The 44,677-nt window shown below is 58.2% G+C and carries 37 protein-coding genes, 3 tRNA genes and 3 pseudogenes; 33 read left to right on the forward strand and 10 right to left on the reverse strand.

Annotated features, from left to right (window positions below; genetic code table 11):
* Positions 1 to 234: 234 nt before the first annotated feature.
* The 6 genes from CKW15_RS09920 to CKW15_RS09945 form a co-directional block, all read right to left on the reverse strand.
* The gene (locus CKW15_RS09920) at positions 235 to 507 is read right to left on the reverse strand and encodes a hypothetical protein (RefSeq protein ID WP_095058353.1); all 273 of its coding nucleotides are present in this window, start codon (positions 505 to 507) and stop codon (positions 235 to 237) included.
* A 201-nt stretch (positions 508 to 708) separates the two neighbouring features.
* The gene (locus CKW15_RS09925; protein ID WP_095058354.1) at positions 709 to 3,519 is read right to left on the reverse strand and encodes an FAD-binding and (Fe-S)-binding domain-containing protein; all 2,811 of its coding nucleotides are present in this window, start codon (positions 3,517 to 3,519) and stop codon (positions 709 to 711) included.
* Positions 3,516 to 4,187, reverse strand: coding sequence for a lactate utilization protein C (locus tag CKW15_RS09930; RefSeq protein WP_095058355.1), 672 nt, complete (start codon positions 4,185 to 4,187; stop codon positions 3,516 to 3,518). Before CKW15_RS09930 ends, CKW15_RS09925 begins: the two co-directional genes overlap by 4 nt.
* Positions 4,187 to 5,641 (reverse strand): LutB/LldF family L-lactate oxidation iron-sulfur protein, encoded by a 1,455-nt coding sequence (locus CKW15_RS09935; RefSeq protein ID WP_095152080.1) that lies wholly within the window; start codon positions 5,639 to 5,641, stop codon positions 4,187 to 4,189. Before CKW15_RS09935 ends, CKW15_RS09930 begins: the two co-directional genes overlap by 1 nt.
* Positions 5,638 to 6,462 carry a (Fe-S)-binding protein gene (locus tag CKW15_RS09940; RefSeq protein ID WP_095058357.1) on the reverse strand — a complete coding sequence of 275 codons (825 nt, stop codon included), beginning with the start codon at positions 6,460 to 6,462 and terminating at the stop codon, positions 5,638 to 5,640. Before CKW15_RS09940 ends, CKW15_RS09935 begins: the two co-directional genes overlap by 4 nt.
* A 150-nt stretch (positions 6,463 to 6,612) precedes the next feature.
* The gene (locus tag CKW15_RS09945; RefSeq protein ID WP_095058358.1) at positions 6,613 to 8,307 is read right to left on the reverse strand and encodes a lactate permease LctP family transporter; all 1,695 of its coding nucleotides are present in this window, start codon (positions 8,305 to 8,307) and stop codon (positions 6,613 to 6,615) included.
* 263 nt (positions 8,308 to 8,570) lie between these two features.
* Here CKW15_RS09945 and CKW15_RS09950 point away from each other — a divergent pair, with 263 nt between their 5' ends.
* The gene (locus tag CKW15_RS09950) at positions 8,571 to 9,338 is read left to right on the forward strand and encodes an FCD domain-containing protein (RefSeq protein ID WP_095058359.1); all 768 of its coding nucleotides are present in this window, start codon (positions 8,571 to 8,573) and stop codon (positions 9,336 to 9,338) included.
* Between the two features lie 118 nt (positions 9,339 to 9,456).
* Here the strand turns inward: CKW15_RS09950 and smpB are convergent, their stop codons facing one another.
* The gene (gene smpB, locus CKW15_RS09955) at positions 9,457 to 9,939 is read right to left on the reverse strand and encodes an SsrA-binding protein SmpB (RefSeq protein WP_095058360.1); all 483 of its coding nucleotides are present in this window, start codon (positions 9,937 to 9,939) and stop codon (positions 9,457 to 9,459) included.
* A 118-nt stretch (positions 9,940 to 10,057) separates the two neighbouring features.
* Between smpB and CKW15_RS09960 the strand changes: the two genes are divergently transcribed.
* From CKW15_RS09960 to CKW15_RS09970, 3 genes are read left to right on the forward strand one after another with little or no spacing between them, the layout of a single operon-like run.
* Positions 10,058 to 11,461: a sodium-dependent transporter gene (locus CKW15_RS09960; protein ID WP_095058361.1), complete on the forward strand. Its 1,404-nt coding sequence runs from the start codon at positions 10,058 to 10,060 to the stop codon at positions 11,459 to 11,461.
* A gap of 7 nt (positions 11,462 to 11,468) precedes the next feature.
* Positions 11,469 to 11,903, forward strand: coding sequence for a type II toxin-antitoxin system RatA family toxin (locus tag CKW15_RS09965; protein ID WP_095058362.1), 435 nt, complete (start codon positions 11,469 to 11,471; stop codon positions 11,901 to 11,903).
* On the forward strand, positions 11,896 to 12,210 hold the full coding sequence (locus CKW15_RS09970; protein ID WP_095058363.1) for an RnfH family protein: 315 nt from the start codon (positions 11,896 to 11,898) through the stop codon (positions 12,208 to 12,210). Before CKW15_RS09965 ends, CKW15_RS09970 begins: the two co-directional genes overlap by 8 nt.
* A 61-nt stretch (positions 12,211 to 12,271) precedes the next feature.
* On the opposite strand, the gene CKW15_RS09975 is transcribed toward CKW15_RS09970, so the two are convergent.
* Positions 12,272 to 12,799, reverse strand: coding sequence for an outer membrane protein assembly factor BamE (locus CKW15_RS09975; RefSeq protein WP_095058364.1), 528 nt, complete (start codon positions 12,797 to 12,799; stop codon positions 12,272 to 12,274).
* A 97-nt stretch (positions 12,800 to 12,896) separates the two neighbouring features.
* On the opposite strand from CKW15_RS09975, the gene fur reads away from it, so the two are divergent.
* Positions 12,897 to 13,301, forward strand: coding sequence for a ferric iron uptake transcriptional regulator (fur, locus tag CKW15_RS09980; RefSeq protein ID WP_003197684.1), 405 nt, complete (start codon positions 12,897 to 12,899; stop codon positions 13,299 to 13,301).
* A 100-nt stretch (positions 13,302 to 13,401) separates the two neighbouring features.
* Here fur and recN read toward each other — a convergent pair whose 3' ends face one another.
* Positions 13,402 to 15,075 (reverse strand): DNA repair protein RecN, encoded by a 1,674-nt coding sequence (gene recN, locus CKW15_RS09985; protein WP_095058365.1) that lies wholly within the window; start codon positions 15,073 to 15,075, stop codon positions 13,402 to 13,404.
* 240 nt (positions 15,076 to 15,315) lie between these two features.
* Between recN and grpE the strand changes: the two genes are divergently transcribed.
* The 8 genes and pseudogenes from grpE to CKW15_RS10025 all read left to right on the forward strand — a co-directional run.
* The gene (gene grpE, locus CKW15_RS09990) at positions 15,316 to 15,882 is read left to right on the forward strand and encodes a nucleotide exchange factor GrpE (protein ID WP_056728221.1); all 567 of its coding nucleotides are present in this window, start codon (positions 15,316 to 15,318) and stop codon (positions 15,880 to 15,882) included.
* A gap of 102 nt (positions 15,883 to 15,984) precedes the next feature.
* Positions 15,985 to 17,901: a molecular chaperone DnaK gene (gene dnaK / locus CKW15_RS09995; protein WP_095058366.1), complete on the forward strand. Its 1,917-nt coding sequence runs from the start codon at positions 15,985 to 15,987 to the stop codon at positions 17,899 to 17,901.
* Between the two features lie 297 nt (positions 17,902 to 18,198).
* Complete coding sequence (dnaJ, locus tag CKW15_RS10000; protein WP_095058367.1) at positions 18,199 to 19,323, forward strand: molecular chaperone DnaJ; 1,125 nt, start codon at positions 18,199 to 18,201, stop codon at positions 19,321 to 19,323.
* Between the two features lie 10 nt (positions 19,324 to 19,333).
* On the forward strand, positions 19,334 to 20,137 hold the full coding sequence (gene dapB, locus CKW15_RS10005; protein ID WP_095058368.1) for a 4-hydroxy-tetrahydrodipicolinate reductase: 804 nt from the start codon (positions 19,334 to 19,336) through the stop codon (positions 20,135 to 20,137).
* A gap of 258 nt (positions 20,138 to 20,395) precedes the next feature.
* Entirely contained in the window at positions 20,396 to 21,532 is a 1,137-nt protein-coding gene (carA, locus tag CKW15_RS10010; RefSeq protein WP_095058369.1) for a glutamine-hydrolyzing carbamoyl-phosphate synthase small subunit, read from the forward strand.
* Between the two features lie 118 nt (positions 21,533 to 21,650).
* On the forward strand, positions 21,651 to 24,872 hold the full coding sequence (gene carB / locus CKW15_RS10015; RefSeq protein ID WP_095058370.1) for a carbamoyl-phosphate synthase large subunit: 3,222 nt from the start codon (positions 21,651 to 21,653) through the stop codon (positions 24,870 to 24,872).
* A 2-nt stretch (positions 24,873 to 24,874) separates the two neighbouring features.
* Positions 24,875 to 25,351, forward strand: coding sequence for a transcription elongation factor GreA (greA, locus tag CKW15_RS10020; RefSeq protein WP_053154907.1), 477 nt, complete (start codon positions 24,875 to 24,877; stop codon positions 25,349 to 25,351).
* 28 nt (positions 25,352 to 25,379) lie between these two features.
* Positions 25,380 to 25,606, forward strand: a pseudogene (locus CKW15_RS10025) (MFS transporter); the annotation flags it as partial.
* Between the two features lie 42 nt (positions 25,607 to 25,648).
* Here the strand turns inward: CKW15_RS10025 and CKW15_RS10030 are convergent.
* Positions 25,649 to 25,957, reverse strand: coding sequence for a YhbY family RNA-binding protein (locus CKW15_RS10030; RefSeq protein WP_007942889.1), 309 nt, complete (start codon positions 25,955 to 25,957; stop codon positions 25,649 to 25,651).
* A gap of 101 nt (positions 25,958 to 26,058) precedes the next feature.
* On the opposite strand from CKW15_RS10030, the gene rlmE reads away from it, so the two are divergent.
* The 20 genes and pseudogenes from rlmE to CKW15_RS28470 all read left to right on the forward strand — a co-directional run.
* Entirely contained in the window at positions 26,059 to 26,688 is a 630-nt protein-coding gene (rlmE, locus tag CKW15_RS10035) for a 23S rRNA (uridine(2552)-2'-O)-methyltransferase RlmE (RefSeq protein WP_095058371.1), read from the forward strand.
* A 202-nt stretch (positions 26,689 to 26,890) separates the two neighbouring features.
* Positions 26,891 to 28,801: an ATP-dependent zinc metalloprotease FtsH gene (gene ftsH / locus CKW15_RS10040; protein WP_095058372.1), complete on the forward strand. Its 1,911-nt coding sequence runs from the start codon at positions 26,891 to 26,893 to the stop codon at positions 28,799 to 28,801.
* Between the two features lie 8 nt (positions 28,802 to 28,809).
* Positions 28,810 to 29,661, forward strand: a complete 852-nt coding sequence (gene folP, locus CKW15_RS10045) for a dihydropteroate synthase (protein ID WP_095058373.1) — start codon at positions 28,810 to 28,812, stop codon at positions 29,659 to 29,661.
* A 16-nt stretch (positions 29,662 to 29,677) separates the two neighbouring features.
* Entirely contained in the window at positions 29,678 to 31,015 is a 1,338-nt protein-coding gene (gene glmM, locus CKW15_RS10050) for a phosphoglucosamine mutase (protein ID WP_095058374.1), read from the forward strand.
* Positions 31,016 to 31,081: 66 nt separating this feature from the next.
* Positions 31,082 to 31,837, forward strand: coding sequence for a triose-phosphate isomerase (gene tpiA / locus CKW15_RS10055; protein ID WP_095058375.1), 756 nt, complete (start codon positions 31,082 to 31,084; stop codon positions 31,835 to 31,837).
* Positions 31,838 to 31,841: 4 nt separating this feature from the next.
* A complete protein-coding gene (gene secG / locus CKW15_RS10060; RefSeq protein ID WP_017336473.1) occupies positions 31,842 to 32,225 on the forward strand; it encodes a preprotein translocase subunit SecG in 384 nt (127 codons plus the stop codon).
* A 22-nt stretch (positions 32,226 to 32,247) separates the two neighbouring features.
* Positions 32,248 to 32,333: transfer RNA gene (locus CKW15_RS10065), tRNA-Leu, on the forward strand.
* Positions 32,334 to 32,430: 97 nt separating this feature from the next.
* Positions 32,431 to 32,507: transfer RNA gene (locus tag CKW15_RS10070), tRNA-Met, on the forward strand.
* A gap of 138 nt (positions 32,508 to 32,645) precedes the next feature.
* Positions 32,646 to 33,104: a ribosome maturation factor RimP gene (rimP, locus tag CKW15_RS10075; RefSeq protein WP_038843818.1), complete on the forward strand. Its 459-nt coding sequence runs from the start codon at positions 32,646 to 32,648 to the stop codon at positions 33,102 to 33,104.
* Positions 33,105 to 33,163: 59 nt separating this feature from the next.
* On the forward strand, positions 33,164 to 34,645 hold the full coding sequence (gene nusA, locus CKW15_RS10080) for a transcription termination factor NusA (RefSeq protein WP_093226792.1): 1,482 nt from the start codon (positions 33,164 to 33,166) through the stop codon (positions 34,643 to 34,645).
* 27 nt (positions 34,646 to 34,672) lie between these two features.
* Entirely contained in the window at positions 34,673 to 37,198 is a 2,526-nt protein-coding gene (gene infB, locus CKW15_RS10085; RefSeq protein WP_095152081.1) for a translation initiation factor IF-2, read from the forward strand.
* A gap of 159 nt (positions 37,199 to 37,357) precedes the next feature.
* Positions 37,358 to 37,759 carry a 30S ribosome-binding factor RbfA gene (rbfA, locus tag CKW15_RS10090; RefSeq protein ID WP_053154395.1) on the forward strand — a complete coding sequence of 134 codons (402 nt, stop codon included), beginning with the start codon at positions 37,358 to 37,360 and terminating at the stop codon, positions 37,757 to 37,759.
* 3 nt (positions 37,760 to 37,762) lie between these two features.
* Positions 37,763 to 38,680, forward strand: coding sequence for a tRNA pseudouridine(55) synthase TruB (gene truB / locus CKW15_RS10095; protein WP_095058377.1), 918 nt, complete (start codon positions 37,763 to 37,765; stop codon positions 38,678 to 38,680).
* A 142-nt stretch (positions 38,681 to 38,822) separates the two neighbouring features.
* Positions 38,823 to 39,092 (forward strand): 30S ribosomal protein S15, encoded by a 270-nt coding sequence (gene rpsO / locus CKW15_RS10100; protein ID WP_003177875.1) that lies wholly within the window; start codon positions 38,823 to 38,825, stop codon positions 39,090 to 39,092.
* Between the two features lie 205 nt (positions 39,093 to 39,297).
* Positions 39,298 to 41,403: a polyribonucleotide nucleotidyltransferase gene (pnp, locus tag CKW15_RS10105; RefSeq protein WP_008088348.1), complete on the forward strand. Its 2,106-nt coding sequence runs from the start codon at positions 39,298 to 39,300 to the stop codon at positions 41,401 to 41,403.
* A gap of 215 nt (positions 41,404 to 41,618) precedes the next feature.
* Positions 41,619 to 41,694, forward strand: a tRNA-Thr gene (locus tag CKW15_RS10110).
* Between the two features lie 168 nt (positions 41,695 to 41,862).
* On the forward strand, positions 41,863 to 43,077 hold the full coding sequence (locus CKW15_RS10115; protein WP_095058453.1) for a tyrosine-type recombinase/integrase: 1,215 nt from the start codon (positions 41,863 to 41,865) through the stop codon (positions 43,075 to 43,077).
* Between the two features lie 75 nt (positions 43,078 to 43,152).
* Positions 43,153 to 43,617, forward strand: a pseudogene (locus tag CKW15_RS10120) (DUF927 domain-containing protein); the annotation flags it as partial.
* Positions 43,610 to 43,969: a hypothetical protein gene (locus CKW15_RS28715; RefSeq protein WP_256580340.1), complete on the forward strand. Its 360-nt coding sequence runs from the start codon at positions 43,610 to 43,612 to the stop codon at positions 43,967 to 43,969. The pseudogene CKW15_RS10120 and the gene CKW15_RS28715, both read left to right, overlap by 8 nt.
* A gap of 240 nt (positions 43,970 to 44,209) precedes the next feature.
* Positions 44,210 to 44,677: pseudogene (locus CKW15_RS28470) on the forward strand (S-type Pyocin); the annotation flags it as partial.

The raw sequence follows: 44,677 nt of genomic DNA on the forward strand, positions 1-44,677 counted from the left end.
AGTTGAAAAGGTCGCCGAGGTCGAGCAGGTCTTGTTGAACAGACATAAAAAATCCGATGCCAGAGGTCTGGCATCGGATTTTCTAGGAAGCCCTGCGCGAGCTCAAATGCTTAAGTGAACAGCATTACGCAACTGGCGGGTTTTGGTTTGCTTCGTAGCGAGCGCAGCCGGGCTTTGAGCTCCCGGCTGCCAATGCTCCGTTGTCGATGTACGCCAACGTGGCCCTAGGCCGAGTTACTTCCCGCCTTTTTTCGAGTCGGAGACGGCCTTGATGATGTCGTTGGTCTCGGCGATGCAATCATCAGTGCCTTCCTTGGTGCCTTTTGCCTGGTCGGCTTTGGCTTGCTCGACGGAGGCTTTTACCTGATCAGCCATTTCTGGAGGAATCTGTGCCTTGCCGTTTTCGATGGTTTTCAGGTTGACCGCGCAAAGGTCTTCTGCGGCGAACGAAGGGGAAGCCATAAGCGAAGCAGTAACGAACAGACCTAATAGAACGGAACGATTCATATATTTCTCCTTGGGCTTAAAGGCCAGGCGTCGCTGGCCGTCAAAACGGGCTGCCGAGTTTTTGATGTCCCACGTTTTGCAGGACTTGATCAGTGGACTGCGGTGGCACGGCAGGGTTCTATTTTTCTGCTGTAGAACTGTTGATTCCGGCAAGAAGTATTAAGGAAGGCGCATTGATGCGCCTGCCATGAGGTCCAGATTTCAGGGCTCCCTAGCCTGGGTAACGCGGTCCACCAGATAAACTAGTCCGTGGTAGTCAATGCCGCCATGTTGCGTCAGACCGATCTCACAGGTGCGGCTGGTGGAGATCCCTTCACTGCATTGTTGTACCGCATCCTTGAGCGTGCGCAACGAGTGGGCGTTCAACTCCGGCGTGGTGAAACCTTTGTCACCGGCGAAGCCGCAGCAGTGAATGCCTTCGGGAATCACCACGTTTTTGCTGCACTTGCGCGCCAGATCGATCAGCGCCTGGCTTTCCCCCAGGTGCTGCGTACTGCACGTTACGTGCACGGCAATCGGTGCGTCCTGTGGCGTGAACGCCAGGCGATCCATCAAGTGAGTGCGGATGAAACGCACCGGGTCGTACAGGTCCAGGCGGGCCTCACCCAGGTCCTGAACCAGGCGCAAGGTGCAGGGGCTGGTGTCGCAATAGATCGGGTCGAGCCCGCCACGGCTGGCGTGGAGCAGGGCACCGATCAATTCCTGTCGTTTGTGCTCGGCTTGTTCGGCATAGCCTTTGGACGCGAAGGGTTGGCCGCAGCAAAGGCTGTCCAGGTTATCCGGGAACACCACTTGGTAACCGGCCTTTTCCAGCAGGCCACGGGTCTTGTCGTGCAGCGACATTTGTTCCGTGTCACCCGCAGCCGGGCCCATGGCGCGGGATACACACGCCGCCAGATAGACCACTCGAGGGCGCGCATCGGTCACCGCTGGACTGAAACGAATGGCTTTTTCCGGTTGCGGCATCGCGTTGGTCCACTGCGGGACCTGTCCTTTGGACAGGCGCGTCAAGGTCGCCGACAACTTCGCCAGTCTTGGTGCGCCCAACAACATTCGCGCACCATTGGCCACGTGCAAGGTGAAACGTGCACTTTGCAGCGCTGTGGCGAAATTGCTTTCAAGCCAGTTGGCGGTTTTCGTATGCGTCGCTTTCCGGCTGCGGAGCTTTTTCACCAGCTCGCCGGTATTGATGCCTACGGGGCAACGTTGTGCGCAGAGGCCGGTCGCGGCACAGGTGTCGATGCCTTGATATTCATAAGCGGCTTCGAGTTCTGACGTGTCGATGCCTGCGCGCTTTTTCGCTTGAATGTCACGCCAGATCACGATGCGCTGGCGCGGGCTCAGGGTCAGTCCTTTCGACGGGCAGACCGGTTCGCAGAAGCCGCACTCGATGCACTTGTCCACAATCTCGTCAGCGGCCGGCAGCGGCTTGAGGTGTTTGAGGTGGATCTGCGGATCGTCACTGAGCACCACGTCCGGATTGAGAATGCCATTGGGGTCGAGCAAGCGCTTGAGCTGCCACATCAACTGGTAGGCATCACTGCCCCATTCCAGCTCGACGAAAGGTGCCATGTTGCGCCCGGTGCCGTGTTCGGCCTTCAGCGAACCGCCGAACTCCACCGCCACCAATTGCGCCACGTCGTCCATGAACGCCTGATAGCGTGCGACTTCTTCCGGGTTATTGAAGCCTTGGGTGAAGACGAAGTGCAGATTACCTTCCAGAGCGTGTCCGAAAAGGATCGCTTCGTCGTAGTGATGTTTGTCGAACAACTCGATCAGACGGTTGACGCCGATAGCCAGTTGTTCGACCGGGAAGGTGACGTCTTCGATGATCACCGTGGTGCCGGTCTTGCGCACCGCGCCGACGGCCGGGAAGGTGTCTTTGCGGATGGCCCAGAGACGGGCGTTTTCCTGCGGGTCTTCGGTGAAGTCGACCTGCTTTTCCACCGGAAACGCCTTCAGCGACGCCATGATTTGCGCAAGTTGTTCGTGCAGCAAGGTGGGCGACGCGGCGCGGGATTCGATCAGCAAGGCGCAGGCATTGTTCGACAGATGCTGTACGAAAGCGGGCATGCCAGGTTTGTCCTGCACTGATCGCAGGCTACGGCGGTCCAGCAGTTCCACGGCCGCCACTGGTTGGCTTTTCAGCACAGTCACAGCGTTGCAACAGGTTTCCACATCCGGGAACACGATCAACGCCGAGGCTTTGTTCGGGTGGTCGATCACGGTGTCGTAGGTCACCGCACTGATGAAGCCGAGCGTGCCCTCGGAGCCGACCAGCAAGTGGCTCAAGATATCCACAGGCTCGTCGAAATCCACCAGGGCATTGAGTGACAGGCCAGTGGTATTTTTCAGACGGTATTTGTGGCGAATTTTTGCAGCCAGTTCGGCGTTTGCGCGGGTCTCGCGACCCAATGTCGCCAGACGTTCCAGCAATGTGGCGTGAGACTGACGAAAGGCTGCAACACTGGCAGCGTCTTCAGTATCGAGACGGCTGCCGTCAGCCAGCACAAGGCGAATCCCGGCCAGGGTGTGATAGGTGTTTTGTGCCGTACCGCAGCACATGCCGCTGGCATTGTTGGCGACGATCCCGCCGATTTTGCAGGCGTTGATCGAAGCCGGGTCCGGGCCGATCTTGCGTCCGAACGGTGCCAGCCACGCGTTGGCCTGGGCGCCGATAACGCCCGGTTGCAATCGAATTTGTGTGCCTTGCCCGCGAATCTCGCGACCGTTCCAGTTATCCCCCAGCACGATCAACACCGAGTCGCTGATGGCCTGGCCGGACAGGCTGGTGCCAGCGGCGCGAAAGGTCACCGGGACCTGATCGCGCTGGGCGAGTTTCAGTAGTGCCACCACTTCATCTTCGGACTCGACGCGTATCACCAGTTTGGGAATCAGCCGGTAGAAACTCGCGTCGGTGCCGAAGGCGAGGGTTGATAACGGGTCGTCGAAACGTCGCACCTGAGGAATCAGTTGTTGCACATCACGCAGGAAAGCGGCCGGTAGACTCATTGGTCCTCCAGAATCAGCACCACCATGTCCTTCGGACCGTGGGCGCCGTACGCCAGTACTTGCTCGATGTCGGCTGTTTTCGACGGGCCGGACACCAGCAACGCGTTGGTCGGCATGCCTTGCGCCCATTCGAATTCCTGCTGCACCTGATAGAAGTTGTCGCGGATTTCACTGGCCTTGAGCAGGGCGAAATGCACGGGTGGCACCAGGCTCATCAAGCGGGGCTCTTCCCGGGTCGGCCAGATAATCAGGCTGCCCGTGGCCGCGATGGCACCGAGGGTGCCGGTCAGGCTCGCCGGGGTGTCGTTGAACAACTCGGCTTTCCATTCTTCAACCGGACGGTCGTAGGTTTTTAGCATTGGCAGGCCGGGATTGTTCGTCCAGTGCTGCGTGATCCGTTGACCGTGGGGCGTTGTCGGTGCGATCAGCAGACTCGGCAACTGGCGGTCCCGCAGCAATTGCGCGAGTAGCGTCGGCCACTCTTCGCCGGACGTCAGATGAATTTCCGTGTGTACCGCTTCCATCAACTTGCGCAACTGCGGGATACGTTGTTCCGGCGTGTAAGTGTAAGGCTGCGTCACCAGATCGACATCGAAGTCGTCAGCCACCGGTGTGGTGCCTGTCAGACTTTTGCGCAGCTTGGCGAGGATATTTTGCTTGGCACTCATCAACGGTCTCCCTGTTTGGCCAAATGTTCACGGGCCATGTCATGCAGCGAGCGGGCAGCGGGTTTCGGTGCGCTGTGGTTTTGCGTCCACGGGCCGACATTGCTCGGCGTGAGGGCGCGCAGGCGCGTGGCAAAGAAACCGAACAGGCGATAGAGCGTCGGCGAGCTGTTGAGCTTGGCCCAGGCATTCCAGATGAACCGCTCTTTGCGCGAGTACTTGCTGCCCTGGCCGCGCATCACTTGATGAGGGCTGTCCGGGGCTTTGACGTTTTCTTCCCGCAGACGCCGCAACAGTGCAGGGATCGGAATTTTCACCGGGCAAACTTCACCGCAGGCACCGCACAGCGACGATGCGCTCGGATGATCCGGCACTTTTGCCAGGCCGACCATGTGCGGGGTGATGATTTTTCCGATAGGCCCAGGGTAAACCTCCCCATAGGCGTGACCGCCGATTCGGGTGTACACCGGGCAATGATTCATACAGGCGCCGCAACGAATGCAGTTCAGGGTCTGGCGCAGTTCGCTGTCGGCAAACGCCTGGCTGCGACCGTTATCCAGCAAGACCAGGTGCACTTCTTGAGGGCCGTCGAGTTCATGCTCTTTGCGCGGGCCAGAGATCATGTTGACGTAGGTAGTGATTGGAATGCCAAGCGCCGAGCGGGTCAGCAATGACAGCAACGGCACCACGTCGCGCAGGTTTTCCACGACTTTCTCAATGCCGGTGACGGCAATGTGCACCGGCGGCACCGTGGTGGTCATGCGGCCGTTGCCTTCGTTTTCCACCAACAGCAGGGTGCCGGTTTCGGCGACGGCGAAGTTGACGCCGGAAACGCCGATGTCCGCTTCAAAGAATTTCTGCCGCAGGACCCTGCGACCGATCTGAATGAGTTGGTCTACGTCCTTGGTGTATTCCACGCCAAGTTTGTCGTGGAACAAGGACGCGACCTGACCGGCGTTCTTGTGGATCGCCGGCATGATTATGTGTGAAGGTTTCTCGTGGTCGAGCTGGACGATGTACTCGCCCATGTCCGATTCCAGGCATTCAATGCCCTGTTCAGCGAGGACATGGTTCATCTCCATCTCTTCGCTGACCATCGATTTACCCTTGATCACTTGCCGCCCCTCGTGAGCGCGGATGATCGAGAGGACGATGCCATTGGCTTCGTCCACCGTTTCCGCCCAGTGCACTGTCACACCGTTGCGGGTCAGGTTCTGTTCCAGTTGTTCGAGCAGCTCGGGCAACTTGGATAACGCACGGGCGCGGACAGCATTGCCCAGCGCGCGCAGGTGTTCTCTTTCGTGGGCATCGCTGAAAGCGGCTGCCCGTTTGGTCATCAGTGAATCCATCGCCTTGCGAAAGTTGCCTCGCAATTGCGCATCACCCAGCGCGTTGTGGGCGCGGGTGCGAAAATCTTCTTCTACGGCGACCGTAGGAATAATCGAGGAAGTGCTCATTGGGCACCCCCGGTTCGCTGCCAGAGGAAACTGGCCAGATGCTGACCGCGCAGCGCTTCTTTCTGTTTTTCCAGCGAGCCGTTGATGTTCATCAGACAGCCGCAATCGGCGCTCAAAATCTTGTGTGCGCCGGATTCCTTCAACGACCGGGTCTTGTCAGCCACCATCGCGCCGGAAATGTCTGGCATACGGACGCTGAAAGTCCCACCGAAGCCACAGCATTCACTTTCGTGACTGTGGTTGACGCGCTCCACGTTGTTCAACTGCGCCAACAACTCACGGCCGTGCAGGTGGGTGTTCATCTCGCGACGTGCCGAGCACGACGTGTGCAGCGCTACTTTTACCGGCTCGCCGCTGTCCTTGAGTTGCACCTTGCAGACGAACAGCAGGAACTCGGCGAGTTCATAGGTCCTGGCCGCCAGGGCCTGAACCTGTTGCAACGTGTCCGGCTCGTCCTTGAACAAGTCGGCATAGTGTTCGCGCAACATGCCGGCACAAGAACCTGACGGCACCACCACCGGATAGTCACCGGCAAACAGCGCCAGTTGTGAGCGCGCCACGGTCCTTGCCTGTTCGGTGTAACCCGAGGTGTAGGCCGGTTGACCGCAGCAGCTTTGCCCTTGCGGGTACTCGACACGAATGCCTTCGCGTTCCAGCAAGTGGATCGCGTCCATCCCGGCTTCCGGGTAGAACAAGTCGACCACGCAAGTCCCGAACAGGTAGACCCGGGCCGGTTTTTCGCTGGGATATTGCCGAGGCTCGGGCAGTGGCGGGGCGACACGGGTCGCATTCGGCACAGCGTTGTAAAAAAGCTCGCTCATCAGGCGGTCTCCGGGTGGTCCCGGTTATTCGTCCGTTGAGGCCGCTGAATATAGAGAGGGAAACTTTCAGCGGCCTTACAGACCGGGGTGTGAATAGCTGACGCCGGGGTCGTGGCCCGGCGTCGGTTTTTTCTGTGTTTCTTGTAGTCCTTAGTGCACCAGCATGCCGGTGAACCAGTAGGCCTGGGCCAGTGTGATCAGGCCGACGATTGTTGCAAAGAATAGGCTGTGCTTGAGGGTGAAGCGGAACAGATCCGATTCTTTGCCCACAAGGCCCGTCGCCGCGCAGGCCACCGCGATCGACTGTGGCGAAATCATCTTGCCGGTCACGCCGCCGCTGGTGTTCGCCGCCACCAGCAAGGTGTCGTTGACGCCGATCTGGTGTGCGGTGGTTGCTTGCAGCGAGCTGAACAACGCGTTGGACGAGGTATCCGAACCGGTCAGGAACACGCCCAGCCAGCCGAGGAATGGCGAGAAGAACGGGAACGCCGCGCCAGTGCCTGCCAATACCAGGGCCATGGTCGAAGACATGCCCGAGTAGTTGGTGACGAAGGCGAAGGCCAGCACCATACCGATGGACAGGATCGGCCAGCGCAGTTCGTAGAAGGTCTCTTTCAAAGTGGTCAGACCAGTTTTGATATTGATCTTCAGCACCAGCATCGAGATCAGTGCAGAGAAGAAAATCGCCGTGCCGGTCGCGGAGATCGGGTCAAGCTTGAACACTGCCGGAAGGGCGGTTGGCGCGGCCACGATCGGTGCGACCTTGATCACCAGTTGATCCAGGTGCGGGATAGCGAAGTTGAATACGAAGCTGTACATCGAGCCGCCGGCGGCGAACATCGCCTTGAACGGCTTCAGGGTCCAGATGGTGACCAGTACGGTCAGGATCAGGAACGGCGACCAGGCCTTGAAAATTTCCCCGAGGCTGTAGGGCGACGCCACGGTGGTGCGCTTCTGGCCAAAACCGCCGACGCTGGCGCTGACCACCGAGGCGGAAACAGCACCGACGATGTGTTGGCCTGCGGCGCGTTTGGGTTGCCAGACCTTCAGGAACAAAGTCAGGGAAATCAGGCTGGCCAGGGCCGAGGTGATGTCCGGCAGTTCAGGGCCGATGAAGTTCGAGGTGAAGTATTGAGTGACGGCAAAACTCAAGCCCGCGACCAGCGCCGCCGGCCAGGTTTCACGCACGCCGCGCAGGCCATCCATCATGAACACCAGCCAGAACGGCACGAACAGCGACAGCAGCGGCAGCTGGCGACCGGTCATGGCGCCGATCTTGAAGGCGTCGATGCCGGTGACTTGCCCGGCAACGATGATCGGAATGCCCAAGGCGCCGAAGGCTACCGGCGCGGTGTTTGCGATCAGGCACAGGCCTGCGGCGTACAGCGGGTTGAACCCCAGGCCTACCAGCAGTGCCGCGGTAATCGCTACCGGTGCGCCGAAACCGGCTGCACCTTCGAGGAAGGCGCCGAAGCAGAAACCAATCAACAGCACTTGCAGGCGCTGATCGTCGGTGATCGACAGCACTGAACTGCGGATGACCTCGAACTGACCGCTCTTGACCGTCAGTTTGTAGAGGAATACCGCTGCAACGATGATCCAGGCAATCGGCCACAAGCCGTAGGCGAAGCCATATCCGGCGGCGGCGAACGCCATGTCGACCGGCATCTGGAAGGCAAAGATCGCCACCAGGATCGACAAGGCCAGCGTGATGCTGCCGGCCACGTGACCTTTCATGCGGAACACCGCCAAAGCCAGGAAGAAAAATACGATGGGGATAACAGCCGCGAGTGCGGACAGGCCGAGGCTGCCGAGCGGGCTATAGAGCTGTTGCCAGGTTTGCATATGGGGTGGCCCCTAATTGTTGTTGGTCAGGCACTGATCAGCGTTCTTGGATAATTGGTAATACCAATTTACAATCGCTGTTCGCTAGGGTAAAAGCCTTGTAGGTGGTGTGTCAATTTGCCGCCCTAAAACTTTTGTCGAATGCGAGTGCCCGCAGGGTTATTCACCGTGTTGGATCAAGTGCTGTCCGGTAGGTGCTGATGCGCTGCCGATAGACCAGAATAGAGCGCCGGCGAGCCGTCGGATCGTGGAGAAATCGAGTTATGGGGTTTGATCAGATTCGTCAGCGCCGTTTGTCTGACGATATTGTCGAGCAGCTTGAGGGCATGATCCTCGAGGGCACGCTGAAGGCGGGTGAGCGTTTGCCGGCCGAACGTGCGCTGGCCGAGCAATTCGGTGTGTCGCGTCCTTCCTTGCGTGAAGCCATTCAAAAGCTGACGGCCAAGGGGCTGCTGATCAGTCGCCAGGGCGGCGGCAATTACGTGGTGGAGTCGTTGGGCACGACCTTCAGCGATCCATTGCTGCACCTACTGGAAAGCAATCCCGAGGCTCAGCGCGACCTGTTGGAGTTTCGCCACACGCTGGAAGCGTCCTGCGCCTATTACGCGGCGCTGCGTGCCACTGATGTCGACCGCGAACGGCTGACTGCCGCTTTCAATGAATTGCAGGACTGTTACACACGCCACGACGAAGTGAGCCGTGCCGAAGAGGGGGCAGCAGATGCGAAATTCCATCTGGCAATCGCCGAGGCCAGTCATAACGCGGTGTTGTTGCACACCATTCGTGGGCTGTTCGACCTGCTCAAGCGCAACGTCGTCACCAACATCGGCGGCATGTACAAGCAGCGCACGGAAACCCGCGACATGCTGATCACACAGCATCGGGAGTTGTACCAGGCGATTATCGAAGGGCGGGCAGAGCAGGCGCGGGAAGTCTCCAGCCGACACATTTTGTATGTGCAGGAAGTGCTGGAAGAAGTGCGTCAGGAAGTGCAACGCATGGCCCGGGCGGAGCGGCGCAAGGGGACTTGATCGTTAAAGCAAAAGATCGCGGCCTGCGGCAGCTCCTACAGGGAAACAAAAACCCTAACGTAGGAGCTGCCGCAGGCTGCGATCTTTTCGATGGCGCCGCGAAACTCAGGCAGAAAAATCAGTCTTCCTTGCCCTTGTTGCGCACCGCACGCTGCAACTCGCGACCGGCATCGCGTTCGCGCTCGGTATCACGCTTGTCGTATTCCTTCTTGCCCTTGCCCAGAGCGATCTCGCACTTGACCATGTGCTTGCTCCAGTACCAGGACAGGCACACGCAGGCGTAACCCTTTTGCTGTACGGCCGTGGCCAGCTTTTCCAGCTCGCGCCGGTTGAGCAGCAATTTTCGGGTGCGGGTCGGATCCGCGATGACGTGGGTGCTGGCGGTCGTCAGGGGCGTGATGTGACTGCCGAGCAGCCAGGCTTCGCCATCCTTGAGCAGCACGTAACTGTCCACCAGCTGCAACTTGCTCGCCCGCAGACTTTTTACTTCCCAGCCGGCCAGGACCAGACCAGCCTCGAACTTATGCTCGATGAAGTAATCGTGTCGCGCCTTTTTGTTTTGCGCGATGGTCCCTGTTGGGTGTTTCTTCTGTTTAGCCATAGGGGCGGCATTATAGGGAGTTGCACGCGAGTCGGCTACGGTATCGCTACGTGCTTGAGCAGGTTGATTGAATCCCGGACAATGCGGCCTCTTTTTTGAACGCTTGGGCGTGATAACGATGTCGACAGACAAGGTTTCTGTCCACGGCAGTTGGGCTAGCCGCTGGGTCTTCATACTCGCCGCGACCGGTTCGGCCGTGGGTCTGGGTAGTATCTGGAAATTCCCCTACATGGTCGGCGTCTATGGCGGTGGTGCTTTTGTGCTGATGTTTCTGGCCTGCATTGCGCTGATCGGTGTGCCAGTCATGTTGGCGGAAACCCTGATCGGCCGGCGTGCGCGGCAGAGCCCGGCCAACGCCTTGAAGATCCTGGCGACCGAGGCAGGGCATTCGGCGAAGTGGTCGTGGGGGGCTTTTGCCGGGATGATCACGGCGTTGCTGATCCTGTCTTTCTATAGTGTGGTCGGCGGCTGGTCGCTGGACTACATCATCGACATGGGGCGTGGCGATTTTCAGGGCGCGACGCCAGATCAGGTGGGGGCTTACTTCGGCAATGTGATCGCCGATCCGTGGCGCCTGACACTTTGGCACACGATTTTCATGCTGTTGTCCGCGGTGGTGATCGCCAAGGGCGTGGTTGCCGGGCTTGAGCGCAGTTTGCGCATCATGATGCCGCTGCTGTTCGTGATGATTCTTGTATTGCTGGGTTACAGCATGACCACCGGGCATTTCATGGAGGGCGTGCATTTCATGTTCGACTTCCACCCGGAAAAGGTCATGGACGGCTTGCTGCCCGCGATGGGGCATGCCTTCTTCTCCCTGAGCGTAGGTGTCGGTTCGATCATGATCTACGGCGCCTACATGCCGAAGAACTCTTCGATTTCCGGGACCGTCGTCGGTGTGGCGCTGCTGGATACATTCGTTTCTCTGGTTGCCGGTCTGGCATTGTTTCCGATTGTGTTCGCTGCGGGCCTGAATCCGAGCGAAGGGCCGGGCCTGATGTTCGTCAGCCTGCCTTTTGCCTTCGGTAACGTCGCGTTCGGACAGTTGATGGGCGTGGTGTTCTTCGTGCTGGTGGCGGTGGCGGCCTGGAGTTCGGCAATTTCCCTGCTCGAACCCATGGTGGCTTACCTGGTTGAGCGCACTAAAGTCAGTCGAGCGTGGGTGACTTTCTGGTTGGCCTTCAGTTGCTGGTTTGTGGGACTGGGCACGGTGTTCTCCTTCAATATCTGGAAGGAAGCCAAGTTCTTCGTGAACGAAGGCGGCATGTTCCACCTCTACCAATGGGGCGCGGCCGGTGGTCTCGACTTCTTCGGTGTGATCGATTTCTTCACCTCGCGACTCATGTTGCCGCTTGGCGGTTTGTGTTTCGTGGTGTTCGCAGGCTGGATCATGGGGCGTGAAGCGGTGCGTGACGAGTTGTCGATTCGCAACCCTGCGCTGTTTGCCCTGTCCTTGTTCTTGATGCGCTATGTGGCGCCCATCGGCATTCTCGTAGTGTTTGCCGCCCAGTTGTGGAAATGACGCTGACATGACGACACATATTTCACGTTCGGCCTTGCTGCCGTATCCGGCGCAAGCGCTGTATGACCTGGTCAACGACGTGGCGCGTTATCCGGAGTTTCTGCCGTGGTGCTCGACGGCAGAAGTTCTGGAAAGCTCTCCTGAACACATGCGCGCCAGTGTAGGCGTGGCGAAGGGCGGTCTTAGCCAGCATTTTGTGACGCGCAATACGCTGGTGCCGGGGCAGTCGATCGAGATGAATCTTGAGGAGGGTCCATTCAACCAGTTACATGGTGTGTGGACGTTCAAGCCTTTGGGTGAAAAGGCCTGCAAGATCAGCCTGGATTTGTCGTTCGACTACGCCGGGCCGCTGGTTCGCGCGACTTTGGGGCCGTTGTTCAATCAGGCGACCAATACCCTGGTGGATGCGTTCTGCCAGCGGGCCAAACAGATCTATGGTTAATGCCATGATCGAGGTCGAAGTGGTGTATGCCGCTGTTGACCGGCAGATTTTGATCACGGTGACGGTGCCCGCCGGGACGACGCTGCGGGCGGCTTTACTCAAGTCCGGGGTAGGTGGCGAGTTTCCGAAATTGGATCTGGCCGATTGTCCCGTGGGGATTTTCGGCAAAGTGATTGCGGACCCTGATAGCCGCATGGTGCAAGCGGGGGATCGCATCGAGATCTATCGACCGTTGTTGGCCGATCCCAAAGAGGTCCGTCGACTGCGTGCCGCCAAGGCTGCCGAGGCCAAATCCCGGAATCAGTGAGCCGCTCAAATCGCAGGCAATAAAAAACCCGGATTAACCGGGTTTTTTATTGCGTCGCAAATTATTGCGGCGTGGTGTCCAGAGGCTCTGGTGTCGGGACCGGAACGGTTTCTACACCGTCGACGTCCTTCTGGATCTGATCCAGCAACGAGCCTGGCTTGACCGGTTTTTCCGGTTTTGGCTTCTCGACGACTTCTGCCGGCGCGCTGACGCTCGTGTCAGCGTCTTTGCCGAGAATGGCTTCGTCGCGGCTCACGCCCGGCATGAAATCGCCAGAGAGGCTGACAAGCTGATCATTTGGGTTGAAGATAACGCTAATGCGTTCCTGTTGGCGTTCACCGCCACCCGGTTGCAGGCTGTACAGATAATCCCAGCGATCGGCATGGAACGTGTCGGTCAGCAGAGGGTTGCCCATGATAAACCGTACTTGCTTACGGGTCATTCCCGGGCGTAACTGGTCTATCATGTCCTGCGTGACGACATTGCCCTGCTGGATGTCGATTTTGTAAACCCCGGGGAATGAACAACCGGCGAGTGCGAGCAGTCCCACAAAGGTGAAACTGGTTAGCAAGAGCTTGGTGTTTTGCATCGGTGGGCGACTTCCACTATCTTGGCTGGGACAACGTAAACGCCGATCATACCCGCATTAAGAGAAGCTGCGAAGCAGCATCGCGAGAAAGCTGACCATGGTTGAAAATAGCGAACTACGCAAAGCCGGCCTCAAAGTGACCCTGCCACGGGTCAAAATTCTGCAAATGCTCGATTCCGCCGAGCAACGCCACATGAGTGCCGAGGATGTCTACAAGGCCCTTATGGAGGCTGGTGAGGACGTCGGTCTGGCCACGGTTTACCGTGTTCTGACCCAGTTCGAGGCAGCTGGCCTTGTGGTGCGACATAACTTCGATGGAGGCCATGCGGTCTTCGAGCTGGACGACGGCAAGCATCACGACCATATGGTCAACGTCGAAACCAGCGAAGTGATCGAATTCTTCGACGAAGAAATCGAGCGGCTTCAGAAAGCAATCGTCGACAAGTATGGCTTCGAGATGGTTGATCACAATCTGGTGCTGTACGTACGCAAGAAAAAGTAAGCATGTCGCGCGAACATTCAGTTCGCGAAACGAACGAAGGCGACCCCAGGGTCGCCTTCGTGCTTTCTGCTGTACGGATTGTACGTGGTCCTTGTCCGCGTTATGCCTTTGCGGTAACGACCATCTTTTTCGCGTGAGCCAGGGATTCCTTGGTGAGGTCGATGCCTCCCAGCATCCGCGCGACTTCTTCGATACGATCGTTCTTGCTCAGCTTCGACACGGCTGTGCGGGTCGCATCCTCGCCGCGAACCTTGTGCACAAACAAATGTTGATGGCCCTGCGCCGCCACTTGCGGCAAGTGGGTCACGGTCAGCACCTGTCCGCGCTCGCCGAGTCGACGCAGTAACTGGCCGACAATTTCCGCCGTCGGGCCGCCGATACCGACGTCCACTTCGTCGAACACCAGGGTCGGTATGCGGGAGGTCTGTGCAGTAATCACCTGAATCGCCAGGCTGATCCGCGACAGCTCGCCTCCGGATGCCACTTTCGCCAGGGCTTTCAGTGGTTGGCCGGGGTTGGCGCTGACCAGTAATTCGACCTGTTCCAGGCCATTCGGCAGCAATTCGGCACTGGTGTTGGGGCGAAGCTCGATGGTGAAGCGTCCGCCTGGCATACCCAGTCTTTGGATTTCCTGCTCCACGGCACTGGCCAGGCTGCTTGAGGCTTGATGGCGCAGATCGCTCAGCTCCCGAGCCTTTTCCTGATAGTGGCGGGCGTAGGACGACAATTCGTCGCTCAATCGCTCGATGGATTCGTCATTGGCATTCAGGGTTTCGATTTCATCCAGCAGCTTCTGCTGCATCTCGGCGAGTTCAGTTGGCTGGATTCGATGCTTGCGGGCCAGGGTGTAGATCGCATCAAGCCGCTCTTCGAGGTATTGAAGTCGCGACGGATCGGCGTCGAAGTTGTCCAGGAAGCGGTTCAGCTCGCCGACCGCTTCTTCGACCTGAATCTGCGCGCTGGTCAGCAAGCTGCTGGCTTCGCCCAGTGCGCCGATGGAGTTGTTCACGCTCGACAGTCGATTGAGGCTGGCAGTAAGGGCGTTCAGCACATTTCCTGAATCACTTTCGCTGCATTGCTCGACAACTTGGCGGCAGATTCCCAGCAGGGTTTCTGCATTGGTCAGGTTCTTGTGTTCCTGTTCCAGGTTCTCCAGCTCATTGTCGCCTAGGCCAAGGTTTTCCAGCTCTTCGAGCTGATAACTCAAGAGTTGATGGCGGGCGCGCTGTTCGTCACCGGAATTGGAGAGACGCTCCAGTTCCTGGCGGGTTTGGCGCCAGCGCTGGGCGGCAAGTTGAACCTGTCGGGCAAGGTCAGTAGCGCCGGCGTACTCGTCGAGCAGGCGACGGTGGGTGTCGGTCTTGAGCAGGGATTGGTGTTCGTGCTGGCTGTGGATGTCGATCAGCAGCTCGCCCAGCGCCTTGAGGTCGCCCAGGGGGCAGGGCGTGCCATTGATGTAGCCGCGAGAGCGCCCTTCGGAGGTGATGACCCGGCGCAGGATGCACGGGCCGTCGTTCTCGAGATCGCGCTCGGCCAGCCAGGCGCTGGCTTCCGGAATGTCGGCCAGATCGAACGTGGCCAGGATGTCGGCCTTGTCGGCGCCGGGGCGCACCACGCCGCTGTCGGCGCGATCACCCAGGGTCAGGCCCAATGCATCGAGCATGATCGACTTGCCCGCACCGGTTTCCCCTGTGATCACGCTCATTCCGCGATCAAGTTCGAGGTCGAGATGTTCAACGATGGCGTAGTTGTGTACGGACAGGTGCACCAGCATGTGGGCCGCTCCCAGGTGTTAGGTCTGGTTATTTATACAGTGTTTTGTTTCTGGCTGACAATGCCCCTCGTTAGCTCGATTTGCTCGATCCGACGAAAGCCCTGGCGCGCAGGGGAATGACAATGCAGTTAATTTTTGTGGGGTTAATGATAGGTACCCCTTGAAGCCCGATTTTGCGGCCCCATATAGCTGGGCAGAAGCGCGAGTTGAGCTCGCGGAAGAAATTGAAAGGAGAAATCTATGGCTGACGAACAGACAGTGGATACGCAAAACCCAGACGCCAACCAGGCGCCCGAGGCTTCGGGTGATGACCTGGCGGCTCGTGTACAAGTGCTCGAAGAGCAACTGGCAGGCGCTCAGGATCAGGCTTTGCGTGTAGCCGCCGATCTGCAGAACGTCCGCCGTCGCGCCGAACAGGATGTGGAAAAGGCTCACAAGTTCGCGCTGGAAAAATTCGCCAGCGACCTGCTGCCGATCGTCGACAGCCTGGAGCGTGGTCTGGAATTGTCCAGCCCGGATGACGAAAGCATCCGTCCGATGCGCGAAGGCATCGAGCTGACCCTGAAAATGTTCCACGACACCCTCAAGCGTTATCAGCTTGAAGCGATCGATCCGCATGGCGAACCGTTCAACGCCGTTCACCATCAGGCGATGGCCATGCAGGAAAGCGCTGATGTCGAGCCGAACAGTGTTTTGAAGGTGTTCCAGAAGGGCTATCAGCTCAATGGTCGCCTGCTGCGCCCGGCGATGGTCGTGGTCAGCAAGGCGCCTGCGCCGGTTTCGCCTTCGATTGATGAGCAGGCTTGAAATCCGCCGCAAGGCCCCCATTTATAAGTCAAGCGTTTAAGTGCTACCGCAGTTAGCCACCACTGCTGCGGCAACCAAATCCAAAGTTTCGGGAGAGTGAACATGGGCAAAATTATCGGTATCGACCTGGGGACTACCAACTCCTGCGTCTCCGTGCTGGAAAACGGCAAGGCAAAAGTTATTGAAAACGCTGAAGGCGCGCGTACCACGCCGTCGATCATCGCTTACGCCAACGATGGCGAAATTCTGGTTGGCCAGTCGGCCAAGCGTCAGGCTGTGACCAATCCGCATAACACCCTGTACGCGGTGAAGCGTCTGATCGGTCGTCGTTTCGACGAAGAAGTCGTACAGAAAGACATCCAGATGGTCCCTTACAAGATCGTCAAGGCTGACAACAGCGACGCCTGGGTTGAAGTGAACGGCCAGAAAATGGCGCCGCCACAAATCTCGGCTGAAATCCTGAAGAAAATGAAGAAGACCGCCGAAGACTACCTCGGCGAGACCGTGACCGAAGCGGTGATCACCGTTCCGGCCTACTTCAACGACAGCCAGCGTCAAGCGACCAAAGACGCCGGCCGCATCGCGGGCCTGGACGTAAAACGTATCATCAACGAACCAACCGCAGCCGCTCTGGCTTACGGTATGGACAAGGCCAAGGGCGATCACACCGTGATCGTTTACGACTTGGGCGGTGGTACTTTCGACGTTTCCGTGATCGAGATCGCTGAAGTCGATGGCGAGCACCAGTTCGAAGTACTGGCCACCAACGGTGACACGTTCCTGGGCGGTGAAGACTTTGACATTCGTCTGATCGACTACCTCGTCGACGAATTCAAGAAAGAAAGCGGCATGAACCTCAAGGGCGACCCGCTGGCCATGCAGCGCCTGAAAGAAGCCGCTGAAAAAGCCAAGATCGAGCTGTCTTCCGCTCAGTCGACCGACGTGAATCTGCCGTACATCACTGCAGACGCCACCGGTCCTAAGCACTTGAACGTGAAAATCTCGCGCGCCAAGCTGGAAGCGCTGGTTGAAGACCTGGTTCAACGCACCATCGAGCCTTGCCGCATCGCTCTGAAAGACTCCGGTATCGACGTTGGCGCTATCAACGACGTGATCCTGGTAGGCGGTCAGACCCGTATGCCACTGGTTCAGAAGCTGGTAACCGAGTTCTTCGGCAAAGAAGCTCGTAAAGACGTTAACCCGGACGAAGCGGTTGCCATGGGTGCTGCTATCCAGGGCGCCGTACTGGCTGGCGACGTGAAAGACGTTCTGCTGCTGGACGTTAGCCCGCTGACCCTGGGTATCGAAACCATGGGTGGCGTGATGACCGCGCTGATCGAGAAAAACACCACGATTCCTACCAAGAAATCGCAAGTGTTCTCGACTGCCGACGACAACCAGGGCGCCGTGACCATTCACGTGCTGCAAGGTGAGCGTAAGCAAGCGGCGCAGAACAAGTCCTTGGGCAAGTTCGACCTGGCCGAGATTCCACCAGCACCACGTGGCGTGCCACAAATCGAAGTGACCTTCGACATCGACGCCAACGGCATTCTGCACGTAGGCGCCAAGGACAAGGCCACCGGCAAGACTCAGTCGATCGTGATCAAGGCCAACTCCGGTCTGTCCGACGAAGAAATCGAGCGCATGGTGCGTGATGCCGAGGCGAACGCCGAGGAAGACCGCAAGTTCGAAGAGCTGGCCGCTGCCCGTAACCAGGGTGATGCACTGGTTCATTCGACGCGCAAAATGGTTGCCGATGCCGGCGATAAAGTGAGCGCTGAAGAGAAGACTGCAATTGAAGCGGCCGTAGTTGCCCTGGAAGCCGCCGTTAAAGGCGACGACAAGGCTGCTATCGACGCCAAGGTTGAAGAGCTGTCGAAAGTCTCCGCTCCAGTGGCGCAGAAGATGTACGCCGAACAGGCTCAGCCTGCTGAAGGCGCTGCACCGCAGGGCGAATCGGCTGAAAAGGCTGACGACGTTGTCGATGCCGAGTTCGAAGAAGTCAAAGACCACAAGTAAGTTGTTGGTCGGCCGGTTGACTGCCTTCAGGCGGTGACTGGTAGGATGTCGCCGCGCGGGAGCTTGCTCCCGCGTTGGCGTATCTGGAATACGCGAATTTTTACAGCATGCGACAAGGTTCGCGCGTTGTTGGCATGGCCGGGAATGCTCCTGCTTTCCGAGCTGAAAGTGCCAAATCGAAACAAAGACCAGGATCGTTGAATTGACGTGAGTTGGGTCCGGGCCTGTATTGGGGCTCAACGAGTTCGGCAAGGCTCAGGAGGGGTTTGTCGGACGTCCTTAAGAGTGCAAAGACTTATGGCAAAGCGTGACTATTACGAAGTATTGGGTGTTGAGCGTGGCTCAAGCGAAGCGGACCTGAAAAAGGCCTACCGTCGCCTGGCGATGAAGCATCACCCGGACCGTAATCCCGATGACAAAGCGTCGGAAGAAATGTTCAAAGAGGCCAATGAGGCCTACGAAGTGCTGTCCGACTCCAGCAAGCGTGCGGCGTACGACCAGTACGGCCATGCCGGTGTCGACCCGAGCATGGGTGGCGGCGGTGCCGGTTTCGGCGGGCAGAATTTCTCTGACATCTTTGGTGATGTTTTCAGTGACTTCTTCGGTGGTGGTCGCGGCGGTTCCCGTGGCGGCGCTCAGCGCGGCAGTGACTTGCGCTACACCCTGGAACTGGACCTTGAAGAAGCGGTACGTGGTACGACCGTGAATATCCGCGTTCCGACGCTGGTCAACTGCAAGCCTTGCGACGGCTCCGGTGCCAAGAAAGGTTCTGCGCCGGTGACCTGCCCGACGTGCGGCGGTATCGGCCAGGTGCGCATGCAGCAGGGCTTCTTCTCGGTGCAGCAGACCTGTCCGCGCTGCCATGGCCAGGGCAAGATCATTTCCGATCCGTGCGACTCCTGTCACGGCGAAGGTCGTGTCGAAGAGTACAAGACCCTGTCGGTGAAAGTGCCGGCCGGTGTCGATACTGGCGACCGCATTCGTCTGTCCGGCGAAGGCGAGGCGGGTGCCCAAGGTGGGCCGACCGGCGACCTGTACGTGGTCATCAATGTGCGCGAGCACTCGATTTTCCAGCGCGATGGCAAGCATCTGTTCTGTGAAGTGCCGATCAGCTTCGTTGATGCGGCGTTGGGTGGCGAGCTGGAGATTCCGACCCTTGATGGTCGGGTCAAGCTGAAGATCCCTGAGGGGACTCAGACCGGCAAGCAGTTCCGAGTTCGCGGCAAGGGTGTTGCGCCCGTGCGTGGCGGCGGTGCCGGTGATCTGATGTGCCGTGTGGCGGTTGAGACGCCGGTCAATCTGGGTCGTCGTCAGCGCGAACTGCTCGAAGAATTCCGCAGTTCCCTGGCTGATGACAACAGCCATTCGCCGAAAACCACTGGTTGGTTCGAAGGCGTGAAGCGCTTCTTCGGCGATTTGTAAGGAGACGGGCATGCGACGTATTGCAGTGATGGGCGCCGCCGGGCGCATGGGTAAAACCCTGATTGAAGCGGTACAGCAAGCACCGGGCGCGGGTCTGACGGCGGCGGTGGATCGCCCTGACAGCACGCTGGTCGGTGCGGATGCCGGCGAGCTGGCGGCTATCGGTCGCATCGGCGTGCCGTTGTCCGGTGATCTGGATCGGGTGGTCGACGAGTTCGACGTGCTGATCGATTTCACGCACCCGACCGTAACCCTGAAGAACCTGGCTTTCTGCCGTAAGTACGGCAAGGCCATGATCATCGGTACCACCGGTTTCAGCGTGGAAGAAAAGCAGTTGCTGGCGGAAGCGGGCAAGGACATTCCGATTGTTTTTGCGGCCAACTTCAGTGTAGGCGTCAACCTGTGTCTGAAGCTGCTCGACACGGCTGCCCGGGTACTGGGTGACGATGTCGATATCGAAATCACCGAGGCTCACCATCGTCACAAGGTCGATGCCCCGTCCGGCACTGCCGTGCGCATGGGCGAGGTGATTGCCGATGCGTTGGGTCGTGATTTGAAGAAAGTGGCCGTCTACGGTCGCGAAGGGCAAACCGGCGCTCGCGAACGCGAGACCATTGGTTTCGCCACCGTGCGCGCAGGTGACATCGTCGGTGATCACACCGTGCTGTTCGCCGCTGACGGCGAGCGTGTCGAAATCACGCACAAGGCGTCCAGTCGCATGACCTTCGCCAAGGGCGCGGTGCGCGCCGCGTTGTGGCTGGATGGGCGCGAGCCTGGTCTTTATGACATGCAAGACGTGCTCGACCTGCGTTAAGATGCACCCGAAATCGGGCTCGCGCACAGCGTTTGAGCCCGGTTTTACTCCGCCAGCGACGTCCTGTCGCATTCTCCAGCCTTTAAGGCTCATTGGCGGTAGACCAAAAAGGCCTTTTTCTGTAAGCTACAGCTTTAGTGTGTCCACTAAAAGCGCGCAGAATAATTCAGTGAAGAAGCGGGGTGACGTGTCCATACGTCACTCCGCTTTTTTACAACCTGCGATCGCCCTTTCAGGCTTTATTTACGGGAGGTCTTCTTGACTAAGCCAGCCATACTCGCCCTTGCTGATGGCAGCATTTTTCGCGGCGAAGCCATTGGAGCCGACGGTCAAACCGTTGGTGAGGTGGTGTTCAACACCGCAATGACCGGCTATCAGGAAATCCTTACCGATCCTTCCTACGCCCAACAGATCGTTACCCTGACTTACCCGCACATCGGCAACACCGGCACCACGCCGGAAGACGCCGAGTCGAACCGCGTCTGGTCTGCCGGCCTGGTCATCCGTGACCTGCCACTGGTTGCGAGCAACTGGCGTAGCACGATGTCCCTGTCCGATTACCTGAAGGCCAACAACGTTGTGGCCATCGCCGGTATCGACACCCGCCGCCTGACGCGCATCCTGCGTGAAAAAGGCGCGCAGAACGGCTGCATCATGGCCGGTGACAACATTTCCGAAGCCGCTGCGATCGCCGCCGCCCAAGGTTTCCCAGGCCTCAAAGGCATGGACCTGGCGAAAGTCGTCAGCACCAAGGAAAGCTACGAGTGGCGCTCGACTGTCTGGGATCTGAAAACCGACAGCCACGCGACTATCGAAGCCTCCGAGCTGCCGTACCACGTGGTGGCCTACGACTACGGCGTCAAGGTGAACATCCTGCGCATGCTGGTTGAGCGAGGTTGCCGTGTGACCGTCGTGCCTGCGCAAACCCCTGCCGCCGATGTGCTGGCGCTGAAGCCGGACGGCGTGTTCCTGTCCAACGGCCCTGGCGATCCGGAGCCTTGCGACTACGCGATCCAGGCGATCAAGGATGTGCTGGAAACCGAGATTCCGGTCTTCGGTATCTGCCTCGGTCACCAACTGCTGGCCCTGGCCTCCGGCGCCAAGACCTTGAAAATGGGTCATGGTCACCACGGTGCCAACCACCCGGTCCAGGATCTGGACAGCGGTGTGGTGATGATCACCAGCCAGAACCACGGTTTTGCCGTAGACGAAACGACCCTGCCAGCCAACGTTCGCGCGATCCACAAATCGCTGTTCGACGGCACCCTGCAAGGGATCGAGCGTACCGACAAGAGCGCCTTCAGCTTCCAGGGGCACCCGGAAGCCAGCCCTGGCCCGAACGACGTAGCGCCATTGTTTGATCGCTTCATCAACGAGATGGCCAAGCGACGCTGATCGCTCGCCCTGATGTAGCAAAGCTTGAGGGTGGTCCCGACACCGGTGGCCCCCTCAAGGCTTCAGAGATTGAACAAGACGGCTTGCCGACTGACCTGCGGATTTGAGTGACAAACCCATGCCAAAACGTACAGACATTAAAAGCATCCTGATTCTCGGCGCTGGCCCGATCGTAATCGGCCAGGCCTGCGAATTCGACTACTCCGGCGCCCAGGCCTGTAAAGCCCTGCGCGAAGAGGGCTATCGCGTCATCCTGGTGAACTCCAACCCGGCCACCATCATGACCGACCCGGCCATGGCTGACGCCACCTACATCGAGCCGATCAAGTGGCAGACCGTCGCCAAGATCATCGAGAAAGAACGTCCGGACGCGCTGCTGCCGACCATGGGCGGCCAGACCGCTCTGAACTGCGCCCTGGACCTGGAGCGCGAAGGCGTTCTGGAGAAGTTCGGCGTAGAAATGATCGGTGCCAACGCCGACACCATCGACAAGGCTGAAGACCGTTCGCGTTTCGACAAGGCGATGAAATCCATCGGCCTGGACTGCCCGCGGTCCGGTATCGCCCATAGCATGGAAGAGGCCAATGCGGTCCTCGAGAAGCTCGGCTTCCCGTGCATCATCCGTCCGTCCTTCACCATGGGCGGCACCGGTGGCGGTATCGCTTACAACCGTGAAGAGTTCGAAGAAATCTGCGCCCGTGGTCTGGACCTGTCGCCGACCAAAGAGCTGCTGATCGACGAATCGCTGATCGGCTGGAAAGAGTACGAGATGGAGGTTGTCCGCGATAAGAAGGACAACTGCATCATCGTCTGCTCGATCGAAAACTTCGACCCGATGGGTGTGCACACCGGTGACTCGATCACCGTGGCTCCAGCGCAAACCCTGACTGACAAGGAATACCAGATCCTGCGTAACGCCTCCCTGGCGGTACTGCGCGAGATCGGCGTTGAAACCGGCGGTTCCAACGTGCAGTTCGGTATCTGCCCGGATACCGGCCGCATGGTCGTGATCGAGATGAACCCGCGTGTATCCCGCTCCTCGGCGCTGGCCTCGAAAGCCACCGGTTTCCCGATCGCCAAGGTCGCGGCCAAGCTGGCCGTGGGTTACACCCTCGACGAGCTGTCGAACGACATCACCGGCGGCAAGACCCCGGCGTCCTTCGAGCCATCCATCGACTACGTCGTCACCAAGCTGCCGCGCTTCGCTTTCGAGAAGTTCGCCAAAGCTGACGCGCGCCTGACCACTCAGATGAAGTCGGTTGGTGAAGTCATGGCCATCGGCCGTACCTTCCAGGAATCCCTGCAGAAAGCCCTGCGCGGCCTGGAAGTCGGTGTTTGCGGTCTGGACGAGAAGCTCGACCTGAGCAATCCGGAAAGCATGAGCGTGCTCAAGCGCGAACTGACCGTGCCGGGCGCCGAGCGTATCTGGTACGTGGCTGACGCCTTCCGCGCCGGTATGACCGTCGAAGAAATCTTCGGCATGAACATGATCGACCCTTGGTTCCTGGTGCAGATCGAAGATCTGATCAAGGACGAAGAGAAGGTCAAGACCCTGGGTCTGTCGGCTATCGACAAAGACCTGATGTTCCGCCTCAAGCGCAAAGGCTTCTCCGATCAGCGTCTGGCCAAGCTGCTGGGCGTGACCGAGAAGAACCTGCGGACTCACCGTCACAAGCTGGAAGTGTTCCCGGTCTACAAGCGCGTTGACACCTGCGCCGCCGAGTTCGCCACCGACACCGCTTACCTCTATTCGACTTACGAAGAAGAGTGCGAAGCCGCGCCGTCGGGTCGCGACAAGATCATGATTCTGGGCGGTGGCCCGAACCGTATCGGTCAAGGTATCGAGTTCGACTACTGCTGCGTACACGCTGCCCTCGCACTGCGCGAAGACGGCTACGAAACCATCATGGTCAACTGCAACCCGGAAACTGTTTCCACTGACTACGACACGTCCGACCGTCTGTACTTCGAATCGGTAACCCTGGAAGACGTGCTGGAAATCTGCCGCGTCGAGAAGCCGAAAGGCGTGATCGTCCAGTACGGCGGCCAGACTCCGCTGAAACTGGCTCGTGCCCTGGAAGCCGCTGGCGTGCCAATTATCGGCACCAGCCCTGACGCGATCGACCGTGCCGAAGACCGTGAGCGTTTCCAGCAAATGGTTGAACGTCTGAACCTGCGTCAGCCGCCAAACGCCACCGTGCGCAGCGAAGACGAAGCAATTCGTGCCGCCAGCAAGATCGGTTACCCGCTGGTCGTACGCCCATCCTACGTACTGGGTGGACGCGCGATGGAAATCGTTTACGAAGAAGAAGAGCTCAAGCGCTACCTGCGTGACGCGGTGAAAGTGTCCAACGACAGCCCGGTGCTGCTCGACCACTTCCTCAACTGCGCCATCGAAATGGACGTGGATGCGGTCTGCGACGGTAAAGACGTCGTGATCGGCGCGATCATGCAGCACATCGAGCAGGCCGGCGTTCACTCCGGTGACTCCGCATGCTCGCTGCCGCCGTACTCGCTGCCTGCGCACATCCAGGACGAGATGCGTGACCAGGTCAAGAAAATGGCCCTGGAGTTGGGCGTGGTCGGCCTGATGAACGTACAGCTGGCGCTGCAAGGCGACGACATCTACGTCATCGAAGTCAATCCGCGTGCTTCCCGTACTGTGCCGTTCGTGTCCAAGTGTATCGGTGTTTCCCTGGCAATGATCGCGGCTCGCGTCATGGCCGGTAAGACCCTGAAGGAAATCGGCTTCACCAAGGAAATCATTCCGAACTTCTACAGCGTGAAAGAGGCGGTGTTCCCATTCGCCAAATTCCCTGGCGTTGACCCGATCCTCGGCCCAGAGATGAAGTCGACCGGCGAAGTGATGGGCGTGGGCGACACTTTCGGTGAAGCATTCGCCAAGGCCCAGATGGGTGCCAGCGAAGTACTGCCAACTGGCGGCACTGCGTTCATCAGCGTACGTGATGACGACAAGCCACTGGTTGCAGGCGTAGCCCGTGATCTGATCAACTTGGGTTTCGAAGTGGTTGCCACTGCCGGTACTGCCAAGCTGATCGAAGCCGCAGGCCTGAAAGTGCGTCGTGTGAACAAGGTGACGGAAGGGCGTCCGCACGTGGTCGACATGATCAAGAATGACGAAGTCACGCTGATCATCAACACCACCGAAGGTCGTCAGTCGATCGCTGATTCGTACTCCATTCGTCGAAATGCCCTGCAGCACAAGATCTACTGCACCACCACCATTGCTGCTGGCGAAGCCATCTGCGAAGCGCTCAAGTTCGGTCCAGAGAAGACCGTGCGTCGCTTGCAGGATCTACACGCAGGATTGAAGGCATGAGCATAACCAAGTACCCAATGACTGTTCAGGGCGCTCGCGCCCTGGAAGAAGAACATGCTCACCTGACCAAGGTCGTCCGTCCGAAGCTCAGCCAAGACATCGGTACGGCCCGCGAGTTGGGTGACTTGAAGGAAAACGCCGAATACCACGCTGCTCGCGAACAGCAGGGCATGGTCGAGGCGCGGATCCGTGACATTGAAGGCCGGATTCAGAATCAGGTTGTCATCGATGTCACGACCATTCCTCACACCGGCAAAGTGATTTTTGGCACGACCGTCGAGATCGCCAATGTTGAGACGGATGAGCGCGTCACTTACCACATCGTGGGTGAGGACGAGGCTGACTTCAAACTCGGCAAGATTTCGGTCGGTTCGCCATTGGCTCGCGCCTTGATTGCCAAGGAAGAGGGTGATGTCGTGGCGGTGAAGACGCCTGGTGGCGTTATCGAGTACGAGATTGTCGAAGTTCGCCACATCTGAAGGCCGGCGCTCGCTTCTTGCGGGTGCCATGCTTTGGCAGCTGGCCCAGATGTTGTGGGTCGGCGGCTTATGGTTGTTGCACATCGGTTTGCTACCGGTGCTGGGCCGAATTGGCCTGGCGCCGCTGCTGATCGACGAATTTACGGCATGCTGAAGGCGCTGATGGTGAGGTTAGCCGCAGCGTGCGTGATTTTTCAGGCTTTGGTGCTGATCGAGGCCGAGGGCCTTGTCAGTCTATGGCGGGATTTTCGTGGGTGGAGTGGCAGGGTGCGCGAAGCACACCCTTGACCCTTGCCATCACTTGAAGCGATGAACGTTCGACAGCTGCTTGTTGACGCTGAAGTTCTTGCGGTAAATCAGTGCCATCTTGCCGATGACTTGAACCAGATCCGCTTTGCCGACCTTGCAGAGTTCTGCAATGGACGCCAGGCGCGATTCGCGATCGAGGATGTTGAGCTTGATTTTAATCAGCTCGTGATCCGCCAAAGCGCGTTCAAGTTCGGCTAACACACCTTCAGTCAAACCGTTGTCAGCCACAATCAAAACTGGTTTCAGATGGTGGCCAATGGATTTGTACTGTTTCTTCTGCTCTTGAGTGAGCGGCATAATCTGACCCTTTCGTCTGGATTCTGTAAAATGGCGGCCATTTTACCCGAGGGCTCGTGGATCCGCCCAATTAATCACGACCCTTATTATCGAGGTGCCCAATGGCGCGTTCCAAGACAAGCCTTGGTTGGCTGAAAAGACATGTCAATGATCCTTATGTGAAGCAGGCGCAGAAGGATGGCTACCGCTCGCGTGCGAGTTACAAACTCCTGGAGGTCCAGGAGAAATACAAGCTGATCCGTCCAGGTATGAGCGTTGTCGACCTGGGTGCGGCCCCCGGTGGCTGGTCGCAGGTCACTAGCCGGCTGATTGGTGGCCAGGGGCGTTTGATCGCCTCGGACATACTGGAAATGGACAGCATTCCGGACGTCACTTTCATCCAGGGTGACTTCACTCAGGATGAAGTGCTCGCCCAGATCCTTGAGGCCGTGGGTAATTCGCAGGTGGACCTTGTGATTTCCGATATGGCCCCCAATATGAGTGGTACGCCTGCAGTAGACATGCCAAAAGCCATGTTTCTTTGCGAGCTGGCGCTTGATTTGGCGGAGCGGATACTCAAGCCGGGTGGCAATTTCGTGATCAAGGTTTTTCAGGGCGAAGGGTTCGATGCTTACGTGAAAGGCACTCGTCAGAAATTCGACAAGGTCCAGATGATCAAGCCAGACTCTTCCCGTGGCAGTTCCCGCGAGCAATACATGCTGGCTTGGGGTTACCGCGGTCGTAGCGAGTAAAACGAGGTTTTTCGACCGGGGCGATAGGATTTTCGTATTTCGCCTTGTAAGAATTAGCGAATATTGTGTAGGAAGTGTTTCACAAAGGGTTACAGACGGCGCCTGCCAAGTTGTAGGTAATGTAGTAAGTTAGGCCGGTGAATATCATGCGAAGCGCGCGCCATCAGCGGCGCTTGCTTCAGAGGGTAGTTAATTGAACGATATGGCAAAGAATCTGATCCTGTGGTTGATCATCGCGGCTGTCCTGGTGACAGTGATGAACAACTTCTCCAGCCCTAATGAGCCGCAGACCCTCAACTATTCCGACTTCATCCAGCAGGTCAAGGATGGCAAGGTCGAGCGCGTAGCGGTTGACGGCTACGTGATTACCGGCAAGCGCAGCGATGGCGACAGCTTCAAGACCATTCGTCCGGCGATCCAGGACAATGGCCTGATCGGCGACCTGGTGGATAACCATGTCGTGGTCGAAGGCAAGCAGCCTGAACAGCAAAGCATCTGGACCCAGCTCCTGGTCGCAAGCTTCCCGATCCTGGTGATCATCGCCGTGTTCATGTTCTTCATGCGCCAGATGCAGGGTGGCGCTGGTGGCAAGGGCGGGCCGATGAGTTTCGGCAAAAGCAAGGCACGCCTGCTCTCCGAAGATCAGGTGAAAACTACCCTGGCTGACGTTGCCGGTTGCGACGAAGCCAAGGAAGAAGTAGGTGAACTGGTCGAGTTCCTGCGTGATCCGGGCAAGTTCCAGCGTCTGGGCGGCCGGATTCCTCGTGGCGTACTGATGGTCGGTCCTCCGGGTACCGGTAAAACCTTGCTTGCCAAGGCCATCGCCGGCGAAGCCAAAGTGCCGTTCTTCACCATTTCCGGTTCCGACTTCGTCGAAATGTTCGTCGGTGTTGGTGCCAGCCGCGTTCGCGACATGTTCGAACAGGCCAAGAAACACGCGCCATGCATCATCTTCATCGATGAAATCGACGCTGTTGGTCGCCACCGTGGTGCCGGTATGGGCGGCGGTCACGACGAACGGGAGCAGACACTCAACCAGTTGCTGGTAGAGATGGACGGCTTCGAAATGAATGACGGCATCATCGTGATCGCAGCGACCAACCGTCCTGACGTACTCGACCCTGCATTGCTGCGTCCGGGCCGTTTCGACCGTCAGGTCGTGGTCGGTTTGCCGGATATCCGTGGTCGTGAGCAGATTCTCAAAGTCCACATGCGCAAAGTGCCAATGGGTGACGACGTCGCTCCGGCAGTGATCGCTCGTGGTACGCCTGGTTTCTCCGGTGCCGATCTGGCCAATCTGGTGAACGAGGCGTCGTTGTTCGCTGCCCGTGCCGGCAAGCGCATCGTCGAGATGAAAGAGTTCGAACTGGCCAAAGACAAGATCATGATGGGCGCTGAGCGCAAGTCCATGGTCATGTCCGAGAAAGAAAAGCAGAACACCGCTTATCACGAGGCAGGCCATGCCATTGTCGGTCGCGTCGTGCCAGAGCATGATCCGGTTTACAAGGTGTCGATCATTCCGCGCGGTCGCGCGCTGGGTGTGACCATGTTCCTGCCGGAAGAAGATCGTTACAGCCTGTCCAAGCGTGCACTGATCAGCCAGATCTGCTCGTTGTACGGGGGGCGTATCGCTGAAGAAATGACCTTGGGCGTCGATGGTGTTACCACCGGTGCTTCCAACGACATCATGCGCGCCAGCCAGATTGCGCGGAACATGGTGACCAAGTGGGGTCTATCGGAAAAACTCGGTCCGCTGATGTACGCCGAAGAAGAGGGCGAGGTGTTCCTCGGTCGTGGCGGTGGTGGTCAGGGCGCGAGCTTCTCCGGTGAGACCGCCAAGTTGATCGACTCCGAAGTGCGCAGCATCATCGATCAGTGTTACGGCACTGCCAAGCAGATCCTCACGGACAACCGTGACAAGCTTGATGCCATGGCCGATGCCCTGATGAAGTATGAAACGATCGATGCTGAGCAGATCAACGACATCATGGCAGGTCGACCACCTCGCGAACCTCGCGACTGGTCGGGTGGCACTGGCACTTCCGGAACCCCTCCGGTCGTGCAAGACGAGCGTCCGGAAACACCTATTGGCGGTCCGGCTGCTGACGTTTAAGGTTTGAAATGACTTCTGTTCAGTCCTCGACCCGGTTGCCTTGCGGCAACCGGGTTCTTGATTTGGCCCAGACGCATGTCATGGGCATTCTCAATGTCACTCCCGATTCCTTCTCCGACGGTGGGCGGTACAGCCAGCTCGACGCGGCGCTGCGTCACGCTGAAGCCATGGTTTTAGCTGGGGCAACGCTGATCGACGTCGGGGGCGAGTCCACGCGTCCAGGTGCGAAGACGGTATCGCTACTTGAGGAGCTTGAGCGCGTAGCGCCTATCGTTGAGCGCATCAGTCGCGAATTGGATGTGATCATCTCGGTCGACACGTCCACGCCTTCGGTCATGCGCGAAACGGCACGCTTGGGTGCCGGTTTGATCAATGATGTGCGTTCGTTGCGTCGTGATGGCGCGCTGGATGCCGCGGCAGCCACCGGACTGCCGGTTTGCCTGATGCATATGCTCGGTGAGCCTGGCGATATGCAGGACAATCCGCATTATCAGGACGTTACGAAAGACGTGGGTGCGTTTCTCGCCGAGCGCATGGTGCAGTGCTCTTTGGTGGGTATTCCTCCAGAGCGGATCATCCTCGATCCTGGCTTTGGCTTCGCCAAGACGTTGCAGCACAATCTAAGCTTGTTCAAGCATATGGAGGCCTTGCATGCCTTGGGGCGGCCCCTGTTGGTCGGGGTTTCGCGAAAGAGCATGATTGGGCAGGCGTTGGGTCGTCCGGTAGGAGAGCGACTGTTTGGTAGTCTGGCGCTCGCGGCGCTGGCTACAACAAAGGGGGCGTGTATATTGCGCGTCCATGATGTCGCCGAAACAGTGGATGTGGTGCGGATGATTGCCGCAGTGGAATCAGCCGAATAAGAATGATGGAGTCCTTATGAGCAAAAAATACTTTGGCACCGATGGTATTCGTGGCCGTGTCGGCGAGTATCCGATTACTCCTGACTTCATGCTTAAGCTCGGCTGGGCTGCCGGCATGGCATTCCGGAAAATGGGTGCCTGCAAGGTCTTGGTAGGTAAGGACACGCGGATCTCCGGTTACATGTTTGAATCCGCGCTTGAGGCCGGTCTTACGTCGGCTGGCGCTGATGTGTTGCTGCTGGGTCCGATGCCGACGCCGGCGATTGCATACCTCACACGTACTTTTCATGCCGAAGCCGGCATCGTGATCAGTGCGTCGCACAACCCGCATGATGACAATGGCATCAAATTTTTCTCCGGCAAGGGCACAAAGCTGCCGGATGAAATCGAGCATATGATCGAAGAACTACTCGACACTCCAATGACCGTTGTGGAGTCGAGCAAGATCGGCAAGGTTTCGCGAATCAACGACGCGTCCGGTCGATACATTGAGTTCTGCAAGAGCAGCGTGCCAACCGGTACCAGTTTTACCGGCCTTAAAATCGTGATCGATTGTGCGCACGGTGCAACCTACAAAGTGGCGCCGAGTGTTTTTCGTGAGCTGGGGGCCGAAGTTGTCGTCCTGTCCGCGCAACCAAATGGTCTGAATATCAACGAAAACTGCGGATCGACCCATATGGGTCAATTGCAGGCTGCTGTCGTGGCTGAGCAGGCTGATCTGGGTATTGCGTTCGATGGTGACGGCGATCGAGTGCAGATGGTTGATCACACAGGTGCTGTAGTGGATGGCGATGAGTTGCTGTTTATCATTGCCCGTGATCTTCATGAGCGCGACAAGCTGCAAGGTGGCGTGGTTGGAACGCTGATGAGTAATCTGGGGCTGGAGCTGGCCCTGGCGGATCTGGGTGTTCCATTCGTGCGCGCGAATGTCGGTGACCGGTATGTGATTGCCGAGCTGCTTGAGCGTAACTGGATTTTGGGTGGCGAAAACTCGGGGCATGTCGTGTGCTTCAGTCATACAACCACCGGTGACGCGATCATTGCAGCGTTGCAGGTATTGATGGCGTTGAAGACTCGCGAAGAAGGTCTGGCGCAATCCCGCCAGACACTGCGCAAGTGTCCCCAAGTGCTGATCAATGTGCGTTTCGATGGCGGTGCAAACCCCCTTGAGCATTCATTGGTCAAAGAGGCCAGTGAGCGAGTGACGAAATCCATGGCGGGGCGTGGGCGAGTACTGTTGCGCAAGTCCGGGACCGAACCGCTGGTGCGTGTCATGGTCGAAGGCGAAGACGAAACACAGGTTCGTGGCTATGCCGAAGAGCTGGCGAAACTGGTTGCTGAAGTTTCTGCCTGAATTCGGCTTGCCAGTCTTGATTGTGTTGGGTAACATCTGCGCCCACTTTGACCGACGAGGTACAGCATGCGTCGCCCTATGGTAGCTGGTAACTGGAAGATGCACGGTACCCGCGCCAGCGTCGCTGAGCTGATCAATGGCCTTCGTCAATTGGCCTTGCCGAGCGATGTTGATGTAGCGGTATTCCCGCCTTGCCTGCATATCAATCAAGTGATTGATGGTTTGGAAGGAAAGTCGATTTCGGTCGGCGCGCAGAATGCTGCGGTGGAAGCCATGCAAGGTGCGTTGACCGGTGAGATTGCGCCGAGTCAGTTAGTGGATGCAGGTTGTTCCCTGGTGCTTGTTGGGCACTCCGAGCGCCGCCAGATTATGGGCGAGCAGGACGGAATGCTGATTCGCAAGTTCGCAGCGGCACAGGCAAGTGGCTTGATTCCGGTGCTGTGCATAGGGGAGACCCTGGAGCAGCGTGAAGCCGGAAAAACTCTAGAGGTTGTCTCGCGTCAGCTTGGCAGCATCATCGAGGAGCTGGGTGTCGGTGTGTTTGCAAAGGCAGTAATCGCTTACGAGCCGGTCTGGGCCATTGGCACCGGGCTGACTGCTTCGCCGCAACAGGCGCAGGATGTGCACGCAGCCATCCGCGCTCAGTTGGCGGCAGAGAATTCTGAAGTCGCACAAGGTGTGCGGCTTCTATACGGCGGCAGCGTGAAGGCGGCCAATGCGGTCGAACTGTTCGGCATGCCGGATATCGATGGGGGTCTCATTGGTGGGGCTTCCCTGAATGCAGATGAGTTCGGTGCGATCTGTCGCGCCGCGGGAAACTGAAAAAATGCTGGAAACAGTCGTAGTCGTTTTTCATCTGCTGGGTGCATTGGGCGTAGTTGCTCTGGTTTTGCTGCAGCAGGGTAAAGGTGCGGATGCTGGCGCGTCTTTCGGAGCAGGTGCTTCAAATACTGTGTTCGGAAGCCAAGGTTCCTCTACCTTTCTTAGTAAGTTTACTGCTATACTTGCCGCAGGTTTTTTCATAACCAGCTTAGGGTTAGGTTACTTTGCTAAAGAGAAAGCTCACCAGCTGACTCAAGTAGGTCTCCCAAATCCAGCAGTGTTGGAAGTTCCAAAGCAACAACCGGCTTCTGATGATGTCCCGGTGCTTCAAGAGCAAAAGTCGGCTACTCCAGCGACTGACGTACCTCCAGCTCAAGAGCAGAAGTAAGAAGGGTTTCAAACGTAGTTTTGCCGAGGTGGTGGAATTGGTAGACACGCAACCTTGAGGTGGTTGTGCCCATAGGGTGTAGGGGTTCGAGTCCCCTTCTCGGTACCAATTAGTCAGGAGAGCCCGCTGTTGCGGGCTTTCTTGCAGGTGGAAGGTTACATTGACCCTGTAGGGGATCGGTCGTATACTTCCGCCCCAGCTTTGTCGCGGGGTGGAGCAGTCTGGTAGCTCGTCGGGCTCATAACCCGAAGGTCGTCGGTTCAAATCCGGCCCCCGCAACCAGTTTAAGGAGCCCCTTTTAAGGGGCTTTTTGTTAGCTGGACACTTTCAACGCCGCTGTTCGACGGCGTTTCAAGGATGGGCGTTTCGCCCATTTTTTTATTTTGCATAGCATGCACATACATGCACTAGGGGGTTCAGGTGTCGAGCAAGCTAGAAGAGTTGCAGGCCTTGCTGGCCCCGGTGGTCGTGGCCCTAGGCTATGAATGCTGGGGTATCGAGTTTTCGGCTCAGGGTCGTCACTCGATGTTGCGCGTTTATATCGATAAAGAGGGCGGTGTGCTGGTGGACGATTGCGCCATTGTCAGCCGTCAGATCAGCGGTGTACTGGATGTTGAAGATCCAATCTCCGTTGAGTACACCCTTGAAGTTTCCTCGCCTGGCATGGAACGCCCTCTGTTCACTATTGAGCAGTTTGCAAAATTTGCCGGTGAACAAGTGAAGATCAAGCTGCGCTCGCCTTTTGAAGGACGACGCAACTTTCAGGGCCTTCTGCGCGGCGTAGAAGAGCAGGATGTCGTGGTGCAGGTGGAAGACCATGAGTTCCTGTTGCCGATCGATATGATCGACAAGGCCAACATTATTCCCAGTTTTGACTGAGGCGTGCCAGATACTGCGGATCCCGCGGATCCAATGGCTTGCGAAAGGCGAGGCGTACGATGAGCAAAGAAGTACTGCTGGTTGTTGAGTCGGTATCCAATGAAAAGGGTGTACCGGCAAACGTGATTTTTGAAGCGCTGGAGCTGGCTCTGGCCACCGCTACCAAAAAGCGTTTTGAGGACGAAGTCGATCTGCGTGTGGAAATCAATCGCCACACCGGTGCTTATGAGACTTTCCGTCGCTGGACAGTCGTCGAAGAAGACGACCTGGACGATCCAGCTATCGAAACCTGGCCGAGCAAGGTTGCTGAAACGCATCCTGGCGCCAAGGTGGGTGATGTCGTCGAAGAGAAAATCGAGTCCATCGAATTCGGTCGCATCGCTGCACAGACTGCCAAGCAAGTCATCGTGCAGAAGGTTCGCGAAGCCGAGCGCGCCCAGGTTGTTGACGCTTATCGCGAGCGCCTGGGTGAGATCATCTCTGGCACCGTGAAGAAAGTGACCCGCGACAACGTGATCGTCGATCTGGGCAACAACGCCGAAGCGTTGCTGGCCCGTGAAGACATCATTTCTCGTGAAACCTTCCGGGTTGGCGTGCGTCTGCGTGCGCTGCTCAAGGAAATCCGCACCGAGAACCGCGGCCCGCAGCTGATCCTGTCGCGTACCGCGCCGGAAATGCTGATCGAGCTGTTCCGTATCGAAGTGCCGGAAATTGCTGAAGGCCTGATCGAAGTAATGGCTGCCTCCCGTGATCCGGGTTCGCGCGCCAAGATCGCCGTCCGCTCCAAGGACAAACGCATCGACCCGCAGGGCGCTTGTATTGGTATGCGCGGTTCGCGCGTCCAGGCAGTGTCGGGCGAGTTGGGCGGTGAGCGTGTGGACATCGTCCTGTGGGACGACAACCCGGCTCAGTTCGTGATCAACGCCATGTCCCCGGCGGAGGTTGCGGCAATTATCGTTGACGAAGATGCCCATGCAATGGACATCGCCGTTGGCGCAGACAATCTGGCTCAGGCCATCGGTCGCGGTGGTCAGAACGTGCGTCTGGCTAGCCAGTTGACTGGCTGGACCCTGAACGTGATGACCGAATCGGACATCCAGGCTAAGCAGCAAGCAGAAACCGGCGACATCCTGCGCAACTTCATCGACGAGCTGGAAGTCGACGAAGAACTGGCTCAGGTTCTGGTTGATGAAGGCTTCACCAGCCTGGAAGAGATTGCCTACGTACCGTTGGAAGAAATGCTCAACATCGACGGCTTTGACGAAGATATCGTCAACGAGCTTCGCGCTCGTGCCAAGGATCGTTTGTTGACCAAAGCCATCGCTACTGAGGAAAAGCTGGCAGACGCCCATCCGGCCGAAGACCTGCTCTCGCTTGAGGGTATGGACAAGGATTTGGCGATGGAACTGGCGGTGCGCGGCGTAATTACCCGCGAAGACCTGGCCGAGCAGTCTATTGACGACCTGCTCGACATCGACGGCATTGACGATGATCGTGCCGGCAAGTTGATCATGGCCGCCCGAGCCCACTGGTTCGAGTAATTAGGCGCGGCCTGAGGAGAGAAGTGCATGACGCAAGTCACGGTGAAACAACTGGCCGATGAGGTCAAAACACCGGTAGAGCGCCTGTTGCAGCAGATGCGTGAGGCAGGTCTGCCGCACACCGCCGCCGAAGAAAATGTGACTGACAGTGAGAAGCAATCGTTGCTGACTCACTTGAAAAGCAGCCACAAGGCGAAAGTGGAAGAACCACGCAAGATTACGCTGCAGCGTAAAACCACCAGCACCCTGCGTGTTGCTGGCAGCAAAAGCATCAGCGTTGAAGTGCGCAAGAAGAAAGTCTTCGTGCAGCGCAGCCCGGAAGAAATCGAAGCCGAGCGCAAGCGTGAAATGGACGAACGTCGCGCAGTAGAAAATGCTGCACGTCAGAAGGCTGAAGAAGAAGCCAAGCGTCGCGCCGAAGAAGAAGCGCGTCGCCAGCCTGCTGGTGCGTCAAACGCTCAAGCCGAACCTGTTGCAGCGCCTGCTGCGGTGGCCGAGCCAGTGCGTGACAGCGCGCCGGTTGCGGCAGCCGCTCCGGCACCTGCGGCCGATGCCCGCAAGCGTGACGAACAGCGTCGCCCGGACAAGCCACGTGCCGACGATAACAGTCGTCGCGGTAGCGGCGATGGCGAGCGCAAAAACGCTCCGCATCGTGCTTCGGTCAAGGAAAAGGCTCCGGCTCCACGCGTTGCCCCACGTACTACCGACGAAGAAAGCGATAGCTTCCGTCGTGGTGGTCGCGGCAAGGCCAAGCTGAAGAAACGCAACGCCCACGGTTTCCAGAGCCCAACCGGCCCTGTTGTGCGCGAAGTGAAGATCGGCGAGACCATCACTGTTGGCGATCTCGCTCAGCAGATGTCGGTCAAGGCTGCTGAAATCATCAAGTTCATGTTCAAACTGGGTACTCCAGCGACCATCAACCAGGTACTGGATCAGGAAACTGCCCAACTGGTTGCGGAAGAGCTGGGCCACAAAGTGACCCTGGTCAGCGACACCGCCCTGGAAGATTCCCTGGCCGAGTCCCTGAAGTTTGAAGGCGAGGCCGTTTCCCGTGCGCCAGTCGTGACCGTAATGGGCCACGTTGACCACGGTAAGACTTCCCTGCTCGACTACATCCGTCGTGCCAAGGTTGCTGCTGGCGAAGCCGGTGGTATCACCCAGCACATCGGCGCTTACCACGTTGAAACCGACCGTGGCATGGTGACGTTCCTCGACACCCCGGGTCACGCCGCGTTTACCGCAATGCGTGCCCGTGGTGCCAAGGCGACCGACATCGTGATCCTGGTGGTTGCAGCGGACGACGGCGTGATGCCGCAGACCATTGAAGCTGTCCAGCACGCAGTAGCGGCCGGTGTTCCACTGGTTGTTGCAGTGAACAAGATCGACAAGCCTGGTGCTGACCTCGATCGCATCCGTAGCGAACTGTCGGTTCACGGCGTGACGTCGGAAGAGTGGGGTGGTGACACGCCGTTCGTACCGGTTTCGGCGAAGATGGGTACTGGCGTCGACGAGCTGCTCGAAGCTGTATTGCTGCAAGCCGAAGTCCTGGAACTGACCGCAACGCCATCGGCTCCTGGCCGTGGTGTCGTGGTTGAGTCCCGTCTGGACAAGGGCCGTGGCCCGGTGGCTACCGTGCTGGTTCAAGACGGTACCCTGCGCCAAGGCGACATGGTCCTGGTCGGTTCGAACTATGGTCGTGTACGTGCCATGCTCGACGAGAACGGCAAGCCAATCAAGGAAGCCGGTCCGGCCATCCCTGTCGAGATCCTCGGCCTGGACGGTACCCCGGACGCTGGCGACGAGATGAGCGTGGTTGCCGACGAGAAGAAAGCCCGTGAAGTGGCTCTGTTCCGTCAAGGCAAGTTCCGCGAAGTCAAGCTGGCCCGTGCTCACGCAGGCAAGCTGGAAAACATCTTCGAAAACATGGGTCAGGAGGAGAAGAAGACGCTCAACATCGTCCTCAAATCCGATGTCCGTGGTTCGTTGGAAGCGTTGAACGGTGCCTTGAACGGCCTGGGTAACGACGAAGTGCAAGTGCGTGTAGTGGGTGGCGGTGTCGGTGGTATCACCGAGTCCGACGCCAACCTGGCACTGGCCTCCAACGCTGTACTGTTCGGCTTCAACGTGCGTGCCGATGCCGGCGCGCGCAAGATCGTCGAGCAGGAAGGTCTGGATATGCGTTACTACAACGTGATCTACGACATCATCGAAGACGTCAAGAAAGCCCTGACCGGTATGCTCGGCAGCGATGTTCGCGAGAACATCCTGGGTATCGCCGAAGTGCGTGACGTGTTCCGTTCGCCGAAGTTTGGTGCGATCGCCGGTTGCATGGTTATCGAAGGTGTTGTGCACCGTAACCGTCCAATCCGTGTACTGCGTGAAGACATCGTTATCTTCGAAGGCGAGCTGGAATCCCTGCGCCGCTTCAAGGATGACGCTTCCGAAGTACGTGCCGGCATGGAATGCGGTATCGGCGTGAAGAGCTACAACGACGTTAAAGTCGGTGACAAGATCGAAGTCTTCGAGAAGGTGCAGGTTGCTCGCAGCCTCTAACTCGCGCACTTCAAGAGCCGTGATGGGCATGCGCATGCAAATGCGCAGTTCGTCACCCGGACTCTAAACGCAACGCCCGGTCTGGCTTCTGTCAGGCCGGGCGTTTGCCGCTTTCAGACCACACGGGTTTCACCGTGGGGCAGTAACAGGTAACAAGACATGGCAAAAGAATATAGCCGTACCCAACGTATCGGCGATCAGATGCAGCGCGAGCTGGCACAACTGATCCGTCGTGAAGTCAAAGACCCGCGCGTCGGCCTGGTCACCATTACCGCTGTGGAAGTCAGCCGTGACGTTGGTCACGCCAAGATTTTCATCACTGTGATGGGCCAGGACAGCGCTGAAGAAATTGCACAAAGCATCAAGGTGCTCAACTCCGCCGCCGGTTTCCTGCGCATGCAGTTGGCCCGTGAGATGAAGCTGCGCAGCGTTCCACAGTTGCACTTCCACTACGACGAAAGCGTCGTGCGTGGTGCGCATCTGTCGGCGTTGATCGAGCGCGCAGTGGCTGAAGACAACCAGAACCTGGTTGCCGCAGAACCCGAAGACACCAAGGAGTAATCGGTGGCTCAGGTCAAACGTATCCGTCGTAACGTCAGCGGCATCATCCTGCTCGACAAGCCGCTGGGGTTTACCTCCAACGCGGCTTTGCAGAAGGTTCGCTGGCTGCTCAATGCCGAGAAAGCAGGCCACACCGGCAGTCTCGATCCCTTGGCCACCGGCGTGCTGCCGTTGTGCTTCGGTGAGGCCACCAAGTTCTCGCAGTACCTGCTTGATTCCGACAAGGGTTACGAAACCCTGGCGCAACTGGGCAAGACCACGACCACGGCGGATGCCGAGGGCGAAGTTTTGCAGGAGCGCCCGGTGACCGTTGGTCGCACCGATGTCGAGGCTGTATTGCCGAAATTTCGTGGGCAAATCAGTCAGATACCGCCGATGTACTCGGCACTCAAGCGTGATGGCCAGCCGCTGTACAAGCTGGCTCGTGCAGGCGAAGTAGTGGAGCGCGAACCGCGTTCTGTTACTATTACGCGCTTGGAATTGCTGGCCTTCGAAGGTGATACTGCGCGGCTGGCGGTGGATTGCACTAAAGGCACCTATATCCGCACCCTGGTGGAGGATATCGGTGAGCAACTCGGTTGTGGCGCTTACGTTGCAGAACTGCGACGTACCCAGGCCGGGCCATTCACCCTGGCGCAGACGGTGACTCTCGAAGAGCTGGAAGCGGTACATGCCGAAGGCGGCAATGAAGCGGTCGATCGCTTCCTGATGCCATCGGACAGCGGCCTGCTGGATTGGCCACTGCTGCAGTTCTCGGAAGCGAGCGCGTTCTACTGGCTCAACGGCCAGCCGGTACGTGCCCCGGATGCTCCGAAGTTCGGCATGGTACGGGTACAGGATCACAATGGTCGCTTCATCGGTATCGGTGAAGTGAGCGAAGACGGGCGCATCGCGCCGCGTCGACTGATTCGGTCAGAATGACCGGAACCAGCCTGTGTAACAGCGGGCTGGCGAGGGTGGCTGTTAACAGGCACGGTCACTACTCATTTTTAGATACAGGGATTTGTCCCTGGCCTGTTGAAACTGTTTTTCTGAAACAGTTTCCTGATAAAAGGATTGCCTCATGGCTCTCGACGTTCAAGAAAAAGCTCAAATCGTAGCTGACTACCAGCAAGCTGTTGGTGACACTGGTTCGCCAGAAGTGCAAGTTGCACTGCTGACCCACAACATCAACAAGCTGCAAGGTCACTTCAAGGCCAACGGTAAAGATCACCACTCCCGTCGTGGTCTGATCCGCATGGTTAACCAGCGTCGTAAGCTGCTGGACTACCTGAAAGGCAAGGATCTGGGTCGCTATCAGACTCTGATCGGTCGCCTGGGTCTGCGTCGCTAATAAGCGATTGCGCTAGAGGTTGGTTGTCTGTCGTGCACCAGTGGGTTTCCCGCTGGCGCATGGCAGGCTCCCAGCCTCAAGTTTTATCTGGATACCTGCTTTACCCGAGTAACACCTGGACAATCCAGTCGGGCCGATTCCCGGCGTTGCCCAAGAATTTCGCAAGAAACCAGTTCCCCAAGAGCCACAAAGAAGGTAGGACACCGTGAACCCGGTAATCAAAAAATTCCAGTTCGGTCAGTCGACCGTTACCCTCGAGACTGGCCGTATCGCCCGTCAGGCCTCCGGCGCAGTATTGGTCACCGTTGACGACGACGTCAGCGTATTGGTGACTGTAGTCGGTGCAAAACAAGCCGATCCAGGCAAGGGCTTCTTCCCTCTGTCTGTTCACTACCAGGAAAAGACTTACGCTGCCGGTAAGATCCCTGGCGGTTTCTTCAAGCGCGAAGGCCGTCCTTCCGAGAAAGAAACCCTGACTTCCCGACTGATCGACCGTCCGATCCGTCCGCTGTTCCCGGAAGGTTTCATGAACGAAGTGCAGGTAGTCTGCACCGTCGTTTCGACCAGCAAGAAGACCGATCCGGACATCGCTGCGATGATCGGTACCTCGGCAGCCCTGGCTATCTCCGGCATTCCTTTCGATGGCCCGATCGGCGCTGCCCGCGTTGCGTTCCACGAAAGCACCGGCTACCTGCTGAACCCGACTTACGAGCAGCAAGCTGCTTCGAGCCTGGACATGGTCGTTGCCGGTACTTCGGACGCTGTGTTGATGGTTGAATCGGAAGCCAAAGAGCTGACCGAAGACCAGATGCTGGGTGCGGTACTGTTTGCTCACGACGAGTTCCAGGTTGTGATCAACGCCGTTAAAGAACTGGCTGCTGAAGCTGCCAAGCCAACCTGGAACTGGGCTCCGGCTCCAGAAGCCACCGAACTGCTGGGCGCTATCCGCGCCGAGTTCGGCGACGCTATCTCCCAGGCTTACACCATCACCATCAAGGCCGACCGTTATGCTCGCCTGGGTGAGTTGAAGGATCAGGTGGTTGCCAAGCTGTCCGGTGAAGAAGGCCAGCCTTCTTCCAGCGAAGTCAAAGCGGCATTCGGCGAAATCGAATACCGCACCGTTCGCGAAAACATCGTAAACGGCAAGCCACGTATCGATGGTCGCGACACCAAGACCGTACGTCCGCTGAACATCGAAGTCGGCGTTCTGCCAAAGACCCACGGTTCGGCCCTGTTCACCCGTGGCGAAACCCAGGCTCTGGTCGTTGCAACACTGGGCACCGCCCGTGACGCACAACTGCTGGACACCCTGGAAGGCGAGAAAAAAGACCCGTTCATGCTGCACTACAACTTCCCTCCGTTCTCGGTAGGCGAGTGTGGTCGCATGGGTGGTGCTGGTCGTCGCGAAATCGGTCACGGTCGTCTGGCCCGTCGTTCGGTTTCGGCCATGCTGCCTGCCGCTGACGTGTTCCCGTACACCATCCGCGTGGTATCGGAAATCACCGAATCCAACGGTTCGAGCTCGATGGCTTCCGTTTGCGGCGCTTCCCTGGCCCTGATGGACGCTGGTGTACCGATGAAGGCGCCGGTTGCCGGTATCGCCATGGGTCTGGTTAAAGAAGGCGAGAAATTCGCCGTCCTGACCGACATCCTGGGTGACGAAGACCACCTGGGTGACATGGACTTCAAGGTAGCCGGTACCGCCAAAGGCGTCACCGCACTGCAGATGGACATCAAGATCAAGGGCATCACCGAAGAGATCATGGAGATCGCTCTGGGCCAAGCCCTGGAAGCGCGCCTGAACATCCTCGGCCAGATGAACCAGATCATTGGCCAGTCGCGTACCGAACTGTCGGCCAACGCTCCGACCATGATCGCGATGAAGATCGACACCGACAAAATCCGTGATGTCATCGGTAAAGGCGGCGCGACCATTCGTGCGATCTGTGAAGAAACCAAGGCTTCGATCGACATCGAAGACGACGGTTCGATCAAGATCTTCGGCGAAACCAAGGAAGCGGCAGAAGCTGCTCGTCAGCGCGTTCTGGGTATCACCGCCGAGGCCGAGATCGGCAAGATCTACGTCGGTAAGGTTGAGCGCATCGTCGACTTCGGCGCATTCGTCAACATTCTGCCGGGCAAGGACGGTCTGGTTCACATCTCCATGCTGAGCGACGCTCGCGTTGAGAAAGTGACCGACATCCTGAAAGAAGGCCAGGAAGTGGAAGTACTGGTACTGGACGTGGACAACCGCGGCCGTATCAAGCTGTCCATCAAAGACGTAGCAGCAGCCAAGGCTTCGGGCGTTTAATCGACCCCCAGCCTGACCGCTTCAACGTTGTAAAAAATGCCCCGCAGTGAAAGCTGCGGGGCATTTTTTTATGTGTGCGGGAAGATCAAAAGATCGCAGCCTTCGGCAGCGCCTACGCGCGGTCTCATGCAGGAGCTGCCGAAGGCTGCGATCTTTTTGTTTTTACAGCGAGCGAAGTTGCCTGACTCTATGGTCAGTGCTAGGTTTAGCCCACCGCCCGTGTAGCTCAGCCGGTAGAGCAGCGCACTCGTAACGCGAAGGTCGCAGGTTCGATTCCTGTCTCGGGCACCAATCAAGTGTTTTTGGAAGGCTCCAGCGGCTCCAAGCACCACGCAAAACCCCGCCTAGTGCGGGGTTTGTTGTTTCTGGGGGTTCATAGCGGTGCATAGCGTGCGCTTGCTAAATGAGTGCTCTAGTGAGCACGTTGCCTGTTCAATAATGTTTATAGGTACTCACTGGATGCCCCTGACCATCTTGCAAGTGAAGGCGGCAACGCCACGCGCAACTGATTACGGCCTGCCTGATGGTGACGGCCTTTTTCTATGGATACGCCCAGCCGGTGGAAAGTCTTGGCGGTTCCGCTTTCGGCTGGACGGCAAACAGGCCCACATATCACTAGGCACCCTGGCCCATGTGACACTTGCTCAGGCGCGCCAAATGGCAGCCGATGCTCGCCAACTGGTCAAGCAAGGCAAACACCCCGGACAAGAACGCAAGCTCGCACGCCTGGGAGTCACCGCATCCCGTGCAAACACCTTCAAAGCGCTAGCCAAGGAATGGCACCAGCACAAGTCGGCCAATTGGTCCGAGGGATACGCGGCGGACACAATGACCGCATTTGAAAACGACGTGTTCCCTCACATCGGCGCCAGGCCAATCGACGAAATAAAGCCGCTTGAATGGCTGGCAGTGTTTCGCAAGATTGAGGCCCGTGGCGCGCTGGAGAAACTGCGAAAAGTTCGCCAGCGATGCGCCGAGGTTTATCGGTACGCCATCGCCACGGGGCGGGCCACATATAACGCCGTAGGCGACATTGGCGGCGCGCTACAAGCCCCCACCGCCGAGCACTACCCGTTCCTACGCGCCAACGAGTTGCCCCCGCTTCTGAAAGCAATCAACGCTTATGCCGGGAGCAAGTTGGTAAGACTCGCCGCGCGCCTGCTTATGTTGACAGGGGTCCGCACGTCCGAGCTTCGCGCCGCACCGTGGGCCGAATTCGACCTTGAAGCCGCGACTTGGACGATACCCGCCGAGCGCATGAAAAAACGTCGCACGCACCTCGTGCCGTTGTCTCGCCAGGCGCTCGAAACCTTGCGTGAATTGCAGACTATTTCAGGCGGATATACGTTGGCTTTCCCTGGCCGAAACGATCCGGCCAAGCCAATGAGCGAGGCCGCAATCAATCAGCTTTTGAAAGCGTGCGGGTATGACGGAAAGGCCACCGGCCATGGCTTCCGACACTCCATGTCAACCATCCTGCACGACCAAGGCTACTTAAGCGCCTGGATTGAAACTCAGCTCGCACACACCGACAAAAACACAGTGCGCGGCACCTACAACCATGCGCAGTACCTGGAAGGGCGTCAAAAAATGCTCCAGTGGTACGCGGACTACCTGGACACCCTGGAAAGCGGCAGCAACGTCGTGCCAGGAAACTTTGGGCGGCGCGCCTGACAAGCCGCCAGGAAAGGCAGCCAACAGGATAGAATCAATCACGGCCAGCCTAGCCCGACGGGGCGAACAGCGCGCAGCGGTGAAGACGCCAGGCGCAGCCTGTTTGCCATGGGCGTACTGATCGCGCTTAAAAAGCGCGGCGCGTTCATGGAGTATCTGATGGAGCAAGAGCCGCCGTTAACACTGGCCACCACCACCCGGCCAGGTTGGCATGAGTCCGGCGCGTTTGTGCTGCCAGGGCGCACCATTGGCAGCGACACTGTGCGCTTTCAATCCAGCGGCCAGGCTCCGGCACTGTTCACGGCCAAGGGCGACTTGGTGCAGTGGCAGGCACGGATTGCCACCAAGTGTTTGGGCAATCCGGTGTTAACCCTGGCCATCGGTTGCGCCCTGGCTGGCCCGCTGTTGAGCCTGGTCGGTGTCAACGGTGGCGGCGTGCACCTGGTCGGTGATAGCTCCAAGGGCAAGTCCCTGGCGTAACTCATCAGCGCCACGGTATGGGGCGATCCCGCGGTATTCGCCTCAAGCTGGGATGTCACTGGCCCGCGTAGCGTGGCTGCTGGAATGCTCGCCAGAGCAACTGGCGGCAACCGGCAAACTCACCAACGAAGACGCCGAACAGTGCTCAATTGCCGCGCCGTACCTGGCAGTTGAACTGATCCGCTCCAATGGCTGGACCTCACCGCCGCCAATTGAGCGAGGCCCACGCCTAGAGCAGCCAGCACCGCCCAGCGCGCCGAGATTTTCCGCGACCTGGTGCGCCGCCCGTGACGCGTACCTGGGGCATCTGATGAAGTGTCCTGATTGCATTGCCCATCGGTTGCACAACACCATCCATTGCGAAGCCCGGACCGTCTTGCGCCGCGGCTATGACGTGTTGAGCGGCTCCTAGTCGATTCGGTCGACTGGGGGCGCGTTTAAATGCAATGAGCCGCAATGAGCCGGGGTGAAGTGCAATGGCCGCGCTGAATTCGTATGGCTTCAATCCAAAAAAGGAGCGCGATTTTCTGCACGGTGGCTATGGTGTGGTTTTCGTGGCGTCCGCCAGTAACGCGCCGCAATAGTCCTTTCATTGATGGCGTCTGTCCTTCGCCCGCAAAGTCGCCGACGGGACAAAATCAAAGGGACTGCAATGCGTTTGATAAATAAATCAGATGGAGGCCTGCAACGCACCGTCGATCCAGACACCGCCGCCAAAATGGTGCGTGACGGTTTGGATCGGGGCGGCCTCACCATTGACGGGCTGAGTAATGTACGGATTGGATCTCGTTTCGCCAGCAAAGACGAAATCATTGAGGCCGTCCGTCGTGGGGATTTTCTGTTGGTCGACGATCCCCCCAGAGGTGGCGGGGGTAGCGGCGGCTATTACGCCAGACCGGAGCCAGAGCCAGAACCCATTTACCTGGCAGCCAAGGAAGATTGGCCGCGTCCGAAAGCACGCACCGACCAAGTTTTTGCGAAGTCCTGCACCACTGAAAACTGGTGTCGCACCGAGGCAGGCGCGACCCCGGAGCCTGCCTCCAATTTTGGGACGGTCATGGTGGCAGCTTCGATGCTGCTGCCTGACGCTTCTACGGCGATTGCAATGGCCATCGGCGCC

This window comes from Pseudomonas sp. Irchel s3b5, assembly GCF_900187435.1.
Taxonomy (GTDB): domain Bacteria; phylum Pseudomonadota; class Gammaproteobacteria; order Pseudomonadales; family Pseudomonadaceae; genus Aquipseudomonas.

Coding starts and splice junctions, on each gene's coding strand:
- CKW15_RS09920 (WP_095058353.1), bottom strand. CDS start 507: ATGAATCGTTCCGTTCTATTAGGTCTGTTCGTTACTGCTTCGCTTATG.
- CKW15_RS09925 (WP_095058354.1), bottom strand. CDS start 3,519: ATGAGTCTACCGGCCGCTTTCCTGCGTGATGTGCAACAACTGATTCCT.
- CKW15_RS09930 (WP_095058355.1), bottom strand. CDS start 4,187: ATGAGTGCCAAGCAAAATATCCTCGCCAAGCTGCGCAAAAGTCTGACA.
- CKW15_RS09935 (WP_095152080.1), bottom strand. CDS start 5,641: ATGAGCACTTCCTCGATTATTCCTACGGTCGCCGTAGAAGAAGATTTT.
- CKW15_RS09940 (WP_095058357.1), bottom strand. CDS start 6,462: ATGAGCGAGCTTTTTTACAACGCTGTGCCGAATGCGACCCGTGTCGCC.
- CKW15_RS09945 (WP_095058358.1), bottom strand. CDS start 8,307: ATGCAAACCTGGCAACAGCTCTATAGCCCGCTCGGCAGCCTCGGCCTG.
- CKW15_RS09950 (WP_095058359.1), top strand. CDS start 8,571: ATGGGGTTTGATCAGATTCGTCAGCGCCGTTTGTCTGACGATATTGTC.
- smpB (WP_095058360.1), bottom strand. CDS start 9,939: ATGGCTAAACAGAAGAAACACCCAACAGGGACCATCGCGCAAAACAAA.
- CKW15_RS09960 (WP_095058361.1), top strand. CDS start 10,058: ATGTCGACAGACAAGGTTTCTGTCCACGGCAGTTGGGCTAGCCGCTGG.
- CKW15_RS09965 (WP_095058362.1), top strand. CDS start 11,469: ATGACGACACATATTTCACGTTCGGCCTTGCTGCCGTATCCGGCGCAA.
- CKW15_RS09970 (WP_095058363.1), top strand. CDS start 11,896: ATGGTTAATGCCATGATCGAGGTCGAAGTGGTGTATGCCGCTGTTGAC.
- CKW15_RS09975 (WP_095058364.1), bottom strand. CDS start 12,799: ATGCAAAACACCAAGCTCTTGCTAACCAGTTTCACCTTTGTGGGACTG.
- fur (WP_003197684.1), top strand. CDS start 12,897: ATGGTTGAAAATAGCGAACTACGCAAAGCCGGCCTCAAAGTGACCCTG.
- recN (WP_095058365.1), bottom strand. CDS start 15,075: ATGCTGGTGCACCTGTCCGTACACAACTACGCCATCGTTGAACATCTC.
- grpE (WP_056728221.1), top strand. CDS start 15,316: ATGGCTGACGAACAGACAGTGGATACGCAAAACCCAGACGCCAACCAG.
- dnaK (WP_095058366.1), top strand. CDS start 15,985: ATGGGCAAAATTATCGGTATCGACCTGGGGACTACCAACTCCTGCGTC.
- dnaJ (WP_095058367.1), top strand. CDS start 18,199: ATGGCAAAGCGTGACTATTACGAAGTATTGGGTGTTGAGCGTGGCTCA.
- dapB (WP_095058368.1), top strand. CDS start 19,334: ATGCGACGTATTGCAGTGATGGGCGCCGCCGGGCGCATGGGTAAAACC.
- carB (WP_095058370.1), top strand. CDS start 21,651: ATGCCAAAACGTACAGACATTAAAAGCATCCTGATTCTCGGCGCTGGC.
- CKW15_RS10030 (WP_007942889.1), bottom strand. CDS start 25,957: ATGCCGCTCACTCAAGAGCAGAAGAAACAGTACAAATCCATTGGCCAC.
- rlmE (WP_095058371.1), top strand. CDS start 26,059: ATGGCGCGTTCCAAGACAAGCCTTGGTTGGCTGAAAAGACATGTCAAT.
- ftsH (WP_095058372.1), top strand. CDS start 26,891: ATGGCAAAGAATCTGATCCTGTGGTTGATCATCGCGGCTGTCCTGGTG.
- folP (WP_095058373.1), top strand. CDS start 28,810: ATGACTTCTGTTCAGTCCTCGACCCGGTTGCCTTGCGGCAACCGGGTT.
- glmM (WP_095058374.1), top strand. CDS start 29,678: ATGAGCAAAAAATACTTTGGCACCGATGGTATTCGTGGCCGTGTCGGC.
- tpiA (WP_095058375.1), top strand. CDS start 31,082: ATGCGTCGCCCTATGGTAGCTGGTAACTGGAAGATGCACGGTACCCGC.
- secG (WP_017336473.1), top strand. CDS start 31,842: ATGCTGGAAACAGTCGTAGTCGTTTTTCATCTGCTGGGTGCATTGGGC.
- nusA (WP_093226792.1), top strand. CDS start 33,164: ATGAGCAAAGAAGTACTGCTGGTTGTTGAGTCGGTATCCAATGAAAAG.
- infB (WP_095152081.1), top strand. CDS start 34,673: ATGACGCAAGTCACGGTGAAACAACTGGCCGATGAGGTCAAAACACCG.
- rbfA (WP_053154395.1), top strand. CDS start 37,358: ATGGCAAAAGAATATAGCCGTACCCAACGTATCGGCGATCAGATGCAG.
- rpsO (WP_003177875.1), top strand. CDS start 38,823: ATGGCTCTCGACGTTCAAGAAAAAGCTCAAATCGTAGCTGACTACCAG.
- CKW15_RS10115 (WP_095058453.1), top strand. CDS start 41,863: ATGCCCCTGACCATCTTGCAAGTGAAGGCGGCAACGCCACGCGCAACT.
- CKW15_RS28715 (WP_256580340.1), top strand. CDS start 43,610: ATGTCACTGGCCCGCGTAGCGTGGCTGCTGGAATGCTCGCCAGAGCAA.